56 protein-coding genes (1 of these 56 cut by a window edge) are annotated in these 51,055 nt (G+C 72.5%); 19 read left to right on the top strand and 37 right to left on the bottom strand.

Going from position 1 to position 51,055, the window contains the following annotated elements; all coding sequences use genetic code 11:
- Positions 1-429 precede the first annotated feature (429 nt).
- The 3 genes from MFF56_RS24040 to MFF56_RS24030 form a co-directional block, all read right to left on the bottom strand.
- Positions 430-999: a cyclase dehydrase gene (locus MFF56_RS24040; RefSeq protein WP_066926507.1), complete on the bottom strand. Its 570-nt coding sequence runs from the start codon at positions 997-999 to the stop codon at positions 430-432.
- Between the two features lie 58 nt (positions 1,000-1,057).
- Positions 1,058-2,230: a zinc-dependent alcohol dehydrogenase gene (locus MFF56_RS24035; RefSeq protein ID WP_066926506.1), complete on the bottom strand. Its 1,173-nt coding sequence runs from the start codon at positions 2,228-2,230 to the stop codon at positions 1,058-1,060.
- Positions 2,231-2,388: 158 nt separating this feature from the next.
- Positions 2,389-2,892 (bottom strand): phospholipase A2 family protein, encoded by a 504-nt coding sequence (locus MFF56_RS24030; protein ID WP_066926513.1) that lies wholly within the window; start codon positions 2,890-2,892, stop codon positions 2,389-2,391.
- Between the two features lie 373 nt (positions 2,893-3,265).
- Here MFF56_RS24030 and MFF56_RS24025 point away from each other — a divergent pair, with 373 nt between their 5' ends.
- Positions 3,266-4,438 carry a zinc-dependent alcohol dehydrogenase gene (locus tag MFF56_RS24025; RefSeq protein WP_066926504.1) on the top strand — a complete coding sequence of 391 codons (1,173 nt, stop codon included), beginning with the start codon at positions 3,266-3,268 and terminating at the stop codon, positions 4,436-4,438.
- 64 nt (positions 4,439-4,502) lie between these two features.
- Here the strand turns inward: MFF56_RS24025 and MFF56_RS24020 are convergent, their stop codons facing one another.
- The gene (locus MFF56_RS24020; RefSeq protein ID WP_066926502.1) at positions 4,503-5,051 is read right to left on the bottom strand and encodes a formaldehyde-activating enzyme; all 549 of its coding nucleotides are present in this window, start codon (positions 5,049-5,051) and stop codon (positions 4,503-4,505) included.
- Positions 5,052-5,085: 34 nt separating this feature from the next.
- Complete coding sequence (locus MFF56_RS24015; protein ID WP_066926500.1) at positions 5,086-6,099, bottom strand: zinc-dependent alcohol dehydrogenase family protein; 1,014 nt, start codon at positions 6,097-6,099, stop codon at positions 5,086-5,088.
- Positions 6,100-6,457: 358 nt separating this feature from the next.
- On the opposite strand from MFF56_RS24015, the gene MFF56_RS24010 reads away from it, so the two are divergent.
- Positions 6,458-8,098 (top strand): inorganic phosphate transporter, encoded by a 1,641-nt coding sequence (locus tag MFF56_RS24010; protein WP_066926498.1) that lies wholly within the window; start codon positions 6,458-6,460, stop codon positions 8,096-8,098.
- A 90-nt stretch (positions 8,099-8,188) separates the two neighbouring features.
- On the opposite strand, the gene MFF56_RS24005 is transcribed toward MFF56_RS24010, so the two are convergent.
- The gene (locus MFF56_RS24005; protein ID WP_066926496.1) at positions 8,189-8,665 is read right to left on the bottom strand and encodes a CYTH domain-containing protein; all 477 of its coding nucleotides are present in this window, start codon (positions 8,663-8,665) and stop codon (positions 8,189-8,191) included.
- A gap of 179 nt (positions 8,666-8,844) precedes the next feature.
- Positions 8,845-8,985: a hypothetical protein gene (locus tag MFF56_RS24000; protein WP_197430723.1), complete on the bottom strand. Its 141-nt coding sequence runs from the start codon at positions 8,983-8,985 to the stop codon at positions 8,845-8,847.
- Positions 8,986-9,313: 328 nt separating this feature from the next.
- Between MFF56_RS24000 and MFF56_RS23995 the strand changes: the two genes are divergently transcribed.
- Positions 9,314-10,582 (top strand): hemolysin family protein, encoded by a 1,269-nt coding sequence (locus tag MFF56_RS23995; protein ID WP_238231432.1) that lies wholly within the window; start codon positions 9,314-9,316, stop codon positions 10,580-10,582.
- Between the two features lie 142 nt (positions 10,583-10,724).
- Here the strand turns inward: MFF56_RS23995 and MFF56_RS23990 are convergent, their stop codons facing one another.
- The 5 genes from MFF56_RS23990 to MFF56_RS23970 all read right to left on the bottom strand — a co-directional run bounded on the left by MFF56_RS23990 (position 10,725) and on the right by MFF56_RS23970 (position 14,186).
- On the bottom strand, positions 10,725-11,780 hold the full coding sequence (locus tag MFF56_RS23990) for a glycosyltransferase family 4 protein (RefSeq protein WP_066926494.1): 1,056 nt from the start codon (positions 11,778-11,780) through the stop codon (positions 10,725-10,727).
- A gap of 132 nt (positions 11,781-11,912) precedes the next feature.
- Complete coding sequence (locus tag MFF56_RS23985) at positions 11,913-12,416, bottom strand: acyltransferase (RefSeq protein WP_238231430.1); 504 nt, start codon at positions 12,414-12,416, stop codon at positions 11,913-11,915.
- Positions 12,417-12,759: 343 nt separating this feature from the next.
- Positions 12,760-13,233 (bottom strand): VOC family protein, encoded by a 474-nt coding sequence (locus tag MFF56_RS23980; RefSeq protein ID WP_066926490.1) that lies wholly within the window; start codon positions 13,231-13,233, stop codon positions 12,760-12,762.
- A 14-nt stretch (positions 13,234-13,247) separates the two neighbouring features.
- Entirely contained in the window at positions 13,248-13,742 is a 495-nt protein-coding gene (locus MFF56_RS23975; protein WP_066926488.1) for an SRPBCC family protein, read from the bottom strand.
- Between the two features lie 33 nt (positions 13,743-13,775).
- Positions 13,776-14,186 carry a VOC family protein gene (locus tag MFF56_RS23970; protein ID WP_066926486.1) on the bottom strand — a complete coding sequence of 137 codons (411 nt, stop codon included), beginning with the start codon at positions 14,184-14,186 and terminating at the stop codon, positions 13,776-13,778.
- 179 nt (positions 14,187-14,365) lie between these two features.
- On the opposite strand from MFF56_RS23970, the gene MFF56_RS23965 reads away from it, so the two are divergent.
- Entirely contained in the window at positions 14,366-14,581 is a 216-nt protein-coding gene (locus MFF56_RS23965) for a hypothetical protein (protein WP_066926484.1), read from the top strand.
- A 23-nt stretch (positions 14,582-14,604) separates the two neighbouring features.
- Here MFF56_RS23965 and MFF56_RS23960 read toward each other — a convergent pair whose 3' ends face one another.
- Complete coding sequence (locus tag MFF56_RS23960; RefSeq protein ID WP_066926482.1) at positions 14,605-15,921, bottom strand: MFS transporter; 1,317 nt, start codon at positions 15,919-15,921, stop codon at positions 14,605-14,607.
- A gap of 306 nt (positions 15,922-16,227) precedes the next feature.
- Between MFF56_RS23960 and MFF56_RS23955 the strand changes: the two genes are divergently transcribed.
- Positions 16,228-17,652 carry an amino acid permease gene (locus MFF56_RS23955; protein ID WP_066926480.1) on the top strand — a complete coding sequence of 475 codons (1,425 nt, stop codon included), beginning with the start codon at positions 16,228-16,230 and terminating at the stop codon, positions 17,650-17,652.
- A gap of 34 nt (positions 17,653-17,686) precedes the next feature.
- Here MFF56_RS23955 and MFF56_RS23950 read toward each other — a convergent pair whose 3' ends face one another.
- Complete coding sequence (locus MFF56_RS23950; protein WP_066926478.1) at positions 17,687-18,130, bottom strand: Crp/Fnr family transcriptional regulator; 444 nt, start codon at positions 18,128-18,130, stop codon at positions 17,687-17,689.
- Between the two features lie 130 nt (positions 18,131-18,260).
- Between MFF56_RS23950 and MFF56_RS23945 the strand changes: the two genes are divergently transcribed.
- Entirely contained in the window at positions 18,261-19,085 is an 825-nt protein-coding gene (locus MFF56_RS23945; protein WP_238231428.1) for an SCO family protein, read from the top strand.
- Between the two features lie 10 nt (positions 19,086-19,095).
- Here the strand turns inward: MFF56_RS23945 and MFF56_RS23940 are convergent, their stop codons facing one another.
- Positions 19,096-19,305: a hypothetical protein gene (locus MFF56_RS23940; RefSeq protein WP_066926473.1), complete on the bottom strand. Its 210-nt coding sequence runs from the start codon at positions 19,303-19,305 to the stop codon at positions 19,096-19,098.
- 181 nt (positions 19,306-19,486) lie between these two features.
- Here MFF56_RS23940 and MFF56_RS23935 point away from each other — a divergent pair, with 181 nt between their 5' ends.
- Positions 19,487-19,678: a con-10 family general stress protein gene (locus tag MFF56_RS23935; protein ID WP_066926471.1), complete on the top strand. Its 192-nt coding sequence runs from the start codon at positions 19,487-19,489 to the stop codon at positions 19,676-19,678.
- Positions 19,679-19,818: 140 nt separating this feature from the next.
- On the opposite strand, the gene MFF56_RS23930 is transcribed toward MFF56_RS23935, so the two are convergent.
- Both MFF56_RS23930 and MFF56_RS23925 read right to left on the bottom strand, forming a co-directional pair.
- On the bottom strand, positions 19,819-20,196 hold the full coding sequence (locus tag MFF56_RS23930; RefSeq protein ID WP_066926469.1) for a hypothetical protein: 378 nt from the start codon (positions 20,194-20,196) through the stop codon (positions 19,819-19,821).
- A 457-nt stretch (positions 20,197-20,653) separates the two neighbouring features.
- On the bottom strand, positions 20,654-21,460 hold the full coding sequence (locus MFF56_RS23925; protein WP_066926467.1) for a response regulator: 807 nt from the start codon (positions 21,458-21,460) through the stop codon (positions 20,654-20,656).
- A 180-nt stretch (positions 21,461-21,640) separates the two neighbouring features.
- On the opposite strand from MFF56_RS23925, the gene MFF56_RS23920 reads away from it, so the two are divergent.
- Positions 21,641-21,919: a NepR family anti-sigma factor gene (locus MFF56_RS23920; RefSeq protein WP_238231423.1), complete on the top strand. Its 279-nt coding sequence runs from the start codon at positions 21,641-21,643 to the stop codon at positions 21,917-21,919.
- Between the two features lie 76 nt (positions 21,920-21,995).
- Here the strand turns inward: MFF56_RS23920 and MFF56_RS23915 are convergent, their stop codons facing one another.
- On the bottom strand, positions 21,996-22,172 hold the full coding sequence (locus tag MFF56_RS23915) for a DUF1328 domain-containing protein (RefSeq protein WP_082773302.1): 177 nt from the start codon (positions 22,170-22,172) through the stop codon (positions 21,996-21,998).
- A gap of 322 nt (positions 22,173-22,494) precedes the next feature.
- Between MFF56_RS23915 and MFF56_RS23910 the strand changes: the two genes are divergently transcribed.
- The 3 genes from MFF56_RS23910 to MFF56_RS23900 all read left to right on the top strand — a co-directional run bounded on the left by MFF56_RS23910 (position 22,495) and on the right by MFF56_RS23900 (position 25,065).
- Positions 22,495-22,653: a hypothetical protein gene (locus MFF56_RS23910; RefSeq protein ID WP_156453965.1), complete on the top strand. Its 159-nt coding sequence runs from the start codon at positions 22,495-22,497 to the stop codon at positions 22,651-22,653.
- 402 nt (positions 22,654-23,055) lie between these two features.
- Positions 23,056-24,072, top strand: a complete 1,017-nt coding sequence (locus MFF56_RS23905; RefSeq protein ID WP_197430722.1) for a DUF2865 domain-containing protein — start codon at positions 23,056-23,058, stop codon at positions 24,070-24,072.
- Positions 24,073-24,156: 84 nt separating this feature from the next.
- A complete protein-coding gene (locus MFF56_RS23900; RefSeq protein WP_066926463.1) occupies positions 24,157-25,065 on the top strand; it encodes an MBL fold metallo-hydrolase in 909 nt (302 codons plus the stop codon).
- A 3-nt stretch (positions 25,066-25,068) separates the two neighbouring features.
- On the opposite strand, the gene MFF56_RS23895 is transcribed toward MFF56_RS23900, so the two are convergent.
- A complete protein-coding gene (locus tag MFF56_RS23895) occupies positions 25,069-25,848 on the bottom strand; it encodes a DUF1499 domain-containing protein (protein WP_066926461.1) in 780 nt (259 codons plus the stop codon).
- 154 nt (positions 25,849-26,002) lie between these two features.
- On the opposite strand from MFF56_RS23895, the gene MFF56_RS23890 reads away from it, so the two are divergent.
- Positions 26,003-26,479, top strand: a complete 477-nt coding sequence (locus MFF56_RS23890) for a MarR family winged helix-turn-helix transcriptional regulator (protein ID WP_066926459.1) — start codon at positions 26,003-26,005, stop codon at positions 26,477-26,479.
- A gap of 59 nt (positions 26,480-26,538) precedes the next feature.
- On the opposite strand, the gene MFF56_RS23885 is transcribed toward MFF56_RS23890, so the two are convergent.
- The 6 genes from MFF56_RS23885 to MFF56_RS23860 all read right to left on the bottom strand — a co-directional run bounded on the left by MFF56_RS23885 (position 26,539) and on the right by MFF56_RS23860 (position 29,518).
- Complete coding sequence (locus MFF56_RS23885; protein WP_066926457.1) at positions 26,539-26,742, bottom strand: hypothetical protein; 204 nt, start codon at positions 26,740-26,742, stop codon at positions 26,539-26,541.
- A 184-nt stretch (positions 26,743-26,926) separates the two neighbouring features.
- Positions 26,927-27,610 (bottom strand): HAD family hydrolase, encoded by a 684-nt coding sequence (locus MFF56_RS23880; RefSeq protein ID WP_066926455.1) that lies wholly within the window; start codon positions 27,608-27,610, stop codon positions 26,927-26,929.
- A 179-nt stretch (positions 27,611-27,789) separates the two neighbouring features.
- Positions 27,790-28,206: a DUF2934 domain-containing protein gene (locus tag MFF56_RS23875; RefSeq protein ID WP_066926452.1), complete on the bottom strand. Its 417-nt coding sequence runs from the start codon at positions 28,204-28,206 to the stop codon at positions 27,790-27,792.
- A 98-nt stretch (positions 28,207-28,304) separates the two neighbouring features.
- On the bottom strand, positions 28,305-28,568 hold the full coding sequence (locus MFF56_RS23870) for a hypothetical protein (RefSeq protein WP_238231421.1): 264 nt from the start codon (positions 28,566-28,568) through the stop codon (positions 28,305-28,307).
- Positions 28,569-28,649: 81 nt separating this feature from the next.
- Positions 28,650-29,066: a hypothetical protein gene (locus tag MFF56_RS23865; protein ID WP_238231419.1), complete on the bottom strand. Its 417-nt coding sequence runs from the start codon at positions 29,064-29,066 to the stop codon at positions 28,650-28,652.
- A complete protein-coding gene (locus MFF56_RS23860; RefSeq protein ID WP_238231418.1) occupies positions 29,063-29,518 on the bottom strand; it encodes a hypothetical protein in 456 nt (151 codons plus the stop codon). Before MFF56_RS23860 ends, MFF56_RS23865 begins: the two co-directional genes overlap by 4 nt.
- Before the next feature lie 157 nt (positions 29,519-29,675).
- Here MFF56_RS23860 and MFF56_RS23855 point away from each other — a divergent pair, with 157 nt between their 5' ends.
- Positions 29,676-29,828 (top strand): hypothetical protein, encoded by a 153-nt coding sequence (locus MFF56_RS23855; RefSeq protein ID WP_156453669.1) that lies wholly within the window; start codon positions 29,676-29,678, stop codon positions 29,826-29,828.
- A gap of 39 nt (positions 29,829-29,867) precedes the next feature.
- Here MFF56_RS23855 and MFF56_RS23850 read toward each other — a convergent pair whose 3' ends face one another.
- On the bottom strand, positions 29,868-31,694 hold the full coding sequence (locus MFF56_RS23850; RefSeq protein WP_238231417.1) for a DEAD/DEAH box helicase family protein: 1,827 nt from the start codon (positions 31,692-31,694) through the stop codon (positions 29,868-29,870).
- Between the two features lie 2 nt (positions 31,695-31,696).
- Positions 31,697-31,963, bottom strand: coding sequence for a hypothetical protein (locus MFF56_RS23845; RefSeq protein WP_066918672.1), 267 nt, complete (start codon positions 31,961-31,963; stop codon positions 31,697-31,699).
- 444 nt (positions 31,964-32,407) lie between these two features.
- On the opposite strand from MFF56_RS23845, the gene frc reads away from it, so the two are divergent.
- Positions 32,408-33,685, top strand: a complete 1,278-nt coding sequence (gene frc, locus MFF56_RS23840; RefSeq protein WP_066918670.1) for a formyl-CoA transferase — start codon at positions 32,408-32,410, stop codon at positions 33,683-33,685.
- A 150-nt stretch (positions 33,686-33,835) separates the two neighbouring features.
- The gene (locus MFF56_RS23835) at positions 33,836-34,768 is read left to right on the top strand and encodes a methionyl-tRNA formyltransferase (protein WP_066918668.1); all 933 of its coding nucleotides are present in this window, start codon (positions 33,836-33,838) and stop codon (positions 34,766-34,768) included.
- A gap of 354 nt (positions 34,769-35,122) precedes the next feature.
- Here the strand turns inward: MFF56_RS23835 and MFF56_RS23830 are convergent, their stop codons facing one another.
- On the bottom strand, positions 35,123-36,646 hold the full coding sequence (locus MFF56_RS23830; RefSeq protein ID WP_082772828.1) for an NCS1 family nucleobase:cation symporter-1: 1,524 nt from the start codon (positions 36,644-36,646) through the stop codon (positions 35,123-35,125).
- A 198-nt stretch (positions 36,647-36,844) separates the two neighbouring features.
- Between MFF56_RS23830 and MFF56_RS23825 the strand changes: the two genes are divergently transcribed.
- On the top strand, positions 36,845-37,519 hold the full coding sequence (locus MFF56_RS23825; RefSeq protein ID WP_156453490.1) for a TetR/AcrR family transcriptional regulator: 675 nt from the start codon (positions 36,845-36,847) through the stop codon (positions 37,517-37,519).
- A gap of 35 nt (positions 37,520-37,554) precedes the next feature.
- On the opposite strand, the gene MFF56_RS23820 is transcribed toward MFF56_RS23825, so the two are convergent.
- Positions 37,555-37,839, bottom strand: coding sequence for a hypothetical protein (locus tag MFF56_RS23820; RefSeq protein ID WP_156453489.1), 285 nt, complete (start codon positions 37,837-37,839; stop codon positions 37,555-37,557).
- 116 nt (positions 37,840-37,955) lie between these two features.
- Here MFF56_RS23820 and MFF56_RS23815 point away from each other — a divergent pair, with 116 nt between their 5' ends.
- The gene (locus tag MFF56_RS23815; protein ID WP_066918662.1) at positions 37,956-39,440 is read left to right on the top strand and encodes an MFS transporter; all 1,485 of its coding nucleotides are present in this window, start codon (positions 37,956-37,958) and stop codon (positions 39,438-39,440) included.
- Between the two features lie 58 nt (positions 39,441-39,498).
- On the opposite strand, the gene MFF56_RS23810 is transcribed toward MFF56_RS23815, so the two are convergent.
- Together MFF56_RS23810 and MFF56_RS23805 are read right to left on the bottom strand one after the other, a co-directional pair.
- Positions 39,499-39,876 (bottom strand): hypothetical protein, encoded by a 378-nt coding sequence (locus MFF56_RS23810; protein ID WP_238231415.1) that lies wholly within the window; start codon positions 39,874-39,876, stop codon positions 39,499-39,501.
- 34 nt (positions 39,877-39,910) lie between these two features.
- Positions 39,911-40,744, bottom strand: a complete 834-nt coding sequence (locus MFF56_RS23805) for a tetratricopeptide repeat protein (RefSeq protein ID WP_066918517.1) — start codon at positions 40,742-40,744, stop codon at positions 39,911-39,913.
- Between the two features lie 125 nt (positions 40,745-40,869).
- Here MFF56_RS23805 and MFF56_RS23800 point away from each other — a divergent pair, with 125 nt between their 5' ends.
- Positions 40,870-42,291 carry a leucyl aminopeptidase family protein gene (locus MFF56_RS23800; protein ID WP_082772820.1) on the top strand — a complete coding sequence of 474 codons (1,422 nt, stop codon included), beginning with the start codon at positions 40,870-40,872 and terminating at the stop codon, positions 42,289-42,291.
- 52 nt (positions 42,292-42,343) lie between these two features.
- Here MFF56_RS23800 and MFF56_RS23795 read toward each other — a convergent pair whose 3' ends face one another.
- Together MFF56_RS23795 and MFF56_RS23790 are read right to left on the bottom strand one after the other, a co-directional pair.
- Positions 42,344-43,516 (bottom strand): M20 aminoacylase family protein, encoded by a 1,173-nt coding sequence (locus tag MFF56_RS23795; RefSeq protein WP_066918515.1) that lies wholly within the window; start codon positions 43,514-43,516, stop codon positions 42,344-42,346.
- Positions 43,517-43,666: 150 nt separating this feature from the next.
- A complete protein-coding gene (locus tag MFF56_RS23790; protein ID WP_066918513.1) occupies positions 43,667-46,042 on the bottom strand; it encodes a thiamine pyrophosphate-binding protein in 2,376 nt (791 codons plus the stop codon).
- A gap of 128 nt (positions 46,043-46,170) precedes the next feature.
- On the opposite strand from MFF56_RS23790, the gene MFF56_RS23785 reads away from it, so the two are divergent.
- Positions 46,171-46,638: an Lrp/AsnC family transcriptional regulator gene (locus MFF56_RS23785; protein ID WP_066918511.1), complete on the top strand. Its 468-nt coding sequence runs from the start codon at positions 46,171-46,173 to the stop codon at positions 46,636-46,638.
- Between the two features lie 16 nt (positions 46,639-46,654).
- On the opposite strand, the gene MFF56_RS23780 is transcribed toward MFF56_RS23785, so the two are convergent.
- The 4 genes from MFF56_RS23780 to MFF56_RS23765 form a co-directional block, all read right to left on the bottom strand.
- Complete coding sequence (locus MFF56_RS23780; RefSeq protein WP_066918509.1) at positions 46,655-47,572, bottom strand: VOC family protein; 918 nt, start codon at positions 47,570-47,572, stop codon at positions 46,655-46,657.
- A 37-nt stretch (positions 47,573-47,609) separates the two neighbouring features.
- Entirely contained in the window at positions 47,610-48,077 is a 468-nt protein-coding gene (gene cueR / locus MFF56_RS23775) for a Cu(I)-responsive transcriptional regulator (protein WP_066918507.1), read from the bottom strand.
- Positions 48,074-50,569 carry a heavy metal translocating P-type ATPase gene (locus MFF56_RS23770; RefSeq protein WP_238231413.1) on the bottom strand — a complete coding sequence of 832 codons (2,496 nt, stop codon included), beginning with the start codon at positions 50,567-50,569 and terminating at the stop codon, positions 48,074-48,076. Before MFF56_RS23770 ends, cueR begins: the two co-directional genes overlap by 4 nt.
- A gap of 152 nt (positions 50,570-50,721) precedes the next feature.
- A protein-coding gene (locus tag MFF56_RS23765) for an ATP-binding protein (protein WP_066926754.1) crosses the window boundary here: on the bottom strand, positions 50,722-51,055 show its 3' end. 938 nt of this gene lie beyond the right edge of the window; the window shows 334 of its 1,272 coding nt (coding positions 939-1,272); the start codon falls outside the window, past its right edge; its stop codon occupies positions 50,722-50,724.

The raw sequence follows: 51,055 nt of genomic DNA, 5'->3' as shown, positions 1-51,055 counted from the left end.
CGTGCTACCGACCTGCCCTTAGGAGAGGTCCGTCTCAGCGGTGGAGGGCGTTTAGAGCCCGCCGGATCCCCTGTCAACCCCGCCTCTCGTGGCCGCCGAAGCGGCCGGATCGTCGGAGCAGACACCCTCAGCCGACAAGACAGCGGACCACCCGGCTCGCGCCAGATCGTCTGCCTGAACTGTCGGAAGAAGCGTCGGCGCCCGGGCCGCTCTCGCGGCCGGCGCCGATGAGCGCTGTCTACGCAAGCCCAGCCGCCCCGTCAACACCCGATGCGACGAACACGCGAAAAACCTGCAACAGGCCTGTGACGGGCGCCAAGGGCCGACGTCGTGCGAAGGAGGCGGCGTGGGCTCTCAGAGTGCCCTCCCCTCCCCTCTCTTCTCCGGATGCGCCGTAACCTGAGGGTCAGTGTCCGCGAGGAGCGGCTGTCAGGCCGCGGGTGCCGTCCAGGCCCGCATCGCCTCCGGGCCGACGATGTCGGCGGGGGGCTCGAAATCCGCGGCCGCCCCGCGCATCGCCGCTGCAGCCCGCGGGAAGCCGCTGCGGCGGCCGTACTCCGCGCGCACCGCGTCCGACGGCATTCGGGGTGCGTCGATGAGGGCCTGGGCGCACAGCACATCGGCCACGGTCACCCCGGCGAGAGAGGCCAGAGCAACCATCGCGTTGCCCCGGTTCGGGTTGTCGCCCTCCAGCGCGGGCAGGACGCTCGCGATGTCGATCCCGTCGCCGGCCACCCGGGCGCAGATCCACGGCGTCGGATCCTGCGCGCCGAGGATGCCGGCGCCCTGCGCGATCTCGCGCAGGCCGTAGGCCCGGATCAGCGGACCCGAGCGCGGCATCCCGAGCCACCGGGCGATCGCGTCGCCGAAGGCGAGTTCGGTGACGCCGAGGCCGAGCGAGAACCAGCCCAGCCCGCGGGCGAACTGCGCGGCGGCAGGGGCCGGCCTGCGCCGGGGATCGGAGGCGAAGCGGCTGCGGCGCCGGGACGGAACGGACATGGTGCGACCTCTCGAAAGACCTCTCGGCAGACGAAGCGGGCGGGATGCGGGAGCCGCCTCAGGGCCGCAGCACCACCTTGATGCAATTGTCCGTCTTGTCCCGGAAGGTGCGGTACATCTCCGGCCCCTGCTCCAGGCTCGCCCGGTGGGTGATCACGAAGGACGGGTCGATCTGGCCCGCCTCGATCCGGCGCACGAGGTCGTCGGTCCAGCGGTTCACGTGGGTCTGGCCGGTGCGGATGGTCAGGCCCTTGTTCATCAGGGCGCCCATCGGCACCTTGTCGATGAGCCCGCCATAGACGCCCGGGATCGACAGGATGCCGGCCGGACGGCAGACGTAGATCATCTCGCGCAGCACCGTGGGCCGGTCGCTCTCCAGCATCACCGCCTGCTTCACCCGGTCGTAGGCGTGCTCCAGGGCGCGGGGCGCGTGCGCCTCCATGCCGACCGCGTCGATGCACTTCTCCGGGCCCTTGCCGGCGGTGAGCTCGTTCAGGCGCTCGACCACGCTCTCGCGGCCGTTGTCGATCGTGATCGCGCCGCCTGCGCGGGCCATGTCGAGGCGCTCGGGGACGCTGTCGATGCAGACCACCTGCCGGGCGCCGAGCAGAAGGGCGGAGCGCACGGCCATCTGGCCGACGGGGCCGGCGCCCCAGATCGCGACCGTGTCGGTCGGCTGGATGTCGGCCTGCACGGCGGCCTGCCAGCCGGTCGGGAAGATGTCGCCGAGGAACAGCACCTGCTCGTCGGTGAGGGAATCCGGGACCTTGATGTGGGTCCTGTCGGCGAAGGGCACCCGGACGTACTCGGCCTGGCCGCCCGGATAGCCGCCGGTGATGTGGGTGTAGCCGAACAGCCCGGCCGTGGTGTGCCCGAAGGCCTTGGCGGCGACGTGCTTGTTGCGGTTCGAGCGCTCGCAGACCGAGAAGAAGCCGCGCTTGCACTGGTCGCACTCGCCGCAGATGATCGTGAACGGAATCACGACCCGCTCGCCCTTCCGCAGGGCGCCGTTCACGCCGCGGCCGGTCTCGACGACCTCGCCCATGAACTCGTGGCCCATGACGTCGCCGCTCTGCATGCCGGGCATGAAGTGATCGTAGAGGTGCAGGTCCGAGCCGCAGATGGCGCAGACCGTCACCTTGATGATGGCGTCGCGATCGTCCTCGATCTGCGGGTCCGGCACCGTCTCGCAGCGAATGTCCTGGGTGCCGTGCCAGACCAGAGCTCTCATGGGTCGCCTCCCGGGTCGGCGCACCCGCGCGGCGCCGTCTAGGACTGAACCGGGGAAGGTACGGCCACGTTTCGGGCCAACTGCAATCGGTGCGTGCGGCGTGGCCCGGGAGCCGCGCCGCATGCAGGGTCAGGGCATCGCGGGCCGGATAGCCCGCATCACTCCGCCTCGTCCTCGTCCGGATCGAGGGCCGCCGACGGAGCCGCGGCGGTGGGGCCGAGGCTGCCGGTCGCCACGGGCACCTCGGACGGCGCGGCGGCCGGCGCAGCGGCGACGCCACGGCGCGCGAGGCCCGGATCCACCGGCATGATCGCCGCGCCCGCCGCCACCAGGCCGGCGAGCGCCCGCAGGTCGTCGGGCTGGCGCGGATCGCGGGAGATCAGCTCGGCCTCGCGCTCGAGACGCAGGTTGCAGGCTCGCGACGGCAGGGCTCCGTCCGGCGTGCAGGCGTCGTGGCGGGCGCAGGCCGCGTCGAGGGCGTCGATCGGCGGCCGGGGCGCGTTGTTGCCGGGCCCGCAATAGTTGCCGTGGATCAGCATGGTCGGCCCGTGGCCGTGGCTGCCCAGCGGGGCGCCGAGGGGGCCACTCAGCGAGGCGGATTGCGCCAGGGCGGGCGAGGCCGCGCCGAGGGCGAGGGTGAGCAGAACGAGCGGTCGGATCATGGGCCGGATCATGGGCTGGTGTCCTTCGTGTCTTCGGCAGGCGCTGTCAGCGCGGCGCGCCCGGAACGCCTGGGTGCCCCCCCAGGCCCGGTGCGGGACGGGCCGGCCGCTCGAGGCCGCGGCCGGGCGGTTGTGCATCGCACCGGATCGTGCCGGCCAACACGGCGGCCGCCCCCGCGGTTCCACCCGGGCCTCCCGGCCAACCGCACCTCGGGCGGCCCATCCGCCGCAGGTCCGCGTTTCCCTTTGCGGGAACAGTTTCCGCGGCGCCCCGCTTGGCGACGAGGGGGCTTCGCCATGGGACGTGCCGTGCGCCAGGCCGCCCGCGTCCCGGCGAGCCCCCTCGCCTCCCCCGAGATCCAAGGAATCCGCCATGAAGGCACTGTGCTGGCACGGCAAGGGCGACATCCGCTGCGACACGGTGCCGGACCCGCAGATCGAGGACGGGCGCGACGTCATCATCAAGGTCACGTCCTGCGCCATCTGCGGCTCGGACCTGCACCTCATGGACGGCCAGATGCCGACCATGAAGGCCGGCGACGTGCTCGGCCACGAGTTCATGGGCGAGGTGGTCGAGGTCGGATCCGCCCACACCAAATTCCGGAAGGGCGACCGCATCGTCGTGCCCTTCAACATCAATTGCGGCGAATGCCGCCAGTGCAAACTCGGCAACTGGTCGGTCTGCCAGCGCTCGAACCGCAACGCCGCGATGGCGGCCGAGCAGTTCGGCTACACCACGGCGGGGCTGTTCGGGTACTCGCACCTCACCGGCGGCTACTGGGGCGGACAGGCCGAGTACGTGCGCGTGCCGATGGCCGACGTGGCGCCCATGCGGGTGCCGGACGGCATGGACGACGAGTCGGTCCTCTTCCTTACCGACATCCTGCCGACGGGCTGGCAGGGGGCCGAGCACTGCGAGATCCGGGGCGGCGAGATCATCGCGGTCTGGGGCGCGGGGCCGGTCGGCCTGTTCGCGATCCAGTCGGCCAAGGTGATGGGCGCCGAGCGCATCATCGCCATCGACACGGTGCCCGAGCGCCTGGCGCTGGCCCGGACGTACGGCGCCACCGACGTGATCGACTTCGGATCGGAGGATGTGTTCGAGCGCATCCAGGAGATCAGCCGCGGCGAGGGCGCGGACGGCGTCATCGACTGCGTCGGCATGGAGGCATCCGCCGGCCACGGCGTGGCGAGCGTGCTCTCGACGATCCAGGAGAAGCTCACCTCGACCGAGCGGCCCTACGCGCTGACCGAGGCGATCCGGGCGGTGCGGCCCTGCGGCATCGTCTCGGTGCCGGGCGTCTACGGCGGGCCGATCCCCGTGAACATGGGCTCGATCGTGCAGAAGGGCCTGACCCTCAAGAGCGGCCAGACCCACGTGAAGCGCTACCTCGAGCCACTGACCAAGCTGATCCAGGAGGGCAAGTTCGACACCGCCTCGCTGATCACCCACCGCTCGACGAACCTCGCGGACGGGCCGGACCTCTACAAGACGTTCCGGGACAAGAAGGACGGCTGCGTGAAGGTGGTGTTCCACCCGAACTGAGGCGGAAAGCCGGGGCGCGGAGACAGGCCGGGGCGGACCTGCCGCCCCGGCGGCGCGCCGACGATCAGATCTTCCCGTCGAGGCCCATCTGGTAGTACTTGTGCACGATCTTGTCCTGGTTCTCGAGGAGCCAGTCGATCGAGGGCTCGTTCGTCATCGCCTTGCGGATCGCCTCGGTCATGCCCTTGCGCTGGATCTCGAACAGGGCCCGGTGGTCAACGCTCTCGGCCTGGATCACGCCGGGGCTCAGCCAGACCGAGCAGATGATGCCGAGGTCGTTGGCCTTCTCCTTCGGGATGTAGCCCGCCCGCACCGCGTCGAGCACGCCGTTGGCGATGGCGTACTGCACCGTGCCCATCAGGATCGAGGTATACTTGCTCTCGGTCACGCTGACCTTCGAGACGCAGAGCGTGACCGGGCGCACCATGATGTCGGTGTTCAGGAGCGCGAAGACGCGGCTGTGACCGACCACCTGATCGCCGGTCAGCGTGGCGAGTGCCGTGCCGACCGGCCCGTCGAGTTCGCCGATGATGACCTCGGGCTCGGAGGCGGTGTTGGGCGGGCCGCCCGCCACCAGCGCCTCGCCGGCGCGGAGAATGATGCGATCGCTCATGCTGGGTTGCTCCTGACAGGGGACGGGGCGCGGCCTACCACGCCGCGCAGATCTTGCTGAAATGCGCCGCGCCCTCTTGGTAGCGGAAGGCCTCCGGCAGCTCGTCGAAGCCGAAGGTCCGGTCGATCACCGGGCGGATTTCCGCCTGATCGAGGGCCGCGACGTAGTCCTGCTGCTGGCGGCGGCTGCCCACGATCAGACCTTGCAGGCGGGCCTGCTTGGCCATCAGCGCCGCCGTCGGGACGTCGCCCGCGAGGCCGGTGAGCACGCCGATCAGCGCGATGTGGCCGCCGACCCGCACCGCCTCGATCGACTGCGCCAGGGTGCCGGGGCCGCCGAGTTCGAGCACGTGGTCGATGCCACGGCCGCCGGTCCAGTCGCGCGCCCGCTTCCCCCAGTCCGGGTGCTGGCGGTAGTTGATCGTGTGGTCGGCGCCGAGCGCCCGCGCCCGCTCGAGCTTGGCATCGGACGAGGAGGTGACGACCACGGCCGCGCCCATCAGCTTGGCGATCTGCAGGGCCGCGATCGCGACGCCGCCGGTGCCGAGCGCCAGCACGGTGTCGCCGGCCTTCAGCCCGCCATCGGCCACGAGGGCGCGCCACGCGGTGAGGCCGGCGGTGGTCAGCGTCGCGGCCTCCGCGTGGCCCCAGCCCCGCGGCGCGCGCGTGAAGGCCTGGGCGGAGCGGACCGCGTGGGTGAGCGCGAAGCCGTCGATGCCGTCGCCGGGCGTGCCCGCGAAATCCCCGACCGCCCCGTGGGGCAGGCCGTCCGGCCATTGCGGGAAGAAGCAGGAGACGACCGCCTCGCCCGGCGCGAACTCGGCGACGCCGGCCCCCACCGCCTCGACGATCCCCGCCCCGTCCGACATCAGGATCCGGCCGTCCGCGGCGGGCCAGTGGCCGGCGGCCACCAGCAGGTCGTGGTAGTTGAGCGAGGTCGCCCGGATCGCGACCCGGATCTCGCCGGGCCCCGGCGCGCCCGGATCGGGCCGCTCCGCGATCTCCAGACGGTCGAGACCGCCGGGTGCGCGCACGACGAAGGCTTTCATGGCTCCTCCTCGATGGGTCGGGCGCGCCGGGCGCGCTCGGGCCTGCAGTTAGGACGCCGCCGGGCCGGTTCGAGCCTCCGCCCCAGCATCCTCCGCCCCATCATCCGGTGCCTCCCCGTCCGCCTCCCCTCCCGCGCATCGGGGGGCGCGGCGTTCCGGGCTTCGTCGGCGGCCGCCGGATGCGCCGCCACCGGCGCGCCGGGCGCCGGACAAGCGGGCTGCACCGCGTCGCCCGGGGCCCCGCCTCGATCAGGCGCGAGGCCGCCGCGCCGAACCGGGGCGGACGGCAGCCCGTCACCGGATCGTCACCGGCACCCCCTAGGGTTGGGATCACAATCCTATCGCGCGGATGAGACCCATGGCCGACGGCACGTCCGACATCCTGCGCGGCCCGGCCGCGGCCTCCGGTCCCCCGGGGCAGCGGTCCGGGCACGGGCTCGACCGCGCCACCCATCCGGCCCACGGCATCGTCATCCTGCTCGCGGTGATCGCGGGCCTCGGCTACGCCCTCTACAGCCTGATCGCCGACATGAGCGCCGCGCACGCGGAGCCGCTCGCCCTCGGTGCCTTCGCGCTCCTCGGGCTCGCCCTGCTGATCGCGCTGGGCTTCGAGTTCGTGAACGGCTTCCACGACACGGCCAACGCGGTCGCCACGGTGATCTACACCCGCGCCCTGCCGCCCAACGTCGCGGTGGTCTGGTCGGGGGCCTTCAACTTCCTGGGCGTGATGCTCTCCTCGGGCGCGGTGGCCTACGCCATCGTCGTCATGCTGCCGGTGGAACTGGTGCTGCGGGTCGGCTCGGGTCCCGGCTACGCGATGATCTTCGCGCTGCTCGCCGCCGCCATCGTGTGGAACCTCGGCACCTGGGCCCTCGGCCTGCCGAACTCCTCCTCCCACGCCCTGATCGGCTCGGTGCTGGGCGTCGGCCTCGCCAACCAGCTCGTCGGCGGGCACGACGGGACCTCCGGCATCGATTGGGGCCACGCCCTGGAGGTGCTCAAGGCGCTGGCCTTCAGCCCGGTCTGCGGCTTCGTGCTGGCGGCCCTGCTGCTGCTCGTCCTGAAGCGCGTCGTGCGCAGCCCCGCGCTCGACCGGGCTCCGGAGGCCGACACGCCGCCCCCGCTCCCGATCCGGGGCCTGCTCGTGCTGACCTGCTCCCTGGTCTCGTTCTTCCACGGCGGCAACGACGGGCAGAAGGGCATGGGCCTGATCATGCTCATCCTGATCGGGGCGGCGCCGACCGCCTACGCCCTGAACCGCACCATGACGGAGGCCGACACCCCCGCCTTCGTGCAGGCCTCGCGGTCCGCCTCCGGTATCCTCGCCCCCCGCACTGCGGGGGCGGAGCGGCCCGAGCCCGGCGCGGCCCGCGCCGCGATCGGCGAGGCGCTGAGGACGAAGGCACTGGACCGGCCGGCGGTCTTCGCCGCGCTCGGCACCCTGTCGGACGACATCGCCGAGAAGGTCGAGGGCTACGGCGCGCTGCGCCGCGTGCCCGCCGCCGCGACGTCGAACCTGCGCAACGACATGTACCTCGCCTCCGAGGCGATCCACCGGCTGACGAAGGCCGAAATCTTCCCGGAGGAGGAAGCGACGGTCATGAAGGGCTACACCGACCTGCTCGACGCCGGCACGCGCTACATCCCCGCCTGGGTCAAGGTCTGCGTCGCCCTGGCGCTGGGCCTGGGCACGATGGTCGGCTGGAAGCGCATCGTGATCACGGTGGGCGAGCGCATCGGCAAGCAGCACCTCACCTACGCGCAGGGCGCCTCGGCCGAGATCGTCGCCGCGGGCACGATCGGGCTGGCCGAGGGCTACGGCCTGCCGGTCTCGACCACCCACATCCTGTCGTCGGGCGTGGCGGGCACCATGGCGGCCAACGGCACGGGACTCCAGCTCGCCACCGTGCGCAACCTCGCGCTCGCGTGGCTCCTCACCCTGCCGGCCGCGATGCTCCTCGCCGGCACGCTGTTCGTGATCTTGCGGCAGGCGTTCTGACGCCGTCCCTTGATCCATCGCCGGGCGGCCGGCCCGGCGGGACGGCGATCCGGCGCGGCCCCGGCCGCCCCGTCCCGGAGGGCGCGCGGGCTAGGCCGCCGCGCGCTGCGGCACCACGGCTCCGGCGGCGAGGCGCGAGTTGCGGTAGCGCTCGTCCGCGGTGACCTCCTCGCCGATCCAGGGCGGCAGGGCCACGGCCTCGTCGGCGCGGGCGAGTTCCGCCTCCGCCAGGATCAACCCGTCGAGGGCGCCCGCGAAGACGTCGACGTCCCAGGCGCGGCCGCCGTCCTCGACCCGGTAGCGCACCTTCTCGATCCGCCCGCGCGGATCGACGGCGGTGAGAAGCGCGGCGCCCACGGCAGCCGGCAGCTCGAACTCGATCTCCTCGCGGACCGCGCCCAGGCGCCGCCCCTTCCAGGCGAGCAGGTAGCGGGCACCCATGCGGCGCACCCGCACCGTGTTCTCGGCGTCGGTGTAGAGATAGCCCTGGACGATGACGGTGCCGAAGCGGCAATGCTCTAGGACGGCCCGGGTCGCGAGGAACTTGCGCTCGATCTCGATCGCCATGCAGGGCTCGTCGCTGTTGCGGGGCGGTTCGGTGACGCACGACGCGACGCGCAGCAGGGACGGGGGGCGAGGGTTTGTCGGACCCGCTGCCCGGAGATCCTGTACGTGTCCGACGACAAGATCAATCCGTCCGGCCCGGTTCCCGGCCGCGCGGAGAATGCGCGCGGTCCGGGCAGCCCTCACACCCCCGGGTCGAGGCAGCGCAGCACCGCGGCGAGTTCCTGCGCCTGATGCAGGGTGAGGCCCGAGCTGACGGCGTCGCCGTCGCGGTAGAGCGTGTAGGTGCCGTCGCAGGCCGGTTTGATCTTGATGGAGGACAATCGGGGCTCCGGGTGGGCGCCGCGCCGGGCGTCGGCGCGAAGCTTAGCCGTAAGGGCGGCCCAGGCAAGCCGGGTGCGGCCCGGCGGCGTGGATGGCGGCGTCCGCGGCCTGCGGCGCCGATCGCGCGTCGATCCATCGGTTCTCCGGACGGATCGGGGCGGGCTTCGGATAGCCCTGATCCCCGGGGGCGGGTATGGGAGATCCGGATGGGTCAGGCCGGCGCGGCCCGCATGGCTGGCCGAATGGCTGGCCACAGGGCTGCCGGGCCAAAGGCGGGAGACGACGATTTCCGACGATGCTTGGGCGACCGCCCTCGGCCTGCTCTCGGTGCTCGCGCTGGTGCTGGCCAACGGCTTCTTCGTGGCCGCCGAGTTCGCCCTGGTGGCGGTGCGCCGCAGCCGGGTGACCGAGCTGGTGAACGAGGGGCGCGTCAACGCCAAGGCGCTGCTCGCCGCCACCGACCACCTCGACGCGCACCTGGCCGCGACCCAGCTCGGCATCACCATCTCGTCGCTGGCGCTGGGCTGGGTCGGCGAGCCGGCCCTCGCCCACCTCGTCGAGCCCGCGCTCGCCTGGCTGCCGGGCGTGCTGCCGAGCGTGGGCGCTCACACCGTCGCGGTGGTGATCTCCTTCGTGATCATCACGGCGCTGCACATCGTGCTGGGCGAGCTCGCCCCGAAGAGCCTCGCGCTTCAGCGCAGCGAGCGCACGGCGCTCGCGGTGATCCGGCCGCTCTCCCTGTTCCTGTTCGTGTTCCGTCCGGCCATCGTCTTCCTGAACGGGCTCGGCAACGGCGTGCTGCGGCTGTGCGGCCTCCAGGCCGGCCACGGCGAGGGCGGCCACCACTCGACCGCCGAACTCAACCTCCTGGTCGAGGCGAGCCGGGAGGCCGGGCTGATCCAGGAAGCGCAGCAGGAGGCGGTCGAGCGCATCTTCGCGCTGGGCGACCGGCGCATCCGCGAGGTGATGACGCCCCGCCACGAGATCGAGTGGGTCGATGCGGAGGACGACCGCGACGCGGTGCTGCGGGCGCTGCGCGATTGCAGCCACGCGCAGGTCGTCGTCAGCCGCGGTACGGTGGACGAGGTCGTCGGCGTGGTGCGCAAGCAGGACCTGCTCGACCGCGTCCTCGACGGGCAGCCGCCGGACATCGACGCGGTGACGCGCCAGCCGATCGTCGTGCACGAGGCGATGTCGGTGCTCGCCGTGCTGGAGACCTTCCGGGCCAAGCCCGTCCAGATGGCGATCGTGGTGGACGAGTACGGCAGCCTGGAGGGCATCGTCACGGCGACCGACCTCCTGGAGGCGATCGCGGGCGACATCCCGGAGGCGGGCGAGGAGCCCGACGTGGTCGAGCGCGACGACGGCTCCTTCCTGATCGACGGCATGATGCCGGCCGACGAGGCCTTCGAGCGCCTGGGGTTCGCCGAGAAGCCGGAGCGCGACGACTTCAACACGATCGCGGGCTTCGTGATCTTCCGGCTGGGCCGCATCCCGAGCACGGGCGACAGCGTCGAGGCGCATGGCTGGCGCTTCGAGGTGGTCGACATGGACGGGCGGCGCGTCGACAAGCTGCTGGTCCAGCCGCTCGGCTGAGGGGCCAGCCGCTCGGCCGATGCCGGGGTGCCGGGGCAGGACCTGACCCCGACCGTGCCCGCAACCCGGCCCGTCCGCGCAGCCGCCTCGTCATCCGCGCCGCGCGGCCGGCCTGCGGGCGGCAAGCCGCGCGGCGATCCGCTCAGCGCGCCACGGCGGCGTCGTAGACCGCCCGGTACTGCTCCGCGATGCGGGACCAGTCGTGCTTGGCGACGTAGCGCTGTCCCGCGAAGCTCAGCCGCTCCCAGGTGTCTCGATCCTGCAGCAGGGCGGCGATGGCCGCATCCGCGCTCTCCGCGTCCGGGGCGAGGCGCGCGATCGCGTCGATCCCCTGCGGACGCGCGGGGCCGTCGGTGGTGACGACGGGAACGCCGTTGCAGAGGGCCGCCAGGAAGCTGCCCCGGCGCTCGGAGATGCCGTCCGGGTAGGGCAGGTAGGCGACATGCGAGTCCGCCAGGACGCGCGCGGCGTCCGCGTCGCTCGGATTCAGGATCCATTCGACCGGACAGCCGGACAAGCCCTTCGTCAAGTCCTCGATGTAGTGCGGGGCCCACCCGACCGGGGCGCCGGCGATGCGGAACGTCCAGGGGCGCTGCTTCGCCGAGGCCACGCGGATCAGGTCGATGAACTGCTCGATGCCCTTGCCGGGCTTGATCTGCCCGAAATACGTCACCGTGTAGGGCGGCGCATCGAGGTGGGCGGTCCGGTCGGCGCGCGGGATGTTGCTCCCGATCGGTATGGTCCTGACCTTGGCCGCGGCACCCGGGAAGGCGCGGAGGAAGTGCGCCGTCTCGTAATCCGTCGTCAGGCAGATCGTGGTCGCGTTGTGGACGAAGGCGCGCAGGGACGCCTGCCTCAGGCGGTCGAAGCTCGTGAATTCGTGCAGCGTCAGGACCAGGGGCTTTCTCGACAGCCATCCGAGCAGGTGCGGTCCGAGGCTGCGCCACCCGACGATCATCGGATATTGGATGTGGACGATGTCGGGGTCGGAGAGGCGGACCTTGTGCCGGAGCCGATTCAGGCCGGTCAGCGACCAATCGCGCTGATCGATGATCTCACAGGCCGTCCCCGTGCCGCGCAGGGATTGGGCCAGGGCCAGGACGTAGTCGTGAATGCCGCACCGCCCGACATCGGGCGATCCGGTGACGAGGCCGACCTTTCGCGTCGGGCGGCTTCCCGCGGTTTGCGTGACCGTCATCGATGGTCTCCTGAGCGAGCCGAAGGGCTCCCGACATGCGTCCGCCCTGTCGAGCGTGAGGCGGCGATCTTGGCTGCGTTGCGCGGGCAGCCGGCCCGGACGGGCGGCGCGAGGGGTGTCACGGCCGGATAGTCACGGCCGGATATAGGTATCGCTCGCGCGAAGGGAGCGAACGACCTGGGCCGGCACGCCGGTCGCGAGCGCGCGCGCGGGAACGTCCTTCGTCACCACGGAGCCGGCGCCAACTACGGCGTGGTCGCCTATGGTCACGCCCGGCAGGACGACCACGCCGCGGCCCAGCCAGACGTTTCGTCCGAGGGTCACGGGCTTCACGATGGCGCCCTGCCCTTCCTCGATCTCGTGGAAGTTCGTATCGGAGATGAAGCACATCTCTCCGATGCGGCAGCAGCTGCCGATGGAGATCCGACTCCAGGCATGGATGACGGTCAGGCTGTTGATGTAGGCCGCCGCTCCGATGCTGACCTCGGCCCCGGGGTCGGCGGTGATCGAGACGCGGCCGTTCTTCGACCTGAAGACGACGTCGTGCCCGATCGACATGCGCCCGTCGTTCTGCAGGTCGGGCAACCTGTGAACCGCCCGGCATCCCTTCCCGTGCTCGATGCCCTTGAGAGACATGGAAGCGCTCAGGGCGCGCGCCAGAAGATGCTCGGTCACCCGTCTGGAAAAGGACGGCTTCTTATCCATTCACCTACCCTCACCTGGCCAAATCCCTGCCGCGCGTCGGCGGCCGGCGCAGCCTCCAAACGGTCGAGACGGGCAATCGGTTTGCCCGAGCGGTTGTCCCGGGGGGGCCTGCCCGGCGCGAGCGACGTCTTCCGAGGCCGTCGCCGGGCGGGACGGGACGTCGGCCGTCGCGCGGCTCCGCCCGGTTCTCAGGATCGCGGAACCGCCCGGGGGCGCATGTGCCGGGCGAGGCTGCGGCGGTCCTCTACCCGATCGCGTCGCGATGCCCGTCCCGCTAGCCCGCCGCGGCGCGCTCCAGCCCGGCGAGATCGAGCTTCACCATGCCCTGCATCGCCCGGAAGACCCGTGCGGCGACCGCGGGGTCCGGGTCGGCGAGGAGGCGCGGCAGGGCCTCGGGAACGATCTGCCAGGGCACGCCCCAGCGGTCGTTGAGCCAGCCGCAGGCGATCTCGCGGCCGCCGTCCGCGGTCAGCGCCTCCCAGAGCCGGTCGATCTCAGGCTGGTCCGCGCAGGTGACCGAGATCGAGGCGGCGGTGCCGTAATCGGCCGGCCTGCCGCCGTTCAGGGCCTGGAAGCCCTGGCCGCCGAGGCGGAAGCGCACGAGGATCGGATCCCCCGGCGCGCCGCCCGGCCAGGGCCCCGGGGCGTGCTGGACCTGCTCGATCGCCGAATCCGCGATCAGGCCGACGTAGAAGCGGGCGGCGGCCTCGGCCTCCCGCTCGAACCACAGGCAGGTCGCGACGCGCATCGGCAGCTCTCGCATCAGAGGGTGGCGACGAGCGCCGCGAGCTGGTCGGCGCAGCGGCCCCAGCCCTCGTGGAACCCCATGGTCTCGTGGGCGGCCCGGTCGGCCGCGCTCCAGTGCCGGGCCCGGGCGGTGTAGCGCGTGCCGCCGGCCTCGGGCTCGAAGGTGACGATGCCGGTGAAGAACGGCTTGGCGGCGGGCTCCCAGGCCCGCAGATAGGCGTCGGTGAAGACGATGCGGGCATCCGGGACGAGTTCGAGATAGACGCCCGCGCTCGGAAAGGCGGTGCCGTCCGGTCCCTCCATCACGATCCGGGTCGTGCCGCCGGGCCTGAGGTCGATCTCGGCCTCGGTGACCCGGAACGGCGCGGGGGCGAACCAGCGCCGCAGCAGGTCCGGCTCGGTCCAGGCCCGGTAGAGCAGGTTCGGCGGGGCCGGGATCAGGCGGCTGAGGACGAGGTCGCGCCCGGAGGGCGTCTCGGTGGACGTCTCAGCGGTCGTCTCGGCGGTCATCGGCTCGCTCCGCGGGGTCTCTCGGACGGCGGGTCAGCCCTTCGGCTGGTTGAGGGCCCAGAGCACGCCGAAGGGATCCCGGAACTGGGCGTAGCGGTCGCCCCAGAACATCTCCCCGGGCTCCTTCACGGGCGTGGCGCCGGCCTCGATCGCCCGGCGCCACCACGCGTCGATGTCCTCGACGATCAGCGTCAGCGTGAAGGCCCGGGGCGGTTCGAGCGCGTGGCCGTATTCGGGGAAGGCGTCGGCCAGCATCAGCGACGTGCCGTTGACGTAGAGATGCACGTGCATGGTGCGGCCCCGGTCGTCGGACGGCATCGCGGCGGCGATCTCGGCACCGAGGGCGCGCACGTAGAAATCCGCGGCCTTCAGGGCGCCGTCGAGCGACAGGTAGGCGACGAGGCCGCCCTTCGCGGGCGCGGTGGCGGGGGGCTCGGGCCTCATCGGTCGGTCTCCTCGGCCGGGCGAATCGCCTGTGACGGTGCCACGGGAGGCGCCGGCCCGGAAGTCCCGCCCGCCGGCCGGCCACCGCGCCCGGAGACCCGCCTCAAGCGGCCGGCCGATACAGCCTCTGAACGAACGGGGCCCGGGCGCGTTGACCTCTGCGGGAATCGGGAGGGGCTATGCTGAGCAGGTTGATCGCATCCGCCCTCGGCGCGCGCCTGGGTGGGGTGGGCCGCGCACGCGACGGCGATCCGGGCGCCCGGGCCGCGGACGCGATGCGCGCGTTTCCCCCGATGCGACCCCTCGAACCGCCGCCGGCCCGGAACGACGACGTGCTGCAGCCCGTCCACGAGGCCGTCGAGCGCGACCTGCGGGCGCGCGGCTACCTGCGCTGAGGCCTGCGTCCGCGGTGCCGGTCTCAGCGCGCCGGGTCGGCCGCGAGCGTTCCGGCGCGGGCGCGCACGGCCGCGCCGCGGTAGATCGCTAGCGTCGCCACCAAGCCGCAGGCGCCGCCGAAGGCCATCCAGATGCCGGGAGCGGCCCGGTTCTCGGTCTGCTCGATCAGCCAGGTCGAGACCAGCGGGGTGAAGCCGCCGAAGAAGGCGGTCGCGAGCGAGTAGGCGAGCGAGAAGCCTGCGGTGCGGACCTTGGCCGGCACCACCTCGGTCAGAGCCACCACCATGGCGCCGTTGTAGCTGCCGTACAGGAAGGACAGCCAGAGCAGCACGATCAGCATGTTGCCGAAGGAGACGTGGCCGACGAGCCAGGCCAGCGCCGGGTAGGCGGTGAGCAGGGTCAGGCCTGAGAAGACGAGCAGCAGGGGCTTGCGGCCGACCCGGTCGGAGAGTGCGCCCATCACCGGCAGCCAGAACAGGTTCGACAGGGCCGTGCAGAAGGTGACCAGCAGGCTGTCGGTATCGGAGAGCTTCAGTACCGACTTGCCGAAGGTCGGGGTGTAGACCGTGATCGTGTAGAACGAGATCGTGGTCATCGCGACCAGCAGCATGCCGAGCACGACGATCTTCCAGTTCTGGGCAAGCGAGGCGAAGATCTCGCTCGTGCTCGGCCGGACCTTGCGGTGGAGGAATTCCTGCGTCTCCTCCAGCGAGCGGCGGATGTAGAACAGGAACGGCACGATCGCGCAGCCGATGAGGAAGGGGATGCGCCAGCCCCAGTCACCCATCTGGCCGGGCGTCAGGCTGTGGTTGAGCGCGTAGCCGATGATGGCGGCGGCCATCACGGCGACCTGCTGGCTACCCGATTGCCAGGAGACGTAGAAGCCCTTGTGCCCGGGCGTGGCCATCTCGGCGAGGTAGACCGAGACGCCCCCGAGCTCGACGCCCGCCGAGAAGCCCTGGAGCAGGCGCCCGATCAGCACGAGGGCCGGGGCGGCGAGCCCGATCGTCTCGTAGCCCGGCACGAAGGCGATCAGGATCGTGCCCGCCGCCATGATGGTGAGCGTGACGATGAGCCCCTGGCGCCGCCCGATCCGGTCGACATAGGCGCCCAGGAAGATCGCCCCGAGGGGGCGCATCAGGAAACCCGCGCCGAAGGTGGCGAAGGTGAGCATCAGGGAGGCGTACTCGTTCCCGCCGGGGAAGAACGCCTTCGAGATGTACGAGGCGTAGAAACCGAACAGGAAGAAGTCGAACATCTCCAGGAAGTTGCCGCTGGTGACGCGCAGCACCGTGGCAACCTTCGACCGCCCGCGGTCGCTCTCCGAGAACGAGGCCATGCGTTTCCCCTGATGCGTCCGTGGCGCCCCTCGGCCCTCGGTTGGTGCAGGCCACACGTTCGAGAGCGCTGTTTATTCCATGTGCGCGAGCGCAAGGCTCGTCTACAGCAGGGAAGCCGTCGAGACCAAGACGAGCGGTGCCCGATCCCGCTCGAGTCCGTGAAGTCTTGCGCTGACTTGTAATGGGTATGCCCCGGCCCCGGCTCTCACGTTCGCGAGACCTGGGACGAGGGCCCGACCCGGGGGGGCGCGGAACTTGCCGGGCGGGAGTTGCCGGATGGGCCGGGACGGGATTCAGGAATCCTCATGCACGACCGCACGATCACGGATGCCGCCCGCGTCCCGCCCGCGGAGGACGATTCCGGCGCAGGGCCCGGCCTCGCCCGCGACCTCACGGGGTTCAGCCTCCTCTGCATCGGGCTCGGCGCCACGATCGGGGCGGGGATCTTCGTTCTGACCGGCACGGCGGCGGCGGCCTATGCGGGGCCGGCTCTGGTGCTCTCCTTCGCGCTCGGCGGGATCGCCTGCGCCTTCGTCGGCCTCTGCTACGCGGAGCTCGCCGCGATGATGCCGGCCTCGGGCTCGACCTACACCTACACCCGGGCGAGCCTCGGCGAACTCTGCGCCTGGATCGTGGGCTGGGACCTCGTGCTCGAATTCGCCTTCGCGGCCGCCACGGTGGCGGTCGGCTGGTCGGGCTACGCCCAGAGCCTGCTCGCCGACCTCGGCCTCGCCCTCCCCCCGGCGCTCGCCGCCGCGCCCGGGGCGGGCGGGCTCGTCAACCTGCCGGCCGGCCTGATCGTGCTGGCCCTGTCCTGGCTGCTGATCCGCGGCACCCGGGAGGCGGCGGCCGCCAACGCCGCGCTGGTGGCGCTGAAGGTCGCGATCATCCTGGCCTTCGTGGCGGTCGGCCTCGCGCATCTGCGGCCCGAGCTGTGGCGGCCCTTCGTGCCGGAGAACGCGGGCCGTTTCGGCGAGTACGGCTGGAGCGGCGTGCTGCGCGGGGCGGGCGTGGTGTTCTTCGCCTTCATCGGCTTCGAGACGGTCTCGACCGCGGTCGGCGAGACGCGCCGGCCCCAGCGCGACGCGCCAGTGGGGCTGCTCGGCTCGCTGGCGCTGACCACCCTGCTCTACGTGCTGGTCGCCGCGGTGCTCACGGGCCTCGTGCCCTACCGCGACCTCGACGTGCCCGACCCGATCGCCCGCGCGGTCGATGCGGCCGGGCTCGGCGGCTTCGCTCTGGTGATCAAGCTCGGCGCGCTTGTCGGCCTCACCACCTCGGCGCTCACCGCCCTCTACGGGCAGTCCCGGATCTGCTTCGCGATGGCCCGCGACGGGCTCCTGCCCGCGGCCTTCGCGCGGGTCGATCCGGTGCGGCGCACGCCCGCGCGGAGCCAGGGCCTGATCGGGGTCGGCACGGCGCTCGTCGCCGCCTTCGTGCCGCTCGAGGTGCTGGGCGAACTCGTCAGCATCGGGACGCTGCTCGCCTTCTGCCTGGTCTGTGCGGCGGTGCCGCTGCTGCGCCGACGGGATCCGGACCGGCCCCGCCCCTTCCGGGTGCCGGCGGCCCCGCTGGTCGCGGGGCTCGGCATCCTCTGCTGCCTGGTTCTGATGGCGGGCCTGCCCGGCGACACATGGCTCCGGCTCGCCCTCTGGCTCGTCTTGGGGCTCGGGCTCTACGGCGTCTACGGCCGCGCCAATGCCCGCCGCCTGCGGGCGGAGGCGCCGTGAGACCGGGACGAGGACCGAGACGAGGGCCGGGGACTCAGGCCCGGCTCTGCGCGAGCGCTTGGTTGGTCTGCTCCAGGCGAAGCGCCAACTCGCGCATGACCGCGATGCCGATCTGCGGGAACTGCGCCAGCAGCTCGAGGAACACGCCCCGGTCGATGCGCAGCGCCGTGGTGGCGCTCTCGGCCGTCACCGTGGCGGAGCGCGGCTGGTCGGCCAGGATGCCCATCTCGCCCACCAGTGCGTCCGGCCCGAGCAGCGCGAGCCGGATCGGGCCGGCCGGCCCGTCGAGGCTGACCGCGGCGCTGCCCTCCAGGATCAGGTAGGCGGCATCCGACGCGTCGCCGCGGGTGAAGAAGCGCTGTCCCGGCTCGAAATGCACGCGCTCGCTCGTGAAGGCGAGCAGCTTCAGCCGCGCGGGCTCCACCTCGCGGAAGAGCGGCACCTGCCGCAGGGAGGAGACCTCGGTGTCGAGGGTCATGGCAACGCTCCGTGGCAACGCTCTGGCCCTCACCAAGCGGGCCCTGCATCCATGCGGAAGGTTCGGGACTTGTCCAGTGCGGGCGCGCCCCGCGCCCGGCAGGGATCACGGCCTGCGAGACGAGGAAGCGATGCGTTCGGGACGATCGACCCGCGGCCGAACCGCGCTGATGCGGGCGACCGCCCTCGCGGGCGCGCTCCAGGTGCTCCTGCCGAACCCGGCCGCCGCGAGGCTGACGCAGATGGAGCTGGCCCGGGTCGCGGTCGCGCCGCCGCCGGATGCGCGCGCACCCCTCGACCTCGCCTTCACGGAGGCGGACGGCGAGCGCGCCGTGACGCTCGCCGCGGTCGCGGGCGGGCGCCCGGTCCTGCTGCTGCCGGTCGATTACACCTGCGGCAACGTTTGCGACCCGATGCTCTCGCTCTCGGCCGCCGCGCTCGAGGCGACCGGCCTCGTGGCCGGGCGCGATTACGGCTTCGTCCTCGTCGGGCTCGACCCGCGGGACGGCGCCGCGGCGGCGCGCCGCATGCTGGCGGCGGATCTCGGTGCTGCGCCGTCCCCCGTCCGGCCGCGGGCGCTGGTCGGCACCGCCGCCGCGGTCGATACGCTGACCCGGGCGCTCGGCTACGGCTACGTACCGGATCCGGGCACGGACAGCATCGCGCACCCGGCCGCGGCGATCCTGCTCACACCGGAGGGCCGCGTCGCCCGCATCCTCTCGCCGCTGGCGCTCAACGGGCGCGACCTGCGCCTCGCCCTGGTCGAGGCCGGCGAGGGCCGGACCGGCAGCCTGGGCGACCGGCTCGCCCTGCTCTGCTACGGCTTCGACGCGGCGCGGGGCATCTACACGCCGCTGGTGCGCCGCATCCTGGCGGTCGCGGGCGTCGCGACCGTCCTGGGGATCGGGCTCCTCGTCCTGCTTCTCGCCCGCGCGGGGCGGGTCCGGCGCGCGTGAGGCCGCAGTCTCAGCGCCGCGTCGTCAGGCCCATCTCGCCGGCCTCCGGCGGCCGGCGCTTGGCGCTGGCGTTCGGCTGGGGCGAATCGATCGGCTCCTCGCGGGTCGAGGGGGTGGTGCTGTCCTCGGGTGCCGGCATCGGCGGGAGGGGCTTCGCGTTCGCGTGCTGGCCGGCATCGCCGTGCTCCACCGCACCCTTCGCCATCTCGCGGTTCGTCATCCTGCTACTGTCCCGTTCTGGCTACGGCCAAGCTTTCGCGCCGGCTTGTTCCCGGCGCCGTCCTCGCTTCAACGGGCGAGCACAGGCCCGGTTGCGGAACGGCCCGCGACCAACCGGAACAGGAACCATCGGTTATTGGCGAAGGTTGTGAGTGAGTGAAGCGAAGCCTGAGGAGGGACTGATGGCATCGGGAAATTCGACCTCGAAGCGAGGTTTTGCGTCCATGAACATCGAGCGTCAGCGCGAGATCGCCAGCAAGGGCGGCCGTAGCGTGCCGGCCGAGAAGCGCTCCTTCTCGCAGGACCGTGAGTTGGCCTCGTCGGCCGGACGCAAGGGTGGGCAATCCACCGGCACGGGTCGCGCCGGGGAGTGATCGTCGGCCGCACGGCTCGCGGCGCCCTCCCCGGCCGGGGACGGGCGCCGTCTCTTTTCGAAAAGTCGAACCGATACGAGAAAGGCCCCGCATGCGCGGGGCCTTTCTCGTATCGGTTCGATCGGCGGATCGCCCGGGCGTCAGGAGATGCAGCGGCCCGGGAGCATGCGGCGCGCCTCTGCCCCAACCAGGGCACTGAGCGCCGCCTCGCAGCCCTCCCGCATGGTCCGCCGGGGCTTGAGAACGGGCCGCTCCTCCGACTCGGCGCCCTGCGCGGACGGGGCGGGGCGGCTCTCGAGGCGCGGGACGCCGGCGATGCGGGTCGGGCTGATCGCCAGGGAGACCGGGCGCATGCCGGGCAGCGGCGCGGGCGATGGCAGCGCGGCGGGTGTCTGGGCGCTCGTCACTGCCACTGGCGCGGTCCAGCGGTCGGCGGTGTCGCGGACCATGGGATGGACCATCAGGGTGAGGATTGCGGCCGGTGCACTCACGCCCAGAATGAAGCCAGACCGAAGCATCGTCGCCGCCTCCGATGGGAGCTTGACAGGTTGTTAAGAGAACGCGTGCTCCCGCGTCCCGGTTCCACCCTGCCGAGATCCTGGCGAGTCCCAGTATTCGTCCTTCGAACGGCCATGGGTGCCGCTCCCCACGCAGCTTGTCCACAGGCTCCGAATGTTGCGCAAAAAGCACGCTTGGGGAATAAAATGCGCCTCTCGGCCGGAACCCAGGGCCCGGCGGCACGTTCGTAGAGGACCCGGCCACCTGGTCCTCCCCGCATTCCCCTTGTGCATCGGCCGGAACCTCTCAGACGGGCTGGAGCCACCTCCGGCCCGTTTTTTTTGTGCCTCGCCGGCGGTTGGACGAAAAAAGCCCCGGCGCGGGCCGGGGCTTCCTCGGTAGGGGGGGCTCGAGTCGCCCCCAGATTCGATTCGTCTTGCCGATCAGGCCGTCTCACTCATCAGGCCGTCGTACCTGTCAGGCCGTCTTGGCCTCGCGGCGGCGGGCGGTCTGCTGGAAGAACAGGGCTTGGCTGATCACCGCCGAGACGTTGGCGGGCTGGAACGGCTTGGCGATGAGGAAGGCCGGCTCCGGCCGCTCGCCGGTGAGGAAACGCTCCGGGTAGGCGGTGATGAAGATCACCGGCACCTCGAAGGTCTTCAGGAGGTCGTTCACCGCGTCGAGTCCCGAGGAGCCGTCGGCGAGCTGGATGTCCGCCAGGATCAGGCCCGGACGCTTGCCGCCCTCGCCCGCGATCTTGATCGCCTCCGAGCGGGTGCGCGCGACGCCGATCACGTTGTGGCCCAGGCCCTCCACCAGGGCCTCGAGGTCCATGGCGATCAGCGGCTCGTCCTCGATGATCAGGATCTCGGTGGCCATGTCGGCGGCGAGCTCGCGACCGGCCTCGTCCACGAGGTCGCGCACCTGCGCCACGTCCACGTCGAGGATGATCGCGGCGTCCTCCTCGGAGAAACCCTCAAGGCAGGAGAGCAAGAAGGCCTGGCGCGGCAGCGGCGTGATCTGACCGAGGCGCACCTCCGCCGGCAGGTCGTGCTGCACCTGCTCGCGGCGACCGTTGACCGAGAGCGAGTTCCAGATCCGCGTGAAGACCCGGAACAGGTCGGCCTTGACGTTGGTGCTGCGCCCGAGGGTCTCGGGTTCGTTGACCAGCGTCTCCAGAGTCGCGGCGACGTAGGCGTCGCCCGCGACCTGGCTGCCCGTGAGCGCGCGCGCGTAGCGCCGCAGGTAGGGCAGGTGCTGCACAACGAGTTGCGATGTGGACATTCGATCCCCTGTGACTTGCTATGTTCTCGCCGCCTCCCGCCCAACGCGGGCGGCCCGGCTCCGTTCCGGGGCGGCGGAACCGAACTTGGGTCCTGGCGTTGCTGAAGCAGCCATGACGTATGTCAAGCCGCAAGACAATGCGGCGGGCACGGGTTCACCCGGCCCAAGGGGATGCCGTGAATGAATGACGACGGGAAGGCCGGTGCCGTCCACGCCGAAGGTATGCCGGCTGTCGAGGAGGCTGCGCCGGCGACCGAGCAGGCTGCGGTTCCGATGTCGCCGGAGCGTGTGCGGCCGTCGGACAGCTCGCTCAACGAGTTTGCCCGCACCCGGCTCGGGACACATCTGCGCGCCATGTACGATGCGGTGGTGCAGCAGCCCGTACCCGACCAGTTCCGTGATCTGATCGCGCGCCTTGAGGCGGGGGAGGCGCGCGCCGCAGAGGATCCTGAACGGTGAAGGCGCCCGGCGCCGGCCTGGGCCGGCGGGGCGCCTGAGCCTTCGCCGGGTCGCCGCGAGGCGACCCGGCTCCGCGTCAGAGTGTCGGCGAGCGACCCCGCAGCAGGCCGATGACGGCCGAGATGGCGAAGAGCACGATCGCGACGAAGAAGACGAGCTTCGCGGCTTCCATGGCGGTGCCGGCGATGCCGCCGAAGCCGAGCAGAGCGGCCACGAGGGCCACGACGAGAAATGTAACGGCCCAACCGAGCATTGTTCCAGTCCTTCGAATAGTTCTGCCGCGGTGCTTCGCAGCTATCTGACCATGAAAACGCCAAGGTTCGGCCATGGTTCCGCACTCGAAATGCAGAGATCGTCCGTCGGTTCGATCGCGTTCTCGCGAGCGGCTCGTGGGTGGCAGGACGCGGCGTTGCGCCGCTCCGGACCGTGCGCTCCGCTCCCCGTTCGCCCTCGCATCCGGCGGGCGTCGTCGCCATATGTCGTCCATCGAAGCCGGACGGCTGGCGGAACGCAGACGTGTCCGCGGCGTTCGACAGAGCGAAGACATTCGTAACCAGTTGTCGAGAGACCCAGCGATGAGAAACGCCCCCGCGCTCGCCGCGCGCCTCGCCGAGACGGTCACAGATGCCCTGGCACGCGCGAGCGAGCGTCTGCTCGACCTCGTGGGTCCCCGACGGCATGCGCAGCTCGTTCCGGTCCGGATCCGTCGGAACCCGCCCTACGGGCGCCGCTGAGGCGGCTGCGCGGGACGCCCCTCTCGATCCCCCGATCGAACGAGGCCATGAAGCCGTCCGGAAACGGGCGGCTTCGCTAGTTTCACGATCCCAACCGCGACTTGTCCACCGTCCGTTTCGGGGCAGGACCCAGGTCCGATCCGGCGCATCCTCGCCGCCCCGACTCTCGCTCCGGCCCGGCGCGGAACGGTGTGTCCCGATTTCGAGCGGGAGTCGCTATCGACGGCGTCCCGCCCCGCCCTCCGCGCCTTCGCGCACGGTCCGGTCCGTTGTCCGCCACACTTGCTCCGGTCCGACCGTTAAGGCTTGGTTTCCTTCGGGCATTCGGCATCGGTGAAGCGGTCGCGGCCATCGTGCCTGCGCGCGGGCCGGTACGCCCGATCCGGGGGGGGCGGCATGGGCGTGGACGCGCGGGTTTGGCGAGGGCTTTCGGCCGGCGGGCCGCGGCGGCGGCTGATCGGGTCGCTGCTGGCCGGCCTCGTGCTCGGGCTCGGCGGCGTCACGGTGGCGGTGGGCGTCGGCCACGCCTCCGACAGCCAGAACCCCTTCGCTTTCTTGGAAGCGCTCTTCCGCGGCCCCCCTGCCCGGCCCGAGCCGGCGCCGCGGCAGGCCGCCCGCTACGTCGCCCTGCCCGACGCCGGGGCGCCGCCCCGTCGCCGCCTGATCCCGGCGACCCGCCCCGGCCCCGCTCTGACCACGCACTGGCGCGTGCGTCGCGCGGCGGTCCGCCGCGACGCCGCCCGCAACAGCACCCGCATCCCGCGCGCGGTGGCGGATTCGGCGGCCGGGCGCCGCACCGTCTGCGTGCGGATGTGCGACGGCTACCTCTTCCCCCTCGGCAACCTGCGCGCCCGCGCCGACCTGCCGGCGCACGAGGCCGCCTGCGCGGCGGCCTGCCCGGGGGCGCGCACCAGCCTCTACACCCTGGCGGCGGGCGCGGCCGAACTCGATCAGGCGGTCAGCCTGCAGGGCCAGCCCTACCGCGCCGCGGCGCTCGCGAACGTCTATCGCCAGCGCCGCGTCGCGGATTGCTCCTGCCAGGCGGCCGAAGGGGCCGCGGCGGAGGGGGCGGCGGATGCGCGCGCGATCCTCTCGGTCGCGCGGGACCCGACCCTGCGCGCCGGTGATGCGGTGGCGACCCGCGCGTCGGCCCGCGTGGCGGTGCCGGTTGCCGGCAGCCTCGCCCTCGTCGATTACCGCACCGCCCGGATCTCGGGGGGCGCCCGCCGCCAGATCGAGGGTCGGGTCGGCGCGCTCCAGCGCGAGGCGCGCGAGCGCAGCTTCCGGCAGGTGCTGCGCGCGGCCGAGCGCGAAGCGGTGGTGCGGGTCGCCTCCGCGGGCGGTTTCCTGTTGCCGGAGCGCGCCGCAGGCGGCTTCGTGCCCCTGCGGATCGTGCAGCCCTCGCACTACGGGCGCTGACGACCCCCTCAGCCGGGGGCGCTGACACGCCGCACGCGATGGCGTAGGCGTGGGCCGTTCTCGAGGCGACGAGTGGAGCGGTCGATGGCGGATGGGCCGGATTTCGAGACGGCCCTGCCGGTCGCGGGCCGCTTCGAGACGCTGACGCCCCTGGTGCGCCGGCTCGTGGTGCCTAACGCGTCCCCCTTCACCGCGAGCGGCACCTGCACCTACGTCGTCGGACGCGGCGCTGTGGCGGTGATCGATCCTGGCCCCGAGGATGCGGACCATCTCGACCGCCTGCTCTCGGGGCTCGCGGGCGAGACGGTGGCGCAGATCGTCGTCACGCACACCCACCGCGATCACTCTCCGGGGGCCCGGACGTTGCAGGGCCGAACGGGCGCGCCGGTCGTCGGCTGCGGACCGCACCGGGCCGCGCGGGCGCTGGGAGCCGGCGAGGTGCCGATGCTCGACGCCAGCGCCGACCGCGAGCACCGGCCCGACCGGGAACTCGCCGAGGGCGAGCGGGTCTCCGGGCCCGGCTGGACTCTGGAGGCGGTCGAGACGCCGGGCCACACCATGAACCATCTCGCCTTCGCCCTGGCGGAGGAGAACGCGCTGTTCTCGGGCGACCACGTCATGGCCTGGTCGACGAGCGTGGTCGCGCCGCCGGACGGCTCGATGCGCGCCTACATGGCCTCGCTCGACAAGCTGCGCGCCCGGGACGAGACCGTGTACTGGCCGGGCCATGGCGGGCCGGTGCGCGACCCGCGCCGCTTCGTGCGGGGGCTCGCCAACCACCGGCGCCAGCGCGAGGCGGCGATCCGGGCGCGGATCGCGGCGGGCGACGCGGATATCGCGGCGATCGTCGCGGCGATCTACCAAGGGCTGAACCCGCGCCTGACCGGCGCGGCGATGCTCTCGGTCTTCGCCCACTTGGAGGATCTGGTCGAGCGCGGGCAGGTGCGGAGCGACGGCCCGGCGCGGATCGACGGGCGCTACGGGCCGGCGTGAAGCTTATTTCAAGGCGAGCGCGAGGTTCGAGACCTCGTCCAGATAGGCGCGGATCCGGTCCGCGTTGACGCCGAGGTCGCGCCCCCCGAGGCGCGAGGCCGAGCGGACGTCGATGCGCGCCCCGTCCGCGCGGGGCCGCACCCGCACGGTCACGTCGTCGGGCAGGTTGAGCAGCAGGCCGCGCGAGACCGCCTCGATCCGGCCGTTGCCGACGCGCCCGCCCGGGCGGATCGCCTCCACGATCTGCCAGCGCCGGTTCACCGCCGCCTTGCGGGCCAGCTCGAAAGCTTCGTCGGCATCGACGTCGAGGGTCAGCGGCGCGACCTGCGGGTAGGCGGCGCGCTGGCGCTCGCGCGCCTCCGGGCCTGGCTCGGGCGGGTAGCGTCCGTCCCGCGCCGCGAAGGCCGTGCGCGAGCGCGAGAAGGCCGGCGGGTTCTCGATGTCGGTGCTGATGTCGTTGAGCGCCGGAAGCCGGAGGCCCCGCAGGGCCGCGTAGGCCGGATAGGCCAGCACGAGGCCGGCCAGGAACAGCCCGGCCACCGCCGCGCCCAGCCCCCGCGCGCCCTCCCGCCAGACCCGCACGAAGGCGAAGCCTGCCGTCAGCACGGCGACGAGCGCCACCGCGATCCCGGCCCCGAGCGTGGCGAGCGCCGGACCGGTCTCGGTGCGCGGATCGCGCACCAGGATCAGGGCCAGCGCGGTCACCAGGATCGAGAACAGGGCGAGCCGGCGCGCCAGCGGACCGGCGCGGGTGACGGGCTCCTCGACGATCGGGCGGCGCATGGCTCTCGGACGACCTCGGCGATCCCGGCGGCGCGGCCGCGGGCGGGAGCCCGGTCTTACCGGGGGCCCGGCCCCCGCGCCAGCGCGTGAACGATGGGTTGAAGCGGTCGGCGGATGCTACCCCCGCTTCCCTCTGTTATAGGGTCGAGCCACGATGTCGCGTCCGCAGCCAGAGCCGAATCCGCAACGCCCCGACCTGCTCCGGGTCTGGTTCCGCTTCATCCGCCTCAACCGGCGGGTCACGGCCGCCGTCGCGGCGGAGCTGCGCGGCATCGGACTGTCGATCCCGCAATTCGACGTGCTCTCGACGCTCAGCGAGCGCGAGGGGCTGACCCAGCAGGATCTGGCGGCCCGGCTCTACGTGACGAAGGGCAACGTCTCGGGGCTGATCGACCGCTTGGTCGAGGCCGGGCTCGTGGAGCGCAGGCCGATCCCGGGGGACCGGCGCTCGCACGCCCTGCACCTCACCCCGGCGGGCGCGGACCTCGCCGCCCGGGGCATCGCCGCGCAGGAAGCCTATGTCCGCCGCACGCTCGGGCGCCTCGGCGGGGACGACCTCGCCGCGATCGAGCGGCTGGTGCTTGCGTGGCGGGAACTCGCCCGCGCGGATGCCGAGGCAGGGCGGGGCTGAAAAGCGGACGGCCCCGCTGAGCGAGGCCGGCCGGAAGGGATGCGCGCGACGGGCGTGGGTCAGGCCCGCAGGGGCGCTCCGATACGGGCGCGCAGCTGCGCCCGCAGGTTCTCGTTGGCGCCCGGCTCGGCATCGACCTGCCACATCAGCCGCAGCAGCTGGCTGATCGGGGTGGCGTGGCTCTGGACCGCCTCGCTCACGAGCTGGGCGAGGGACTTCTCGGACACGGACCGGACCTGAACGCCGGCGACCGATTGAGGCATGATACGCGCTCGTCTCGAATGATTCTGAACCGCGGGCGGCGCGATACGCCTTTCGCTCGACCGTGACCAGCCCCCGCAACGGGATTCGGTAGCCGGCACGTCAACGCGGCCGTGCATAAGCCCGCGCAGCATGTGCGGTAGCGCACCGGGTATGGGGGATTGGGGTGCGGTCGCAGCCCGTGGCTCAATCCGGACGACCGTGCCCGCGGGCGAGCGGTGAGGCATCAAACCCGTCGAGGATGTCCTGGGGATCGCGGTAGATGGCGCGGCAGCCCGCTGCGGCCAGATCCGCCTCGGGAAAACCGCCGCAGAGCACGCCGATCGTGCCGATGCCCGCCTTGCCCGCGGCCTCGGCGTCGTAGGGCGTGTCGCCGACGGCCAGGACGCGCGACTTCGGGATGCCGCCGAGGCGCTCCAGCGCCGCCTCGAAGATGTCGGGGTGCGGCTTCGAGCGGTCCGCGTCGTCGGAACTTGTTGCGACGTCGACGAGGTCGGCGATGCCCAGAATCTTCTGGTAGTGCTCCACCTCGTCCCGCTTGCCCGAGGAGCCGAGCGCGATCGTGAGCCCCTCGGCGCGCGCGCGCTCGAACAGGGCGCGCACGCCCGGGAAGGGCTTCACGCGGGTCAGGTAGTCGCGCTTGAACAGGTCGGACCGGTAGGTCTCGATCGCCTCGCCCTCGCGCGCGAGGCGCTCGCGGGGCACGAAGACCGGCATCAGTTCGTCGCCGCCCTTGCCGATCTGGCCGCGCACCACGGCGAAATCGGCGTCGATGCCGAAATGACGGAAGGCCGCGACCCACGCCTCGGCGTGCAGATCGACGCTGTCGAGCAGCGTCCCGTCGATGTCGAAGATAACCGCGCGCGCCATGGCCGGTATCAGCGCGGGAAGATGGGGAGGCGGCGGGCCGGGGGGATCTTCACGGAACGCTCCTTCGCGCGGGCTGCGAGGTCAACGGCCGAGGTTCGGCCGCGTTCCCCGAAACGGCAGGAGCCCGCCCCTCGCGGGACGGGCTCCGGATGGTCCGTGACCGCGGACGCGCTGCGGGTTCAGTGCAGGGCGATCGCGGCCGGCCTCGCCGCCTTCTTGGCCGCGATGCCGGCCGGCACGGCGGATGTCTTCGCGACCGTCTTGGCGACCGTCTTGGCGACCGCCTTCGCCACCGGCTTGGCGGCCTTCGCGGCCGGCTTCGCATCGACCTTGGCGGCCGCGTCGGCGGTCTTGCGGGCGGCGGGCTTCCGGGCCTTGGCCGCGACCGGCGTTGCGGCGATCTCGACGGCGGGTGCGGCAGCCTTCGCGCGGCTCTTCCGGGCGGCCTTCGGCGCTTCGGCCGCGGCGGCGACCGGACGGGTCAGCTCGGCCTCGGCGCGCAGCCAGTGGGCCTCGGCGCGACCGTGGATCCGGCCTTCGCCCTCCCAGATGTAGTAGGCGCGCTCGCGCACATGCTGCTCGGTGATCGTCTCCATGCGGTGCTCTCCTGATCTTCCCCACGGGGACGATGGGAGGGCAGGGTTAAGCGTCGGTTAACGGCTTGTGCGCCGCAGCAGCGCGCCCGGCGCCGGGCTCAGCGCCGCTTCGACAGACGGCGCGCGTTCGCCCGAACCTTGCGGCGGTAGCCCGCCACGACGCCCGCGGCGGTGCCCCCGGAGGCCACGAGTAGGGCCGCCTCCCCCGCCGCCACCATCTTCTCGGTGACCATGCGCTGGGCCTCGACCTGCGCCGCCGAGCCGCCGAGCGACAGCATGGCGAGGCGCAGGCCGATCACCTGCTGCGACTCGAAGGCCAGCATCGTGGCGTCCATGCCGAGCTTCCACCAGGGAGCGAACATGCCTGTCTCCGTGCGCGCGTCCTCGCGCGGGCGCTGTCGTCAAGCTCGCGGGAACCGGGGCGGTTCCCGCGAGGGCTCGGCTCACCAGTCGAAGCTGCGGCCCTTCGCGGCGGAGCCGCCGAGGCTGATCTTCGGGGTCTCCTTCTTCTGCCCGCCGAGGCTGATCTTCTTCTGTCCGGGCTTGTTGCCGGGCTCCGGGACGGCGGCGGGCTTGGGCGGCGGCAGGTGCGCCTGCCCGTGGATCACCGAGCCGATCTCGCCCGCGACGCGGACCAGATCCTCGCGCTCGCAGGCCCGGGCGACCTTCAGGCCGAGCTGATGCATGTGGCTCTTGCCGTACAGGTAGGTCGCGAGCTGCGCCCGCTTCAGCGGCGGGATCGCCTCGAGAAGTTCCGGCAGGTCGTACGCGTCGGCCCGGTAGATCGCGCCGAGCGTCTCCATGGGGACCGGACAGGCGACGTCGGGCTCGGCGGCGCTGGTCGGATGCGATTGCGTCACGGGATCTCCTCCGGTGCGTGGGGTGGGCGGGCTGCGGGATCGGGCGCGAGGGCGGCGAGCGCCCCGGTCGCGCCGGATTCCGCGGGGCTTGGTGCGGTAGCCGGCTCCGGCTCCGCGAGAACCGGGGCGGGCGGCATCGGCTTCATGCAGCCGGTGCAGACCGAGGCGATCACGACGCGGGCGCGCGCGTTGGCGCGCTCCCAGACCGCCTCGCGCGCCGCCCGGGCCCGGCGGATCGCCTCCGCGTCCGCCAGGGCACCGGGACCGGCGCCGTCGTCGCGGCCGGTGCCGCCCGCCCCGGTCTGTGCCGGGCGGGCCTCCGGCGGCCGGATGCGCAGGTAGAGCGGCGCGGGCTCCTCGGCCATCGCGGGCGACGCGGAAGCCAGGAGCGCGCCCGCGAGCATCGCCGGGGCGAGCCCGGGGAGCGGGGCGCGGCGCGGACGGATCGTCATCCCTCGGCGGTTCTCCTGGTCGGTTGCGCGCGGGTTCGGCACCGGATCGAGCATCGCGGTTAATTGCGGCCTAACGATTGCCGGCCTGGCCTTCACGATCCGTTAACCCTGTCGGGCCGAGCCTCGCGGTTATCGGCCATCGGCGGAGAACGGTTCCATGCTCACCGTGACAATCCCCATGACTGGGTCCCTGACGGCGATCCCGCCGGCCCTCGGGCTCGCCGCGGCCGGCGCGGCGCTGGCCTGCCTCGCGCTGCACGCGGCGTGCCGCGCGGTCCTGCGGCCGCAGCCCGCGCGGGTGCGGCGCTGACGGCATCCGCACGGCGGATGGTGGCGGGCGGAGGCTCGCTCAGGCCTCCGCCGCCTCCAGAGCGTGCGGCTGATCCTCACCCCACGCCCCGAGTGTGAGGGTCCGGCCGCGCTCCAGGGCTCCCTCCTGCGCCGTCCCGTCCGGGATCCGGTCCGGGTGGCCGCCCCCGATCGCCGCCAGCGCGGCGCGGGTGTCCGGGTCGGAGAGTGCCCGGTCGAGGGCGGCGCGGTCGAGGCAGGTGAGGCGTCCGGCCCGGTGGACGGCGTAGATCCGCCCGCTCGCGCGCTCGGCGAAGCGGATCGCGCGCATCCGCCGGGCGCAGGCGCGCAGGAAGCCGGTATTGTGCTCCGGCGCGAGCAGGCCGGCGTCGGGATAGACGGAACCGGGCGCGCGCGCCTCGACGTCGATCCGCCGGTAGCGCTCCACCGCCAGCATGCCCGATAGGTCGAGCACCGTCAGCTCGCCGTTGGTGCCGAAGGCGACGGTGTGCGGAGGCTCGCCCAGCTTCACGCTGTTGTCGAGGAACTCGTAGTGGACCTCCTTGTCGGCGCTGAGCGCCCAGGTGAAGAACAGCTCCGGCATGCCGGAGAAGGCCTCGATGTTGTGGGCGAGCAGGTCGTCCACGGCCTTGAACCGCCCGAACTGCAGGCCCCGGAGCCAGGCCCGCTCCACCGTCGCCTCGGGCGGCGTGATCATGAACAGCATGAAGACCCGGTGCCCGAACCGGGTGAGGAGCTGGCTGCCGTCCTGGGTTCCCGAGACAGCGTTGAAGCTGTCGAAGCGGAAGCGGTCGATCAGGAGGTGCGACATGCGCCCCTCCCGAGCCTTGCGGGCCATGTAGCGGTCGAGCTTGGCGTCCACGATCTCGACCTCGTGCCCCGTGAGCGTGCCCGCGTAGCCGTGGGCCGGGCCGATGCTGTCGTAGTCGAGCAGGAACTTGCGCCAGATGTCCGGCGTGATCACCGCGAAGTCTGACCAGGGGATGTCGAGCCGGGCGGCGAGCGCGCGCTGCAGGGGACGCATCGTGCTCTTGCCCGAGGCGGAGGCGCCCTTCACGTTCATCACGATGGGCTGCGCCTGCGCCCGCACCACCGTGTGGCCCGCCCGCGCCACGGACTCGGCGAACCAGGGCTCGATCAACCGCCCGATCCGGCGGCTGCCCTCCCGGTTGAGGGCGAGCGTTGTGGCGAGGCGCACGATCAGGGCGCGATCCCCGATCAGGCCGCCGCGATGGCGGATCAGGCTGCGCACCACCCGGGCGAGGCCGGCCTGCGCGGCGCCCTCTGCGGGATCTTGGCCGGCGCGGGCCTCCCAGTCGGAGAGATGCGCCTCGGCCCGCGCCTCCGGCGGCTCCGCGATCGGGCGGGCCGGCGCGGGGGCGGGCTTCGGCGCGAGTCCCAGGAGCGCCCGCCAGCCGCGCGGCGGTTCCGGGGGCGGCGCGGAGGCGGGCGGGGTGAGCATCGCGTCGAGCTCGGCGGCGATGCGGGCCGAGAGATCAGCGCGGGCCGCCGCGTGGCAGGCCCGGATCTCCGCCATCCGGGGGGCAATCACGTCCGCGTGGATCGCCGCGACGATCGCCCGGAAGTTGACGCCGAGATCGCCGTAGGTCTCGCCCATCGGCACCGAGAGGTCGGCCATCACCCGGATCAGCAGCTCGTGCACGACGAGCCGCTCGGGGCGGAACGCCACCACCTCGGTCGGCGCGAGGCCCGAGAAGGCGGCCACCTCCTGCGCCTCGGCGAGGGGCGTCGCCACGTTCTCCGGGCGGAACACGGTGGCCAGCGGCAGGAAGGCCCGCGGCAGGGTCGATTCGATGCCCGGGTTCCAGGGGCCCCGTCCCGTCGCGCTTCCGGCGCCCGCGCTCACGCTCAGGCCGCCGCGGGGGTCTCCCGGAACAGGGCGGTGCAGCCCGCGTCCCGGTGCATGCTCAGGATCGAGGCCCGGTCGATCTCCGGATGGGCCTCCAAGACCCTGCGCACGCAGCCGACCACCTTCTCGTACTGGCCGGCATCGTAGTTCCGCTCCAGCGGGCTCACCGCGATGTAGGTTTCGACCACGAGCACCCGCTCCGCCCGGTCGCGCGTGACCTCGACGGCGATCCACGAGGATTTGATCAGGCGGCTGCTGGCAAGCATGGAGGTCGCTCCCGTTCTCACTGAGGGCGCAGGGCGGCGCGCTGGCCGGGAGGATGGCGCGGCCATCGCAACTTGCCAAGTGCTTGTGGAGTGCTCGTCGAGTGCTTGCCGAATGTTTGCGTGCGAAGTTGGCGAAGCGAAAAGCCTATTTTGCGGCGCGAGAACTTGAGGCCTCGACCGTCTTCGCAGATGCAGCAATATCGGATTCGGCCGTTGCAGGGTTCCCGGGCGCTTGAGGCGGCGGCCGTGTCGGCATATTCTATGCCACCGAGAGCCGTCTCCCGCCGTCCACCGAGGCGGCGGGCGGGTGGTTTGACATCTGGAATCTGGTATTCCAACGTGGGCTGACAAAATCGAGCGCCTGTCGCCCGCCGAACCCTGGACAGCCTGGGACCGGCTTCGGGCGGCGAATCGGACAGCGGCGCCGCGCATGGGGAAGAGACGATGAGCAAGGCTCTGGACGGCATCAAGGTTCTGGATTTCACGCACGTCCAGTCCGGCCCCACCTGTACGCAGCTCCTGGCATGGTTCGGCGCCGACGTGATCAAGGTCGAGCGCCCGGGCGTGGGCGACGCGACGCGCGGGCAGCTCCAAGACATCCCGGACGTGGACAGCCTCTATTTCACGATGCTGAACCACAACAAGCGCTCGATCACGCTCGATTCCAAGAACCCCAAGGGCAAGGAGGTGCTCTGGCGCCTCATCAAGGAATGCGACGTCCTCGTCGAGAACTTCGCCCCCGGCGCTCTCGCCCGCATGGGCCTGACCTGGGAGAAGATCCACGAGGCCAACCCGCGCATGATCCTGGCCTCCGTGAAGGGCTTCGGCCCCGGGCGCTACGAAGATTGCAAGGTCTACGAGAACGTCGCCCAGTGCGCGGGCGGCGCCGCCTCGACCACGGGCTTTCGCGACGGCATCCCGATGGTGACGGGCGCGCAGATCGGCGATTCCGGCACCGGCCTGCACCTCGCCCTCGGCATCGTCACGGCGCTCTTCCACCGCACCCATAGCGGCCTCGGCCAGCGGGTCGATTGCGCCATGCAGGACAGCGTGCTCAACCTCTGCCGGGTGAAGCTGCGCGACCAGCAGCGCCTCGCCCACGGCCCCCTCCGGGAGTACAGCCAGTTCGGCGAGGGCGTGCCCTTCGGCGACGCGACGCCGCGCGCGGGCAACGATTCCGGCGGCGGCCAGCCCGGCCGCATCCTCAAGTGCAAGGGCTGGGAGCACGATCCCAACGCCTACATCTACTTCATCACGCAGGGCCCGGTCTGGGAGCCGATCTGCGACATCATCGGCGAGCCCGGCTGGAAGACCGACCCGGACTACGCCACGCCCAAGGCGCGCCTGCCGCATCTCAACGAGATCTTCACGCGCATCGAAGCCTGGACGATGAAGCACGACAAGTTCGAGGCGATGGACATCCTCAACAAGTACGACATCCCCTGCGGCCCGATCCTGTCGATGAAGGAGATCGCCGAGGACGAGGCCCTGCACAAGACCGGCACCATCGTGGAGGTCGATCACCCGACCCGCGGCAAGTACCTGACCGTCGGAAACCCGATCAAGCTCTCGGCGAGCCCCGCCGAAGTGACGCGCTCCCCGCTTCTCGGCGAGCACACCGACGAGATCCTGCGCACCGTGCTCGGCTATTCGGAGGCCGAGATCGCCGAGATCGAGCATTCCGGCGCGGTCGGCGCGGTGCAGAAGATCGCCGCCGAGTAGCGATCACCCGCCGCGGCGTCCTCACCGAGGCCGCGGCCACGACGACGATCGGTCCCCGAACGCGGGCGCAGGTTCCCTGCGCCCGCTTCGCCGTCCGTCCCCTCCGGCGCGCCGAGGGGGCACCCGAGGATCATCACCCAAGGATCGTTCATGCGTGTCGCCTTCATCGGTCAGCAGGATTTCGGCAAGGCGGTGCTCGAGGCCTTCCTCGACCGCGGCGACACGGTGGCGGGCGTGTTCTGCGCGCCCGAGAAGGCCGGTGCGAAGCCCGACGTCCTGCGGACCGCTGCCGAAGAGCGCGGGCTGCCGGTCTTCCAGTTCCCAAGCCTGAAGAGCGCCGAGGCGGCGGAGGCGATGCGCGGGCTCGACGCCGATATCGGCGTGATGGCCTACGTGCTGCAGTTCGCGCCGCAGGACTTCGTCAACATCCCGAAGCACGGCACGATCCAGTACCATCCCTCGCTGCTGCCGCGGTATCGCGGGCCCTCCTCGATCAACTGGCCGATCGCCCGCGGCGACACCGAGACCGGGCTCACGATCTTCCGCCCGACCGACGGCCTCGACGAGGGGCCGGTGATCCTGCAGAAGACCTGCGCGATCGGGCCCGACGACACGCTCGGCGACGTCTACTTCAAGCAGCTCTTCCCCCAGGGCGTCGCCGCGATGCTGGAGGCCGCCGACCTCGTGGTGGCGGGCGAGCACGTCGAGATCGCCCAGGACGAGGATGCGGCGAGCTACGAGGGTTGGTTCCGCACGCGCGAGTCGGCGATCAGCTGGGCGAGCCACGCGGAGCACGTCTACGCGCTCATCCGCGCCTCGAACCCGGCGCCCGGCGCCTGGACGACGCTCGCGGGCAAGACTCTGCAGGTCTTCGACGCCAAGCTGCACCCGATCCGCCGCTTCGGCGACGTGCGGGGCAAGCTCGGCGAGGTGGTGGCAGTCGGCGAGGACTCGTTCCGCGTCGCCGCGCAGGGTGGCCAGATCGAGGTGTTCCGGGTGAAGCCGGAGGGCGGCCGGAAGGTCTCGGCGGGCGAGTTCGCGCGCGAGGGCGGGTTGAGCGTGGGCACGATCCTCGGCGGATAGTGTTTCGCCTTGAACGCAACGCCTTCCCGTATTGAGCGCCCCCTCTCCCCGCCCGGCGGGGAGAGGCCTGTCTGCACCTCGTTGTGCAGACAGGAAGCGGAGGCGCAGCCGCAGCGGCGGTGAGGGGGGATCACCGGATGAGGCTTCTCCGTCGAAGCCCCCTCACCCCCGCCAGCCGGCTCGCTCCATGCCCCGACAAGGGGGCATGAAGCCCTCTCCCCGCACGGCGGGGAGAGGGGATCCACGGGTGTCGCCGTGATCATCCGGAATTAGGAAGCGCCGCAAAACGGGCGGCGGTTCGGGCCGGAGCGCTCCCCGCCCATCCCGGGCGGAGAGCGCTGCGTGGTCTCGCGCCTACTCCGCCGGCTGGGCGGCCAGTACCGGCTGGCGGCGCATCAGGGCGAGGTAGATCACGAAGCCGAGCGCGCAGCCGATGAACCACGTGAAGTTCGCCAGCACCCCGAGGCTCGGGACCAGCACGCAGAGCGCCGGCACCAGGGCGGAGGGGATCAGCGCCGTCACGGCGGCCCGGTTGTAGCCGTTCTCGTACCAGTAGCTGCCGGCCGGGCTCATCGTGTAGAGGTCGTCCAGCACGATCCTCTCCTTCTTCACGAGGTAGAAGTCGGCGATCAGGATGCCGAACAGCGGCCCGATGAAGGCACCCAGGATATCGAGCGTGTAGTGGATCACCGCCGGGTTGTTGTAGAGGTTCCACGGCGTGATGAAGATCGAGCCGACCGCCGCGATCATCCCGCCCATCCGCCACGAGATCCGCTTCGGCGCGACGTTCGAGAAGTCGAAGGCCGGCGAGACGAAGTTCGCCACGATGTTGATGCCGATCGTCGCCACCATGAAGGTGAAGGCGCCGAGCACCACCGCGAAGGTGCTGTCGATGCGGCTCACCGTCTCGACCGGATCGGTGATCAGGTGGCCGAAGACCGGCACGGTGGCGGACGCCGTGATGACGGTCAGCAGCGAGAAGCCCAGGAAGTTGACCGGCAGGCCCCAGAAGTTGCCCCGCTTCACCGCCGCGAAGCTCGAACCGTAGCGCGAGAAGTCGCCGAAGTTCAGCATCGGGCCGGAGAAGTAGGACACCACCAGCGCGATGGCGTTGAGCATCACCGGCAGCGCCGCCCAGCCCGTGTACTTCACCTCGCCCAGCGTCAGGCCGACATTGCCGAGCCCGGCCTTCGCCACGAGGTAGCCCGCCAGCGCGATCATCACGACGTAGACGGCCGGTCCCGCCCAGTCGATGAACACGCGGATCGCGTCCATGCCGCGCCAGAACACCAGCGCCTGCACGACCCAGAGGAACATGAACGAGGCCCAGCCGAGCGCCGACAGGCCGGCGAAACCGTACTGCTTCAGGTCGGCGTAGGGAGCGAGTTCGGGGTAGAAGCGCAGGGCCACCACCATGAAGGCGGCCGAGGCGAGATAGGTCTGGATACCGTACCACGCCACCGCGATCAGGCCGCGGATGATCGCCGGGATGTTGGCGCCCTTCACCCCGAAGGAGGCGCGGCAGATCACCGGGTAGGGCGTGCCCGAGACCTGGCTGGGCTTGGCCACGAGGTTGCAGAAGACCTGCACGATCACGATGCCGACGATGAGAGCGATCAGCACCTGCCAGCTCACCAGGCCGAGCGAGAACAGGCTGCCGGCGGTGACGTAGCCGCCGACGCTGTGCACGTCCGACATCCAGAAGGCGAAGATGTTGTAGGTGCCCCAGGTCTGCTTCCTGAGCGGCGCCAGATCCTCGTTGACGAGGTTCGGGTCGTAGCTCGGTTTCATGATGATCGCGTCGTGCGTCCCGTGTGCGCCGGACACCTCCGGCACTGCGGCGCCGGGCGGCGCGAGCTCGTTTGCGTGAATCGACATCTGCCACCTCCCAGTGGTCCGGCCTCGTCCGATCGCTCTTTGGCCGGTGGACGGCGTCGCAATCGTTGTGCCGGTTTTTAACGATCGGTAAGATCCATTAAACGATCGGTCCGTGCAAGGGCCTTTCGGACGGGTTTTCCGGGCCGGGCCGTGCGACGATGCGGGCGGTCCGGGGATCGGGAAGCGACGGAGCGGCCAGTGCGTTCGAGGTCGGTGAAGGACGAGCAGGTGCGGATCCGCGGCACGTCGCGCGGCGGGCGGCGCCCGCCCCCGGCCGCGAATGTCGAGGACAAGATCCTCGACGCGGCCGAGCTCGTATTCGGCAATTACGGGCTGCGCGGCGCGACCACGGCGCTGATTGCCGAGGGTGCGGGCGTGTCCAAGCCGCACCTGTACTACTATTTCGACAACAAGGAGGATCTGTACCGCGCGCTCCTGGAGCGGGCGATGAACCGGTGGGCGGCCGATATCGACGCGCTCGACGCCACGGGCGACCTGCGCACGGTGCTCAGGGACTATATCCACCGCAAGGTCGATTTCTCCCGGGACCACCCCTCCCTGTCGAAGATCTATGCCACCGAAATCATCAGCGGTGCCCCGCATATCGGCAGCTTCATCGAGCGGGTCTCGACGCAGCAGCTGCTCGCCAAGGTGGCGATGGTCGAGGAATGGGCAGCCGCCGGCAAGGTCCGGCCGATCAGCCCGGCGGACCTGTTCTTCTGCATCTGGGCCATGACCCAGGCCTACGCCGACTTCTCGGACCAGATGGCCCTGATGAAGCGAAAGGACCGCCTGGAGCAGGCCGACTACGACGCCGCCAAGGCGACGATCGTGCAGCTCGTCTTCGGCGGGCTCGGGCTGACGGAGGCCTGACCGGCGGTGACGTGCAGCCCCGGATCGCGGGCGCCTCAGCGCGCCTCGACCAGGGCCGGATAGACCATCCGGACGGTGCGCCGCGCCTGCGGGATCTCGGCCGCCGCACCCGTGCGGGTCACCGCATTGGGCAAGCCGCCCGGCACGGGCGCGCTCGACTGGGACGGGCGCAGGCGCCAGATCTCGGCGCCGATCTCCACCCGCTGCCGCGCCTGCCCCAGCGTGCCGTCGGCGGCGTGGATCGGAAACGTCGTCGCGCCCGCCGCCAGCGCGGCCAGCAGGACGAGACGGGCACGCTCTCTCAAAAGTCGGGATTTCATCGGGACGCATCCGCGTGAGCGCCCTACTTCAGCCCGACGCCGGTGAAGGTCCCTCTGAACGGGCCGACACTGCACAGACTTCCCAACATCTCCCGCGAGTCAGGGTAAACAGGCGCATGGCGAGCAAGGTCGAGGGCAAGGGCGAGGGTCGGGGCGCCACCCCGGAGCGCGTGCCGATGGGCGAGGTCGTCGACACCGACATCGCGGGCCGCCTCGACCGGCTGCCCTGGGGCCGCTTCCACGTCCTCGTCATCGTGGCGCTCGGCATCACCTGGGTGCTGGACGGGCTGGAGGTGACGCTGGCCGGCGCGCTGGTCGGCGCGCTGCGCAACCCGCCGATGTCCTTCAGCGAGTTCGACGTGGGGCTCGCCGCGAGTTCCTACCTCGTCGGCGCCGTGACGGGGGCTGTGGGCTTCGGCTGGCTCACCGACCGGATCGGGCGCAAGAAGCTGTTCTTCATCACGCTGGCCCTCTACCTCGTCGCCACGGCGGCGACCGGCCTGTCCTGGGACATCTACAGCTTCTGCGTCTTCCGCTTCCTCACGGGCGCGGGGATCGGGGGCGAGTACACGGCGATCAACTCGACCATCCAGGAACTCGTGCCGGCGAAAGCGCGCGGCTGGACCAACCTCGTCATCAACGGCTCGTTCTGGATCGGCGCGGCGCTGGGCTCCTTCATGTCGATCGTGCTGCTCAGGCCCGAGGTGATCGACCCGGCCTGGGGCTGGCGCGTCGCCTTCTTCACCGGCGGGGCGATCGGCCTCGTGATCCTGTTCCTGCGCCGCTGGATCCCCGAGAGCCCGCGCTGGCTCGTCACCCACGGCTACGCGGCGGAGGCCGACCGGGTGGTCAGCGGCATCGAGAAGCGCTTCACGGATGCGGGCGTCCCCCTGCCGCCGCCCGATCCGAAGAAGCACACGCGGCTGCGCACCCGCCACCACACCCCGCTCTCCGAGGTGGCCCACGCGATGTTCGTGACGAGCCGCAAGCAGACGCTGGTGGGCCTCTGCCTGATGATCGGACAGGCCTTCTTCTACAACGCCCTGTTCTTCACCTACGCGCTGGTGCTGGAGCGCTTCTACGGGGTGCCGGGCGGGCATGTCGGCTGGTACCTGCTGCCCTTCGCGCTCGGCTCCTTCCTGGGGCCCGTCCTGCTCGGGCGCTTCTTCGACACGGTCGGGCGCCGCCCGATGATCGCTTTCACGTACGGCATCTCGGCCGTGCTGCTGGCGATCGCCGGCTACCTCTTCAAGATCGAGCTCCTGGGGCCCGTCGGCCAGACTGCGGCCTGGATGGTGGTGTTCTTCTTCGCCTCCGCGGCTGCGAGCTCCGCCTACCTGACGGTGGCCGAGACCTTTCCGCTGGAGATCCGCGCGCTCGCGATCGCGGCCTTCTACGCGCTGGGCACGGGCATCGGCGGCGTTTCGGGGCCGCTCCTGTTCGGCACGCTGGTCGAGACCGGCTCGCGCGACGCGGTCTTCGGCGGCTACCTGCTGGGCGCCGCCCTGATGCTGGTGGCCTCTGTGGTCGGCGGGGTCTGGGGCACGGCCGCGGAGGGCCGCTCGCTGGAGGACGTCTCGAAGCCGCTCGCCGCCGCCTGAGGACCCGGGAATCCCGGGGCCCGAGGCCCCACGGGGGGGCGGGGCGGAGCCCCGGGCCTCAGGGCCGTCCCTTCTCCCGCGGTGCCTTGGCGGCCTCGCCCTTGCGCGGCGCGGCGGGGCCGAGCGCGCCGGCCGTCACCCACTGGCAGACGCCCGTGCTCTGCAATCCGAGGCAATCGTAGGCCTGGCCCTCGAGGGCGACATGGTCGCTGATGCCGGTGACGCTCTCGGGCGCGATCGCGCCGCAGCCGAGATGGTCGGCCTTCGGGTCGGCGATGAGGGCGGCGGCGCCGGCCGCATCTCCGGTCTGGCGCATCAGCAGGCGGTAGTTCGCGAGCGAGGCGCAGCCGATCACCGGCGGGGACCTCTTTGCGGGGGCCGGCTCGGCGAGCGCCGGACCGGCGAGGCAGAGGAGGAGCGGGAGGGCGGCGCGCATGGCGCTACCTACCACGCGCGGGCGCTGTCGGGAGCTACCCCCGCGGGTCGACGGCGGCCGCGAGCGCGGCGGCCGACGTCGCAGCCGGCTTGGCGGCCGGCTTGGCGGCCGCGCGGTCGGCGGCCTCGATCGCCTTCCAGCGGTTCGGCTGGGCGACGAGCCCCCGCAGCGAGGCGAGGCTGGCCTCGGCCTCAGCGGGGGGCAAGTCCTGGCGCAGCAGCGCCTCGGCCTCGGGGAAGCGGCCCTTGAGGCCGAGAACCAGGGCGAGGTTCGCCCGCACCCGCGCGTCGGCCGCAGGGTTCGCGGCGGCCCGGCGCGAGACCGTCTCGGCCTGATCGAGCCGGCGGGCCAGCGCGTAGGACAGGCCGAGATTGGATAGGATCGAGGGCTCCTCCGGGCGGATCTTCAGCGCCGCCTCGTAGAAGCCCTGGGCGCGGGCGTGGTCGCCGAGCTGGTCGGCGGCGCTGCCCTGCGCCGAGAGGATGCGCCAGTCCGGCTGGGAGGGCGTGTGGGCGTTCTGCAGGACCTCCTGCGCCTCCTGGAAGCGCCCGACCTCGACCAGCACCTTGCCGTAGGCGCCGAGCACGGCCTGGTTGCGTGGGTTGCGCAGGGCCGCCTGCTGCAGCACCGCGGCGGCCTGGGTCCGCTGGTCGGTGGCGCGCAGGGCCTGGGCGTAGCGCATCGCGCCGCCGAGATCGTTCGGGTTCTCGCGGTAGCGGGCGCCCAGCGCCTCGACCTCGGCGCGCTCGAGGGGCGCGCGCGCGGCGGCCCGACCGATCGAACCGGTCGTCTCGGGCGCGCGAGTCTGGCAGGCGCCGAGCGCGAGCGCGACGAGCGCAGCTGCCGAGAGGCGCAGGGCCGTGTTCATGGTCCGCTCCGGAAACGCCGAGGGGCGCCAAGAACTTCACGGCCCCGCCGGCCCGGAGTAGAGCGTTAACCCTAACCGGCGGTTAAGCGGCGCCGCCTCCGAGGGCTGCAGGGACGATCGAGCGCATGGGCGAGACGCAGGACCTTTCGCGAGACCTCACGCACGACATCGTGCCCGGCCTTCTGCCGGCCGGCACCCCGGGCGTTCCGGTGACCCTCGTCTCCGCCGCGGACTGGGCCGCGGTCGAGGCCGGGCTGGAGCCGGCGCAGCGGGCCTTCGCGGCAGCCACGGGCTTCGCTCCGAAGGCGGGACGCCTCGCCCTGCTGCCCGATGCCGAGGGTGGCCTCGGCCGCGTCCTGTTCGGCCTCGGCGACCCGGAGGCGCCGGCCCAGGACCGGCTGCTCGCCGGCAAGCTGCCCGGACTTCTCCCGCCCGGTACCTACAGGTTGGAGGGCGCCTCCGCCCCGCACGAGGCGGCGCTCGCTTGGCTGATGGGATCCTACGGCTTCCGCCGCTACCGGTCCGGCGGGACCGAGACGCCGCGCCTCGCGGCGCCCGAGGACGTCGATGCCGACGAGATCGGCCGCATCGCCGCGGCGGTCTCGCGCGGGCGCGACCTCGTCAACACGCCGGCCAACGACCTCGGCCCCGTCGAGATCGAGGCCGCGGTGCGGGCGCTGGCCGAGCGGCACGGAGCGCGGGTCGGCGTCACCGCGGGTGCGGACCTCGCCCGGGAGTTCCCGCTGGTCCACGCGGTCGGAGCCGGCTCGCCTCGCGCGCCCAGGCTGATCGACCTGACCTGGGGCTCCGAGACGGCGCCGCGCGTCACGCTCGTCGGCAAGGGGGTCGCCTTCGACACCGGCGGCCTCGACATCAAGCCCTCGGCCGCGATGCTGCTGATGAAGAAGGACATGGGGGGCGCGGCGGCCGCCATCGCCGCCGCCGACATGGTGATGGGCTCAGGGCTCCCCGTGCGGCTGCGCCTCATCGTGCCGGCGGTCGAGAACGCGGTCTCGGGCGAGGCCTTCCGGCCGGGCGACGTGCTGCGCAGCCGTGCGGGGCTCACCGTCGAGATCGGCAACACCGACGCGGAGGGGCGGCTGATCCTCGCCGACGCCCTGGCGCTCGCCGACGCGGAGGAGCCCGACCTCCTCATCGACTTCGCGACGCTGACGGGCGCCGCCCGCGTCGCACTGGGCCCCGACCTGCCGGCCCTTTTCACCGAGGACGACGCGCTCGCCGACGCGATCGCGGCGGCGGGGCGCGCGGCGATCGACCCGGTCTGGCGCCTGCCGCTGCACCCGCCCTACGCGAGCCTGCTCGACTCGAAGGTGGCCGACCTCAACAACGTCTCGGGCGGCCCCTTCGCGGGGGCGATCACCGCGGCGCTCTTCCTGCGCCGCTTCGCCCCTCGCGCGCGGGCGCACGCCCATCTCGACCTCTACGGCTGGAACCCCTCGACCAAGCCGGGTCGGCCGGAGGGCGGCGAGGTCCAGACCGCGCGGCTGGTCTACGCCCTGCTGAAGGGGCGCTACCCCGGGGCGTAGGGCACGTCGTCTCCCTCCCCCCCTCTGTCGGGGAGGGAGAGCCGCGCGCGGTTCAGCGCCCCAGCGGCAACCCCGTCTCCACCAGCCGGGCCCAGAGCGAGGCCCCGAGGGGCGCCGCCGCGTCGTTGAAATCGTAGTGCGGGTGGTGGAGGGGCGCGCTGTCGCCGTTGCCGAGGAACAGGTAGGCGCCCGGCCGCCGCTCCAGCATGTACGAAAAATCCTCCGCCGCCATCATCGGGGCGACGTCGCGCGCGACCCGGTCCTCGCCGACGAGCTCGGCGGCGACGTCGGCCACGAAGGCGGCTTCCGCCGGGTCGTTCTCGGTGACGGGATAGCTCGACCCGAAATCGACGCTGCCCGCGGCCCCGAACGCGCCGGCGACGCCCTCGGTCAGGGCGACGATGCGGTCCTTGATCAGCGCCCGCACCTCGGAGGACAGCGCCCGCACGGTGCCGCGCAGGGTCACGCTCTGCGGCAGGACGTTGAAGGCCTCGCCGGCTTCGAGCGCGCAGACCGAGACCACGGCCGATTGCAGCGGATCGACGTTGCGGGCGACGATCGATTGGAGCGCCAGCACCACGTGGCTCGCCACCACCACGCTGTCGACGGCCGCGTGCGGGAGCGCGGCATGCCCGCCCCTTCCCTCGATCGTCGCGGTGAAGCGGTCGGTCGAGGCCATGATCGGGCCGGGTCGGATCGCGAAGCGGCCGAGCGCCAGCCCCGGGATGTTGTGCATGCCGTAGACCGCCGCGATGCCGAAGCGCTCCATCAGCCCGTCCTCGACCATCGCCTCGCCGCCGCCCCCGCCCTCCTCGGCGGGCTGGAAGATCAGGACCGCCCGCCCGTCGAAATCGCGGGTCTCGGCGAGGTAGCGGGCGGCGCCGAGCAGCATCGCGGTGTGCCCGTCATGCCCGCAGGCGTGCATCCGGCCCGGCACGGTGGAGCGGTAGGCGAGGTCGCGCACCTCGTGGATCGGCAGGGCGTCCATGTCGGCGCGCAGGCCGATCGCCCGGTCCGAGCGCCCGCCCCGGCCCTGGATCACCCCGACGACGCCGGTGCGGCCGATGCCGGTGACGACCGCGTCGCAGCCAAAGGCCCTGAGCTTGTCCGCCACGAAGCCGGCCGTGCGCTCCACGTCGTAGAGCAGCTCGGGATGGGCGTGCAGGTCGTGCCGCCACGCGGTGATGGCGTCGGAGAAGGCCTGGATGCGGTCTAGGGCGGGCATGGATGCGCTCGGGGCCGCTTGCGCTGCGGGCGGGTCGGATCCAGCAAACAGGGGGCCAACCGGGGCGTCAACCGGGAGCGGGGCCGGGAAGGCGGCAGAGCCGCCGCGTCCTCCCTCCCCCGCCGAGGGGGGAGGGAGGACGCGGCGCGCTCAGCCCGCAACCAGACTCAACTGCCGGATCGGCCGCTCGGGAGCCAGCCCCTGCGCCGCCGCGATGATGCCGCGGGCGTCGATGCCGAAATGGCGGTAGAGGTCCGCCACCGTGCCGGTCTGGCCGAACTGCGCCACGCCGAGCGCCCGGGTGCGGTGGCCGTGCACGGAGCCGAGCCAGCCCAGCGTTGCCGGGTGCCCGTCGATCACCGTGACGAGGCCGCAATGGCGCGGCAGGCGCCCGAGCAGGGCCTCGACGTGGCTCTCGGCCCCCCGCTCGCCGCGCTCGCGCGCGCCCTGGGCTGCGCTCCAGCCGGCGTGCAGACGGTCGGCCGAGGTTACGGCCAGCAGCCCGACGTCGCGCCGGTCCTCGGCCATGCGGCCGACCGCCTCGATCGCCTCGGGCGCCACCGCGCCCGTATAGGCGACCACGACCTCGCAGTTCGGCCCCGGCTCGCGCAGCCAGTAGGCGCCCGCGACGATCGCGTCCGACAGATCCGCCGAGAGCGCGCGGTTGGGCTGCTCCAGGCCGCGGGTTGAGAGGCGCAGGTAGACCGAGCCGCCGGCCTTGCCGTCGCGCTGCACGTAGTCGAGGGCGTGGGCCAGGATCGCCGACAGCTCGTCGACGAAGGCCGGCTCGTAGCTGGCGAGTCCCGGCTGCGACAGGCCGATCAGCGGCGTGCCGATCGACTGGTGGGCGCCGCCCTCCGGCGCCAGGGTCACGCCGGAGGGCGTGGCCGCGATGATGAAGCGGGCATCTTGGTAGCAGGCGTAGTTCAGGGCGTCCAAGCCGCGGGCGATGAAGGGGTCGTAGAGCGTGCCGATCGGGATCAGCCGCTCGCCGAAGAGGCGATGCGAGAGCCCGAGCCCGGAGAGCAGCAGGAACAGGTTCATCTCGGCGATGCCGAGTTCGATGTGCTGGCCTTGTGCCGAGAAATCCCAGGTGAAGGTCGAGGGGATGCGCTCGGCCCGGAACAGGTCGCGCAATTCCTCGCGGGCGAAGAGGCCGCGCCGGTTCACCCAGCCGCCGAGATTGGTCGAGACGGTGACGTCCGGCGAGGTGGTGACGATGCGTTCCGTGATCGGCGCGTCCGAACGGGCGAGATCGTTCAGGATCATGCCGAAGCCCGCTTGCGTCGAGAGCGTCGGCTGGCGCGGGCAAGGGAAACCCTGCGGCACGGGGAGCCGTGCGGCGTCGCGCAGGCGCGGGCCCTCGCGGAAGAAGGGCGCCCGGTCGATGAAGCGGCGCAGCTCCGCTTCGGCCAACCGAGTCCCCGCGAAGGGCTCCCATTCCTGGCCCGCCGGCACGCCCCGGCTCTCGCGGAACAGCTCGGTCTGGGCGGGGGTGAGCAGGCCCGAATGGTTGTCCTTGTGGCCGGCGAGCGGCAGGCCGTAGCCCTTCACCGTGTAGGCGATGAACACGGTCGGGCGGTCGTTGTCGGCACCCTCGAAGGCCTTCAGCAGGTTGACGAGGTCGTGCCCGCCGAGATTGCCCATGAGTTCGGCGAGCTGGTCGTCGCTGCGCCGGTCGAGGAGCGCGAGGCCATCGGCATCGTCGGCCAGATCCTGGGTGAGCCGCCGCCGCCAGGCCGCCCCGCCCTGGAAGGTCAGCGCCGCGTAGAGCTGGTTCGGCGCCGTGTCGATCCAGGCCCGCAGCCGTTCACCGCCCGCTTCCGCGAAGGCCGCGTCCATCAGGCTCCCGTATTTGAGAACCACTACGTCCCAGCCGAAGGACCGAAAGATCTCCTCGAAGCGGCTGTAGAGGCCCTCGCGGATCACCGCGTCGAGGCTCTGGCGGTTGTAGTCGATGATCCACCAGGTCTTGCGCAACCCGTGCTTCCAGCCCTCCATCAGGGCCTCGAAGATGTTGCCCTCGTCCATCTCGGCGTCGCCCAAGAGCGCCACCATGCGGCCCTCCGGCCGGTCGAGGCCCCAGCCGTGGGCGCGGACGTAGTCGCGCACGAGGCTGCCGAACAGCGTCTGGGCCACGCCGAGGCCGACCGAGCCCGTCGAGAAATCGACGTCGTCGGTGTCCTTGGTCCGCGAGGGATACGATTGAACGCCACCAAAACCGCGAAAATTCTCCAGCTTCTCCCGGGTCTGGCGACCGGCGAGGTACTGGAGCGCGTGGAAGACCGGGCCGGCATGGGGCTTCACCGCCACCCGGTCCTCTGGGCGGAGCACGCCGAAGTAGAGCGCCGTCATGATCGTCGCCAGCGAGGCCGAGGAGGCCTGATGGCCGCCGACCTTCATGCCGTCGCGGTTCGGGCGCAGGTGGTTGGCGTTGTGGATCATCCAGGTCGAGAGCCACAGCGCCTTGCGCTCCAGCTCGGCGAGGTAGGGCAGGCGCGGGTCTGTCTGGCGCGGGTCGGTCATCGGGCTTCAGCCTCGTCGGGTGCGCAGGAAATCTGGCACCGGACCGCCAGCAGGAATTGCCAAATGCGCTGTGCGCGCGCGAGATTTCGGCGGGATCTGCCAATCGAGGGCGGAGAAGGAGTGCTTTCATGCCGGAACGGCGGATCGACGCGATCGACCGGAAGATCCTGGCCGAGCTGCAGCGCGACGGCCGCATCACGATCCAGGATCTCGCGGGGCGCGTCGGCCTCTCGTCCTCCCCGGCGCTCCGCCGGATCCGGATGCTGGAGGAGGCCGGCATCCTCAGGGGCTACGTGGCGCTGGTCGATCAGGCCAAGGTCGGGCTGCCGATCAGCGTGTTCGCCTCGGTGAAGCTGGAGCGCCAGCGCGAGGAGGAACTCGACCGCTTCGCCGAGGCGGTGGCGCGCTGGCCGGAGGTGGTCGAGTGCTACCTGATGACCGGGCGGCACGACTATCTCGTGCGGGTGGTGGTGCCGGATCTCGCCGCCTACGAGCGCTTCCTGAAGGACAAGCTCACGCGCCTCGACGGCGTCGGCTCGATCGAGTCGAGCTTCGCGCTGGGCCAGGTGAAGTACACGAACGCCCTTCCGGTGTGAGCGTGGCCCGGGACCGTTACGCCGCCGGCACCAGCAGCAAGCCATGGCCGTCCGGCCCCTCCGCGTAGGCGACGCCCGCGGCCCGGCGCACCGGGCAGCCCGCCCCGGCCAGCGCGTCCGCCGCCGCGTCGAGATCGCGGACCGCGAGGACGAGGCGGCCGGAGGCGCGGTCGCGGGGACCGTAGGGCGTCGGGCCGGATGCGGCCGGGCGGCGGTAGTGCAGCAGTTCGAGATGGGGCGTTCCGGAGCCCGCCGGCTCCAGGGCGAGCACGTCGACCTCCGGGTCGAGGAGACCGTCGAGCCGGGCCTGCGCCTCGCCGCGGTTGAGCCCGCGCTGGACGACGCGGAAGCCGAGGGCGTCGCGGAAGATTGCGAGCGCCCGGTCGAGATCGGTCACGGCGAGCGCCGAGTGGTCGATGCCGAGGAAGAGCCCGGGCGCGTCCCGCCAGCGCGCGGCCGGCGCGCCGCCGGGGAAGTGGATCAGCTCGACCGGGTGGCCGTCCGGATCGCGGACCTTGAAGGCGGTGACGCCGCCGGAGGATGCGGGCAGCGCCTGCGGGCCGTCCGTGCCGATCGGTGCCGGATGGTGGGCGATGAGACGCGCGGCGGCCGGCTCCATGGCGCGCACCGGGATCGCGACGTGCTGGAAGACCGGGTCGTTCGCGCCTGCCCCGGGCGGATAGGGCGCTCCGGCCGGGTCGAAGGCCAGGAAGGCGAGCCTCTGGCGCCCGAGGCGCATCCGCAGCCGCCGCGTGGCGGTGCCGGCGAGCCCCAAAGCCGCGAGGATCGGCTCCGGGGCCGGCTCGGGCGGTGCGATCGCCGCGAAGCCGAGCGCGTCGCGGTAGAAGGCCTCTGTCCGCCCGAGATCCGCCACCGTGCGGCTCACCGCGACGATGCCGCGGACGAGCGGTGGGTCCTGCCGGTCCTGCGCCATCGCCCGCCCTCCTCCGCACGGGGGCGATATAGGGCTCTCACGCGCGCGGGACGCCCCGGCCCAGGCCCCGCCGGCGCCGTGGGACGGGCGGTGGCGGGGGCTCGTCCGCGGCGAGGTCGTCGAGGATCGGGCAATCCGGCCGCGCGTCGCCGCAGCAGGTTGCCGCGAGGTGTTCCAGGGTGCGGGCCATGCCTTCGAGCTCGGTGATCCGCTGCCGCAGGACGGCGATCTGCTCGAGAGCGATCGCCTTCACGCCGGCGCTCGGGCGGCCGCGGTCGCGCCAGAGGGCGAGGAGGTCCGCGATGGCCTCCACGCTGAAGCCGAGGTCGCGGGCGCGCCGCACGAAGCGCAGGGTGTGGATGTCGGCCTCGCCGTAGGTGCGATAGCCGGATTCCAGGCGGGCGGCGGGGGCCAGCAGGCCGGTCTCCTCGTACCAGCGGATCATCTTGGCCGAGACGCCGGTGAGACGGGCCGCCTCGCCGATGGTGACGCGCTGCTCGCTCATGCGAGGCTCCTTGCGGGGTTCCCCGCCGGGACGGCGCGTCCGCCCGCCCGGCGCAGGCGCAGCGCGTTGCCGAGGACGAAGGTGCTGGACAGCGCCATCGCGCCCGCGGCGAGAACCGGCGACAGGCTCGGGCCGCCGACGATCGCGAGCGCGCCAGCCGCAACCGGGATCAGCGCGACGTTGTAGGCGAAGGCCCAGAACAGGTTCTGGCCGATGTTGCGCATCACGGCCCGCGACAGGGACAGCGCCTCCACGAGCGCGCCGGGATCGCCCGCCATCAGCACCACGTCCGCGCTCTCGACCGCGATGTCGGTGCCGGTGCCGATGGCGAGCCCGACATCGGCCTCGGCGAGCGCCGACGCGTCGTTGATGCCGTCGCCCACGAAGGCGGCGGGGCCGTTCGCGGCCCGCAACGCCCGAAGCGCCTCGACCTTGCCGGCCGGCAGCATCTCCGCCGAGACCGCGTCGATGCCGAGGTCCCGGGCCACCGCCTCGGCGGCGCGCCGGTCGTCGCCCGTCAGCATCGCGATCGTGAGGCCGCCCGCGCGCAGCGCCGCCACCGCCGCGCGGGCGCCGGCCTTGAGCGGGTCGGAGACCGCGAGCACCGCGACGTGGCGCCCGTCGAGCGCCACGTGCAGCGGGCTGCGCCCCTGGGCCGAGAGCGCGTCGGCCCGCGCCGCCAGCTCCGGATCGGCCGCGATGCCGAGCCGGTCGAGCCAGCGCCGGGCGCCGACCGCGACCGCCCGGCCCCCGACCCGGCCGCGCACGCCGTGCCCGGCCTCCGCCTCGAAGCCCTCAGGCTCGGGGATCGCGAGGCCGCGCGCCCGCGCCTCCGCCACGATCGCGGCGGCGACCGGGTGCTCGGAGCGGCTCTCCAGCCCGGCGGCGAGGCTCAGGGTCTCGGCCGCGTCGCGGCCCGGCGCGGCGACGAGGTCGGTGAGGCGCGGATGCCCCTCGGTCAGGGTGCCGGTCTTGTCCAGGGCGACGACGCGCACGCCCGCCAAGCGCTGCAGCGCCGTGCCGTCGCGGAACAGGATGCCGCGCCGCGCCGCGCGGCCGGTGCCGACCATGATCGAGGTGGGCGTGGCGAGCCCCATGGCGCAGGGGCAGGCGATGATCAGCACCGCGATGGCGTGGACGAGGGCCGGTCCGAGGGCGGGCGCGGGCGCCAGGACGAGCCAGGCCGCGAAGGTCGCGAGCGCGGCCACGATCACGGCCGGCACGAAGCGCCCGGTCACCCGGTCGACCAGGGCCTGGATCGGGAGCTTGGCCCCTTGCGCCCGCTCGACCATGCGGGCGATCTGGGCGAGCACCGTGTCGGCGCCGACCGAGCCGACCCGCAGGTCGAGGCTGCCGCCCTGGTTGAGCGTGCCGCCGACGGTCGCCGCGCCCGGCGCCTTGCGCACCGGTGCCGGCTCGCCGGTCACCATGCTCTCGTCCACGAAGCTCTCGCCCGCCACCACGACGCCGTCCGCCGCGACGCGCTCGCCGGGGCGGACCCGCACCACGTCGCCGACCTTCAGCTCGGCGAGCCCGACCTGCGCCTCCGCGCCGTCCCGCACCACGCGGGCGGTCGTCGGGGCGAGGTCCAGAAGCCGGGCGATGGCCTCGCCGGTGCGGCCGCGCGCCCGCGCCTCCAGGCTGCGCCCGAGCAGGATCAGGGTGACGATGAGGACGCTCGCCTCGAAGTAGAGATGCCGGCTGCCCGTGGGCAGCAGGTCCGGCGCGACGGTCGCGGCCAGCGAGTAGAGGTAGGCCGCGCCCGAGCCCAGCGCCACGAGGGCGTTCATGTCCGGGTGCCCGCGCAGCAAACCGGGCAGCCCTTGCGCGAAGAAGCGCCGTCCGGGGCCGGCGAGCACCAGCGTCGCGAGCCCGGCCTGGAGCCAGGCGGCGCCGTCGGCCCCGAGAAGGCTCGCCACCGCGTGGTGGAAGCCCGGGGCGAGGTGGCCCCCCATGTCGAGCACCACCACCGGCAGGGCGAGCAGCGCGGCGGCCAGGACGTCGCGGCGCAACGCCCGCGCCTCCCGGGCCCGGGCCTCGTCCGGGGCGGGCGGGGCCTGCGCGTCCAGGGGCTCGGCCGTGTAGCCCGCCGCCGCGACCGCGGCGACGAGGTCGGCGGGATCGACGATCCCGGCGCGGTGGCGCACGACGGCCCGGCCCGTCGCGAGGTTGACCACGGCCCCGCCGACGCCCGGCACGGCCGCCAGCGCGCGCTCGACGCGGCCGACGCAGGCGGCGCAGGAGAGGCCCGAGACGGCGAGCACGGTCTCGGTCCCGGGCACGGCGTAGCCCGCCGCCTCCACGGCCTCGGCGGCGTCGGCGGGCGCGGCGCCGGGTCCGAGGAGCAGGCTCGCCCGGCCCGTGGCGAGGTTGACGCTGACCGCGCTGGCGCCCGGCAGGCGGCCGAGCGCGCGCTCGACGCGGCCGACGCAGGAGGCGCAGGTGAGGCCCTCGACCGGGAAGCTGACAGGTGCGGCGCTCTGTGCGGACATGGTGGAACGGGAACCGGCGGAACGGGGATCAGTCTCCATGCCCGAACATGTGGCCCTTCCCATGATGGGAAGGTCAAGGGCCGCCGCGCCGCCCGCCGCGCCGCCCGCCGCGCCACCCGCCGCGGCGGCCGTCCGTCCGTCCGGGCACGGCCCTACGCCCCCGCGCCCTCCCTCTGCCCCGCGCTTCCCGGTTCCGGCTCGGGCCGCGCGGGCAGGACCACCCGGACCGTCGTCCCGACATCGAGCGTGCTCTCGATCTGCAGTCGGCCCTGGTGGCGGTTCAGGCTGTGCTTCACGATGGCGAGGCCGAGCCCCGTGCCGCCCTTCTCGCGGCTGGAGGCCACGTTCACCCGGTAGAAGCGCTCGGTCAGCCGCGGGATGTGCTCGGGCGCGATGCCGGGCCCGTCGTCCTGCACGGTGAGGACGATCTCGGGGCCGTGCCGACCCTCCGCGCGGGCGAGCCCCACCGCGACGCGCCCGCCGCCG

Origin of the sequence: Methylobacterium hispanicum (assembly GCF_022179285.1) — a bacterium.
Classification (GTDB): Bacteria; Pseudomonadota; Alphaproteobacteria; order Rhizobiales; family Beijerinckiaceae; genus Methylobacterium; species Methylobacterium hispanicum.
Note: the sequence above shows the minus strand (reverse complement) of the source record. Positions and strands in the feature narration are given on the sequence as shown.

What these genes read in the sequence shown, in the direction of transcription:
- MFF56_RS23910 (WP_156453965.1), top strand. Translation starts at nt 22,495, where the DNA reads ATGAGAAACGCCCCCGCGCTCGCCGCGCGCCTCGCCGAGACGGTCACA.
- MFF56_RS24015 (WP_066926500.1), bottom strand. Translation starts at nt 6,099, where the DNA reads ATGAAAGCCTTCGTCGTGCGCGCACCCGGCGGTCTCGACCGTCTGGAG.
- MFF56_RS23980 (WP_066926490.1), bottom strand. Translation starts at nt 13,233, where the DNA reads ATGCGCGTCGCGACCTGCCTGTGGTTCGAGCGGGAGGCCGAGGCCGCC.
- MFF56_RS23960 (WP_066926482.1), bottom strand. Translation starts at nt 15,921, where the DNA reads ATGGCCTCGTTCTCGGAGAGCGACCGCGGGCGGTCGAAGGTTGCCACG.
- MFF56_RS23770 (WP_238231413.1), bottom strand. Translation starts at nt 50,569, where the DNA reads ATGTCCGCACAGAGCGCCGCACCTGTCAGCTTCCCGGTCGAGGGCCTC.
- MFF56_RS23815 (WP_066918662.1), top strand. Translation starts at nt 37,956, where the DNA reads ATGGCGAGCAAGGTCGAGGGCAAGGGCGAGGGTCGGGGCGCCACCCCG.
- MFF56_RS23860 (WP_238231418.1), bottom strand. Translation starts at nt 29,518, where the DNA reads ATGACGATCCGTCCGCGCCGCGCCCCGCTCCCCGGGCTCGCCCCGGCG.
- MFF56_RS23895 (WP_066926461.1), bottom strand. Translation starts at nt 25,848, where the DNA reads ATGCGCCGCCCGATCGTCGAGGAGCCCGTCACCCGCGCCGGTCCGCTG.
- cueR (WP_066918507.1), bottom strand. Translation starts at nt 48,077, where the DNA reads ATGAGCGAGCAGCGCGTCACCATCGGCGAGGCGGCCCGTCTCACCGGC.
- MFF56_RS23915 (WP_082773302.1), bottom strand. Translation starts at nt 22,172, where the DNA reads ATGCTCGGTTGGGCCGTTACATTTCTCGTCGTGGCCCTCGTGGCCGCT.
- MFF56_RS23945 (WP_238231428.1), top strand. Translation starts at nt 18,261, where the DNA reads ATGCGTTCGGGACGATCGACCCGCGGCCGAACCGCGCTGATGCGGGCG.
- MFF56_RS24030 (WP_066926513.1), bottom strand. Translation starts at nt 2,892, where the DNA reads ATGATCCGACCGCTCGTTCTGCTCACCCTCGCCCTCGGCGCGGCCTCG.
- MFF56_RS24010 (WP_066926498.1), top strand. Translation starts at nt 6,458, where the DNA reads ATGGCCGACGGCACGTCCGACATCCTGCGCGGCCCGGCCGCGGCCTCC.
- MFF56_RS23885 (WP_066926457.1), bottom strand. Translation starts at nt 26,742, where the DNA reads ATGCCTCAATCGGTCGCCGGCGTTCAGGTCCGGTCCGTGTCCGAGAAG.
- MFF56_RS23965 (WP_066926484.1), top strand. Translation starts at nt 14,366, where the DNA reads ATGCTGAGCAGGTTGATCGCATCCGCCCTCGGCGCGCGCCTGGGTGGG.
- MFF56_RS23925 (WP_066926467.1), bottom strand. Translation starts at nt 21,460, where the DNA reads ATGTCCACATCGCAACTCGTTGTGCAGCACCTGCCCTACCTGCGGCGC.
- MFF56_RS23830 (WP_082772828.1), bottom strand. Translation starts at nt 36,646, where the DNA reads ATGTCGATTCACGCAAACGAGCTCGCGCCGCCCGGCGCCGCAGTGCCG.
- MFF56_RS23950 (WP_066926478.1), bottom strand. Translation starts at nt 18,130, where the DNA reads ATGACCCTCGACACCGAGGTCTCCTCCCTGCGGCAGGTGCCGCTCTTC.
- MFF56_RS23795 (WP_066918515.1), bottom strand. Translation starts at nt 43,516, where the DNA reads ATGCCCGCCCTAGACCGCATCCAGGCCTTCTCCGACGCCATCACCGCG.
- MFF56_RS24035 (WP_066926506.1), bottom strand. Translation starts at nt 2,230, where the DNA reads ATGAGAGCTCTGGTCTGGCACGGCACCCAGGACATTCGCTGCGAGACG.
- frc (WP_066918670.1), top strand. Translation starts at nt 32,408, where the DNA reads ATGAGCAAGGCTCTGGACGGCATCAAGGTTCTGGATTTCACGCACGTC.
- MFF56_RS23855 (WP_156453669.1), top strand. Translation starts at nt 29,676, where the DNA reads ATGCTCACCGTGACAATCCCCATGACTGGGTCCCTGACGGCGATCCCG.
- MFF56_RS23805 (WP_066918517.1), bottom strand. Translation starts at nt 40,744, where the DNA reads ATGAACACGGCCCTGCGCCTCTCGGCAGCTGCGCTCGTCGCGCTCGCG.
- MFF56_RS23790 (WP_066918513.1), bottom strand. Translation starts at nt 46,042, where the DNA reads ATGACCGACCCGCGCCAGACAGACCCGCGCCTGCCCTACCTCGCCGAG.
- MFF56_RS23930 (WP_066926469.1), bottom strand. Translation starts at nt 20,196, where the DNA reads ATGCTTCGGTCTGGCTTCATTCTGGGCGTGAGTGCACCGGCCGCAATC.
- MFF56_RS23820 (WP_156453489.1), bottom strand. Translation starts at nt 37,839, where the DNA reads ATGAAATCCCGACTTTTGAGAGAGCGTGCCCGTCTCGTCCTGCTGGCC.
- MFF56_RS23810 (WP_238231415.1), bottom strand. Translation starts at nt 39,876, where the DNA reads ATGCGCGCCGCCCTCCCGCTCCTCCTCTGCCTCGCCGGTCCGGCGCTC.
- MFF56_RS24040 (WP_066926507.1), bottom strand. Translation starts at nt 999, where the DNA reads ATGTCCGTTCCGTCCCGGCGCCGCAGCCGCTTCGCCTCCGATCCCCGG.
- MFF56_RS24005 (WP_066926496.1), bottom strand. Translation starts at nt 8,665, where the DNA reads ATGGCGATCGAGATCGAGCGCAAGTTCCTCGCGACCCGGGCCGTCCTA.
- MFF56_RS24025 (WP_066926504.1), top strand. Translation starts at nt 3,266, where the DNA reads ATGAAGGCACTGTGCTGGCACGGCAAGGGCGACATCCGCTGCGACACG.
- MFF56_RS23890 (WP_066926459.1), top strand. Translation starts at nt 26,003, where the DNA reads ATGTCGCGTCCGCAGCCAGAGCCGAATCCGCAACGCCCCGACCTGCTC.
- MFF56_RS23970 (WP_066926486.1), bottom strand. Translation starts at nt 14,186, where the DNA reads ATGAGGCCCGAGCCCCCCGCCACCGCGCCCGCGAAGGGCGGCCTCGTC.
- MFF56_RS24020 (WP_066926502.1), bottom strand. Translation starts at nt 5,051, where the DNA reads ATGAGCGATCGCATCATTCTCCGCGCCGGCGAGGCGCTGGTGGCGGGC.
- MFF56_RS23880 (WP_066926455.1), bottom strand. Translation starts at nt 27,610, where the DNA reads ATGGCGCGCGCGGTTATCTTCGACATCGACGGGACGCTGCTCGACAGC.
- MFF56_RS23785 (WP_066918511.1), top strand. Translation starts at nt 46,171, where the DNA reads ATGCCGGAACGGCGGATCGACGCGATCGACCGGAAGATCCTGGCCGAG.
- MFF56_RS23900 (WP_066926463.1), top strand. Translation starts at nt 24,157, where the DNA reads ATGGCGGATGGGCCGGATTTCGAGACGGCCCTGCCGGTCGCGGGCCGC.
- MFF56_RS23875 (WP_066926452.1), bottom strand. Translation starts at nt 28,206, where the DNA reads ATGGAGACGATCACCGAGCAGCATGTGCGCGAGCGCGCCTACTACATC.
- MFF56_RS23990 (WP_066926494.1), bottom strand. Translation starts at nt 11,780, where the DNA reads ATGACGGTCACGCAAACCGCGGGAAGCCGCCCGACGCGAAAGGTCGGC.
- MFF56_RS23870 (WP_238231421.1), bottom strand. Translation starts at nt 28,568, where the DNA reads ATGTTCGCTCCCTGGTGGAAGCTCGGCATGGACGCCACGATGCTGGCC.
- MFF56_RS23920 (WP_238231423.1), top strand. Translation starts at nt 21,641, where the DNA reads ATGAATGACGACGGGAAGGCCGGTGCCGTCCACGCCGAAGGTATGCCG.
- MFF56_RS23975 (WP_066926488.1), bottom strand. Translation starts at nt 13,742, where the DNA reads ATGACCGCCGAGACGACCGCTGAGACGTCCACCGAGACGCCCTCCGGG.
- MFF56_RS23800 (WP_082772820.1), top strand. Translation starts at nt 40,870, where the DNA reads ATGGGCGAGACGCAGGACCTTTCGCGAGACCTCACGCACGACATCGTG.
- MFF56_RS23835 (WP_066918668.1), top strand. Translation starts at nt 33,836, where the DNA reads ATGCGTGTCGCCTTCATCGGTCAGCAGGATTTCGGCAAGGCGGTGCTC.
- MFF56_RS23940 (WP_066926473.1), bottom strand. Translation starts at nt 19,305, where the DNA reads ATGACGAACCGCGAGATGGCGAAGGGTGCGGTGGAGCACGGCGATGCC.
- MFF56_RS23780 (WP_066918509.1), bottom strand. Translation starts at nt 47,572, where the DNA reads ATGGCGCAGGACCGGCAGGACCCACCGCTCGTCCGCGGCATCGTCGCG.
- MFF56_RS23955 (WP_066926480.1), top strand. Translation starts at nt 16,228, where the DNA reads ATGCACGACCGCACGATCACGGATGCCGCCCGCGTCCCGCCCGCGGAG.
- MFF56_RS23935 (WP_066926471.1), top strand. Translation starts at nt 19,487, where the DNA reads ATGGCATCGGGAAATTCGACCTCGAAGCGAGGTTTTGCGTCCATGAAC.
- MFF56_RS23845 (WP_066918672.1), bottom strand. Translation starts at nt 31,963, where the DNA reads ATGCTTGCCAGCAGCCGCCTGATCAAATCCTCGTGGATCGCCGTCGAG.
- MFF56_RS23985 (WP_238231430.1), bottom strand. Translation starts at nt 12,416, where the DNA reads ATGTCTCTCAAGGGCATCGAGCACGGGAAGGGATGCCGGGCGGTTCAC.